This is a genomic window from Paenibacillus sp. 10L310 (assembly GCF_056395745.1).
The window spans coordinates 115,343-173,013 of sequence record NZ_JBFTKC010000008.1 but is presented as its reverse complement, the minus strand read 5'-3'; the positions used below and the strand labels follow the sequence as shown (position 1 = coordinate 173,013).

Annotated in this window: 57 protein-coding genes and 1 pseudogene (1 of these 58 cut by a window edge); 45 read left to right on the top strand and 13 right to left on the bottom strand. The window is 46.2% G+C overall.

The features are described from left to right. From AC1DE7_RS18700 to AC1DE7_RS18690, 3 genes are all read left to right on the top strand, one after another. A protein-coding gene (locus AC1DE7_RS18700; RefSeq protein ID WP_340984199.1) for a cysteine peptidase family C39 domain-containing protein crosses the window boundary here: on the top strand, positions 1-989 show its 3' portion. 10 nt of this gene lie to the left of the window's left edge; 989 of the gene's 999 nt are visible here — the last part of the coding sequence; the start codon falls outside the window, past its left edge; it ends in the stop codon at positions 987-989. Positions 990-1,016: 27 nt separating this feature from the next. Continuing rightward, positions 1,017-2,036: a hypothetical protein gene (locus AC1DE7_RS18695; protein WP_340984200.1), complete on the top strand. Its 1,020-nt coding sequence runs from the start codon at positions 1,017-1,019 to the stop codon at positions 2,034-2,036. A 247-nt stretch (positions 2,037-2,283) separates the two neighbouring features. Then, the gene (locus AC1DE7_RS18690) at positions 2,284-2,475 is read left to right on the top strand and encodes an aspartyl-phosphate phosphatase Spo0E family protein (RefSeq protein ID WP_036606805.1); all 192 of its coding nucleotides are present in this window, start codon (positions 2,284-2,286) and stop codon (positions 2,473-2,475) included. Between the two features lie 45 nt (positions 2,476-2,520). On the opposite strand, the gene AC1DE7_RS18685 is transcribed toward AC1DE7_RS18690, so the two are convergent. Together AC1DE7_RS18685 and AC1DE7_RS18680 are read right to left on the bottom strand one after the other, a co-directional pair. Further along, on the bottom strand, positions 2,521-3,399 hold the full coding sequence (locus AC1DE7_RS18685) for a carbohydrate ABC transporter permease (RefSeq protein WP_036606808.1): 879 nt from the start codon (positions 3,397-3,399) through the stop codon (positions 2,521-2,523). Between the two features lie 132 nt (positions 3,400-3,531). Next, on the bottom strand, positions 3,532-4,452 hold the full coding sequence (locus AC1DE7_RS18680) for an ABC transporter permease (RefSeq protein ID WP_340984894.1): 921 nt from the start codon (positions 4,450-4,452) through the stop codon (positions 3,532-3,534). Between the two features lie 315 nt (positions 4,453-4,767). On the opposite strand from AC1DE7_RS18680, the gene AC1DE7_RS18675 reads away from it, so the two are divergent. The 3 genes from AC1DE7_RS18675 (at position 4,768) to AC1DE7_RS18665 (ending at position 9,868) form a co-directional block, all read left to right on the top strand. Next, a complete protein-coding gene (locus AC1DE7_RS18675; RefSeq protein WP_340984201.1) occupies positions 4,768-6,528 on the top strand; it encodes a sensor histidine kinase in 1,761 nt (586 codons plus the stop codon). Next, positions 6,503-8,095 carry a response regulator transcription factor gene (locus AC1DE7_RS18670; protein WP_477534950.1) on the top strand — a complete coding sequence of 531 codons (1,593 nt, stop codon included), beginning with the start codon at positions 6,503-6,505 and terminating at the stop codon, positions 8,093-8,095. Before AC1DE7_RS18675 ends, AC1DE7_RS18670 begins: the two co-directional genes overlap by 26 nt. Before the next feature lie 120 nt (positions 8,096-8,215). After that, entirely contained in the window at positions 8,216-9,868 is a 1,653-nt protein-coding gene (locus AC1DE7_RS18665; RefSeq protein WP_477534949.1) for an extracellular solute-binding protein, read from the top strand. A gap of 123 nt (positions 9,869-9,991) precedes the next feature. Here the strand turns inward: AC1DE7_RS18665 and AC1DE7_RS18660 are convergent, their stop codons facing one another. Further along, the gene (locus AC1DE7_RS18660) at positions 9,992-10,234 is read right to left on the bottom strand and encodes a DUF7662 domain-containing protein (RefSeq protein WP_036606815.1); all 243 of its coding nucleotides are present in this window, start codon (positions 10,232-10,234) and stop codon (positions 9,992-9,994) included. Positions 10,235-10,531: 297 nt separating this feature from the next. Between AC1DE7_RS18660 and AC1DE7_RS18655 the strand changes: the two genes are divergently transcribed. The 7 genes from AC1DE7_RS18655 (at position 10,532) to AC1DE7_RS18625 (ending at position 18,629) form a co-directional block, all read left to right on the top strand. Then, the gene (locus tag AC1DE7_RS18655; protein WP_477534948.1) at positions 10,532-12,250 is read left to right on the top strand and encodes a DUF6138 family protein; all 1,719 of its coding nucleotides are present in this window, start codon (positions 10,532-10,534) and stop codon (positions 12,248-12,250) included. 89 nt (positions 12,251-12,339) lie between these two features. Further along, positions 12,340-13,392: a hypothetical protein gene (locus tag AC1DE7_RS18650; RefSeq protein ID WP_477534947.1), complete on the top strand. Its 1,053-nt coding sequence runs from the start codon at positions 12,340-12,342 to the stop codon at positions 13,390-13,392. A gap of 221 nt (positions 13,393-13,613) precedes the next feature. After that, complete coding sequence (locus tag AC1DE7_RS18645; RefSeq protein WP_477534946.1) at positions 13,614-15,572, top strand: hypothetical protein; 1,959 nt, start codon at positions 13,614-13,616, stop codon at positions 15,570-15,572. A gap of 254 nt (positions 15,573-15,826) precedes the next feature. Then, entirely contained in the window at positions 15,827-16,600 is a 774-nt protein-coding gene (locus AC1DE7_RS18640; RefSeq protein WP_477534945.1) for a hypothetical protein, read from the top strand. Positions 16,601-16,645: 45 nt separating this feature from the next. Next, positions 16,646-17,608: a hypothetical protein gene (locus AC1DE7_RS18635; RefSeq protein ID WP_340984212.1), complete on the top strand. Its 963-nt coding sequence runs from the start codon at positions 16,646-16,648 to the stop codon at positions 17,606-17,608. Positions 17,609-17,662: 54 nt separating this feature from the next. After that, positions 17,663-18,322 (top strand): hypothetical protein, encoded by a 660-nt coding sequence (locus AC1DE7_RS18630; RefSeq protein WP_282322270.1) that lies wholly within the window; start codon positions 17,663-17,665, stop codon positions 18,320-18,322. A gap of 37 nt (positions 18,323-18,359) precedes the next feature. Further along, positions 18,360-18,629, top strand: a complete 270-nt coding sequence (locus tag AC1DE7_RS18625; protein ID WP_340984213.1) for a DUF4176 domain-containing protein — start codon at positions 18,360-18,362, stop codon at positions 18,627-18,629. A 56-nt stretch (positions 18,630-18,685) separates the two neighbouring features. Here AC1DE7_RS18625 and AC1DE7_RS18620 read toward each other — a convergent pair whose 3' ends face one another. The 3 genes from AC1DE7_RS18620 to AC1DE7_RS18610 all read right to left on the bottom strand — a co-directional run bounded on the left by AC1DE7_RS18620 (position 18,686) and on the right by AC1DE7_RS18610 (position 20,669). Continuing rightward, entirely contained in the window at positions 18,686-18,961 is a 276-nt protein-coding gene (locus AC1DE7_RS18620) for a WXG100 family type VII secretion target (protein ID WP_076212874.1), read from the bottom strand. Between the two features lie 191 nt (positions 18,962-19,152). Beyond that, positions 19,153-20,259, bottom strand: coding sequence for a stalk domain-containing protein (locus AC1DE7_RS18615; protein ID WP_340984214.1), 1,107 nt, complete (start codon positions 20,257-20,259; stop codon positions 19,153-19,155). Positions 20,260-20,462: 203 nt separating this feature from the next. Further along, complete coding sequence (locus AC1DE7_RS18610) at positions 20,463-20,669, bottom strand: hypothetical protein (protein ID WP_017692174.1); 207 nt, start codon at positions 20,667-20,669, stop codon at positions 20,463-20,465. Positions 20,670-21,006: 337 nt separating this feature from the next. Here AC1DE7_RS18610 and AC1DE7_RS18605 point away from each other — a divergent pair, with 337 nt between their 5' ends. From AC1DE7_RS18605 to AC1DE7_RS18555, 11 genes are all read left to right on the top strand, one after another. Then, positions 21,007-22,629 (top strand): copper amine oxidase N-terminal domain-containing protein, encoded by a 1,623-nt coding sequence (locus tag AC1DE7_RS18605; RefSeq protein WP_047841683.1) that lies wholly within the window; start codon positions 21,007-21,009, stop codon positions 22,627-22,629. 188 nt (positions 22,630-22,817) lie between these two features. Next, the gene (locus tag AC1DE7_RS18600) at positions 22,818-23,267 is read left to right on the top strand and encodes a disulfide oxidoreductase (protein WP_047841622.1); all 450 of its coding nucleotides are present in this window, start codon (positions 22,818-22,820) and stop codon (positions 23,265-23,267) included. A gap of 19 nt (positions 23,268-23,286) precedes the next feature. Then, positions 23,287-23,730 (top strand): FixH family protein, encoded by a 444-nt coding sequence (locus AC1DE7_RS18595; protein ID WP_076253541.1) that lies wholly within the window; start codon positions 23,287-23,289, stop codon positions 23,728-23,730. A gap of 92 nt (positions 23,731-23,822) precedes the next feature. Then, on the top strand, positions 23,823-24,803 hold the full coding sequence (locus tag AC1DE7_RS18590; protein ID WP_076319690.1) for a LacI family DNA-binding transcriptional regulator: 981 nt from the start codon (positions 23,823-23,825) through the stop codon (positions 24,801-24,803). 161 nt (positions 24,804-24,964) lie between these two features. Beyond that, complete coding sequence (locus tag AC1DE7_RS18585; RefSeq protein ID WP_477534944.1) at positions 24,965-26,290, top strand: ABC transporter substrate-binding protein; 1,326 nt, start codon at positions 24,965-24,967, stop codon at positions 26,288-26,290. A gap of 147 nt (positions 26,291-26,437) precedes the next feature. After that, the gene (locus AC1DE7_RS18580) at positions 26,438-27,322 is read left to right on the top strand and encodes a carbohydrate ABC transporter permease (protein ID WP_036606829.1); all 885 of its coding nucleotides are present in this window, start codon (positions 26,438-26,440) and stop codon (positions 27,320-27,322) included. Further along, complete coding sequence (locus AC1DE7_RS18575) at positions 27,322-28,149, top strand: carbohydrate ABC transporter permease (RefSeq protein WP_036607075.1); 828 nt, start codon at positions 27,322-27,324, stop codon at positions 28,147-28,149. The genes AC1DE7_RS18580 and AC1DE7_RS18575 overlap by 1 nt, the downstream gene beginning before the upstream one ends. Before the next feature lie 42 nt (positions 28,150-28,191). Beyond that, positions 28,192-29,754: a glycoside hydrolase family 32 protein gene (locus AC1DE7_RS18570; protein WP_477534943.1), complete on the top strand. Its 1,563-nt coding sequence runs from the start codon at positions 28,192-28,194 to the stop codon at positions 29,752-29,754. 84 nt (positions 29,755-29,838) lie between these two features. Further along, positions 29,839-31,317, top strand: coding sequence for an alpha/beta hydrolase family protein (locus tag AC1DE7_RS18565; protein WP_477534942.1), 1,479 nt, complete (start codon positions 29,839-29,841; stop codon positions 31,315-31,317). A gap of 25 nt (positions 31,318-31,342) precedes the next feature. After that, on the top strand, positions 31,343-31,744 hold the full coding sequence (locus AC1DE7_RS18560; RefSeq protein ID WP_036606833.1) for a MerR family transcriptional regulator: 402 nt from the start codon (positions 31,343-31,345) through the stop codon (positions 31,742-31,744). Positions 31,745-31,910: 166 nt separating this feature from the next. Beyond that, entirely contained in the window at positions 31,911-32,966 is a 1,056-nt protein-coding gene (locus AC1DE7_RS18555; protein WP_477534941.1) for a serine hydrolase domain-containing protein, read from the top strand. An 86-nt stretch (positions 32,967-33,052) separates the two neighbouring features. Here the strand turns inward: AC1DE7_RS18555 and AC1DE7_RS18550 are convergent, their stop codons facing one another. From AC1DE7_RS18550 to AC1DE7_RS18535, 4 genes are all read right to left on the bottom strand, one after another. Beyond that, positions 33,053-33,730: a succinylglutamate desuccinylase/aspartoacylase family protein gene (locus AC1DE7_RS18550; RefSeq protein WP_339191334.1), complete on the bottom strand. Its 678-nt coding sequence runs from the start codon at positions 33,728-33,730 to the stop codon at positions 33,053-33,055. A gap of 96 nt (positions 33,731-33,826) precedes the next feature. Then, entirely contained in the window at positions 33,827-34,795 is a 969-nt protein-coding gene (locus AC1DE7_RS18545; RefSeq protein ID WP_339191465.1) for an ABC transporter ATP-binding protein, read from the bottom strand. 22 nt (positions 34,796-34,817) lie between these two features. Continuing rightward, positions 34,818-35,618: an ABC transporter permease gene (locus AC1DE7_RS18540; protein ID WP_477534940.1), complete on the bottom strand. Its 801-nt coding sequence runs from the start codon at positions 35,616-35,618 to the stop codon at positions 34,818-34,820. Beyond that, positions 35,615-36,391 (bottom strand): ABC transporter permease, encoded by a 777-nt coding sequence (locus AC1DE7_RS18535; RefSeq protein ID WP_036606839.1) that lies wholly within the window; start codon positions 36,389-36,391, stop codon positions 35,615-35,617. The genes AC1DE7_RS18540 and AC1DE7_RS18535 overlap by 4 nt, the downstream gene beginning before the upstream one ends. Positions 36,392-36,696: 305 nt before the next feature. Between AC1DE7_RS18535 and AC1DE7_RS18530 the strand changes: the two genes are divergently transcribed. From AC1DE7_RS18530 to AC1DE7_RS18485, 10 genes are all read left to right on the top strand, one after another. Then, positions 36,697-37,548 (top strand): DegV family protein, encoded by an 852-nt coding sequence (locus tag AC1DE7_RS18530; RefSeq protein WP_036606840.1) that lies wholly within the window; start codon positions 36,697-36,699, stop codon positions 37,546-37,548. Between the two features lie 152 nt (positions 37,549-37,700). After that, entirely contained in the window at positions 37,701-38,417 is a 717-nt protein-coding gene (locus AC1DE7_RS18525; protein WP_282320191.1) for a response regulator transcription factor, read from the top strand. Beyond that, positions 38,414-39,346, top strand: coding sequence for a sensor histidine kinase (locus AC1DE7_RS18520; protein WP_477534939.1), 933 nt, complete (start codon positions 38,414-38,416; stop codon positions 39,344-39,346). Before AC1DE7_RS18525 ends, AC1DE7_RS18520 begins: the two co-directional genes overlap by 4 nt. A gap of 127 nt (positions 39,347-39,473) precedes the next feature. After that, complete coding sequence (locus AC1DE7_RS18515) at positions 39,474-40,397, top strand: ABC transporter ATP-binding protein (protein WP_340018550.1); 924 nt, start codon at positions 39,474-39,476, stop codon at positions 40,395-40,397. Then, positions 40,390-41,088, top strand: a complete 699-nt coding sequence (locus AC1DE7_RS18510) for an ABC transporter permease (RefSeq protein WP_477534938.1) — start codon at positions 40,390-40,392, stop codon at positions 41,086-41,088. Before AC1DE7_RS18515 ends, AC1DE7_RS18510 begins: the two co-directional genes overlap by 8 nt. A 105-nt stretch (positions 41,089-41,193) precedes the next feature. After that, entirely contained in the window at positions 41,194-42,006 is an 813-nt protein-coding gene (gene thiD, locus AC1DE7_RS18505; RefSeq protein WP_017692191.1) for a bifunctional hydroxymethylpyrimidine kinase/phosphomethylpyrimidine kinase, read from the top strand. A gap of 249 nt (positions 42,007-42,255) precedes the next feature. Continuing rightward, positions 42,256-42,936 carry a response regulator transcription factor gene (locus AC1DE7_RS18500; protein ID WP_036606855.1) on the top strand — a complete coding sequence of 227 codons (681 nt, stop codon included), beginning with the start codon at positions 42,256-42,258 and terminating at the stop codon, positions 42,934-42,936. Beyond that, positions 42,933-44,681: a sensor histidine kinase gene (locus tag AC1DE7_RS18495; protein ID WP_339191341.1), complete on the top strand. Its 1,749-nt coding sequence runs from the start codon at positions 42,933-42,935 to the stop codon at positions 44,679-44,681. Before AC1DE7_RS18500 ends, AC1DE7_RS18495 begins: the two co-directional genes overlap by 4 nt. Before the next feature lie 21 nt (positions 44,682-44,702). After that, positions 44,703-45,248, top strand: a complete 546-nt coding sequence (gene pssA / locus AC1DE7_RS18490) for a CDP-diacylglycerol--serine O-phosphatidyltransferase (RefSeq protein WP_477534937.1) — start codon at positions 44,703-44,705, stop codon at positions 45,246-45,248. A 13-nt stretch (positions 45,249-45,261) separates the two neighbouring features. Beyond that, positions 45,262-45,747, top strand: coding sequence for a DedA family protein (locus AC1DE7_RS18485; RefSeq protein ID WP_036606861.1), 486 nt, complete (start codon positions 45,262-45,264; stop codon positions 45,745-45,747). Between the two features lie 516 nt (positions 45,748-46,263). On the opposite strand, the pseudogene AC1DE7_RS18480 reads toward AC1DE7_RS18485, so the two are convergent. Both AC1DE7_RS18480 and AC1DE7_RS18475 read right to left on the bottom strand, forming a co-directional pair. Continuing rightward, a pseudogene (locus AC1DE7_RS18480) lies at positions 46,264-46,916 on the bottom strand (transcriptional regulator). A gap of 198 nt (positions 46,917-47,114) precedes the next feature. Beyond that, entirely contained in the window at positions 47,115-48,305 is a 1,191-nt protein-coding gene (locus tag AC1DE7_RS18475; RefSeq protein WP_477534936.1) for a cation:proton antiporter, read from the bottom strand. Positions 48,306-48,680: 375 nt separating this feature from the next. Between AC1DE7_RS18475 and AC1DE7_RS18470 the strand changes: the two genes are divergently transcribed. The 6 genes from AC1DE7_RS18470 (at position 48,681) to AC1DE7_RS18445 (ending at position 52,362) form a co-directional block, all read left to right on the top strand. Next, positions 48,681-49,253, top strand: a complete 573-nt coding sequence (locus AC1DE7_RS18470) for a DUF420 domain-containing protein (protein ID WP_017692198.1) — start codon at positions 48,681-48,683, stop codon at positions 49,251-49,253. A 73-nt stretch (positions 49,254-49,326) separates the two neighbouring features. Beyond that, positions 49,327-50,070, top strand: a complete 744-nt coding sequence (gene gpmA / locus AC1DE7_RS18465; RefSeq protein WP_477534935.1) for a 2,3-diphosphoglycerate-dependent phosphoglycerate mutase — start codon at positions 49,327-49,329, stop codon at positions 50,068-50,070. A gap of 215 nt (positions 50,071-50,285) precedes the next feature. Then, entirely contained in the window at positions 50,286-50,456 is a 171-nt protein-coding gene (locus tag AC1DE7_RS18460; protein ID WP_167350917.1) for a hypothetical protein, read from the top strand. Between the two features lie 180 nt (positions 50,457-50,636). Then, positions 50,637-51,545, top strand: coding sequence for an aldo/keto reductase (locus tag AC1DE7_RS18455; protein WP_477534969.1), 909 nt, complete (start codon positions 50,637-50,639; stop codon positions 51,543-51,545). A gap of 85 nt (positions 51,546-51,630) precedes the next feature. Then, complete coding sequence (locus AC1DE7_RS18450) at positions 51,631-51,957, top strand: thioredoxin family protein (RefSeq protein ID WP_017692202.1); 327 nt, start codon at positions 51,631-51,633, stop codon at positions 51,955-51,957. 222 nt (positions 51,958-52,179) lie between these two features. Continuing rightward, entirely contained in the window at positions 52,180-52,362 is a 183-nt protein-coding gene (locus AC1DE7_RS18445) for a hypothetical protein (RefSeq protein WP_036606873.1), read from the top strand. 265 nt (positions 52,363-52,627) lie between these two features. Here AC1DE7_RS18445 and bacA read toward each other — a convergent pair whose 3' ends face one another. Further along, positions 52,628-53,437 carry an undecaprenyl-diphosphate phosphatase gene (bacA, locus tag AC1DE7_RS18440; RefSeq protein WP_477534934.1) on the bottom strand — a complete coding sequence of 270 codons (810 nt, stop codon included), beginning with the start codon at positions 53,435-53,437 and terminating at the stop codon, positions 52,628-52,630. Between the two features lie 214 nt (positions 53,438-53,651). Here bacA and AC1DE7_RS18435 point away from each other — a divergent pair, with 214 nt between their 5' ends. From AC1DE7_RS18435 to AC1DE7_RS18415, 5 genes are all read left to right on the top strand, one after another. Next, a complete protein-coding gene (locus AC1DE7_RS18435) occupies positions 53,652-54,284 on the top strand; it encodes a TetR/AcrR family transcriptional regulator (protein ID WP_282320200.1) in 633 nt (210 codons plus the stop codon). Positions 54,285-54,398: 114 nt separating this feature from the next. After that, positions 54,399-55,250: a substrate-binding periplasmic protein gene (locus tag AC1DE7_RS18430; RefSeq protein WP_017692206.1), complete on the top strand. Its 852-nt coding sequence runs from the start codon at positions 54,399-54,401 to the stop codon at positions 55,248-55,250. 32 nt (positions 55,251-55,282) lie between these two features. Beyond that, positions 55,283-55,927 (top strand): amino acid ABC transporter permease, encoded by a 645-nt coding sequence (locus AC1DE7_RS18425; protein WP_017692207.1) that lies wholly within the window; start codon positions 55,283-55,285, stop codon positions 55,925-55,927. Between the two features lie 16 nt (positions 55,928-55,943). Beyond that, positions 55,944-56,690, top strand: a complete 747-nt coding sequence (locus AC1DE7_RS18420) for an amino acid ABC transporter ATP-binding protein (protein WP_477534933.1) — start codon at positions 55,944-55,946, stop codon at positions 56,688-56,690. A 278-nt stretch (positions 56,691-56,968) separates the two neighbouring features. Further along, positions 56,969-57,391, top strand: coding sequence for an OsmC family protein (locus AC1DE7_RS18415; protein WP_017692209.1), 423 nt, complete (start codon positions 56,969-56,971; stop codon positions 57,389-57,391). The last annotated feature ends 280 nt before the right edge of the window (positions 57,392-57,671 follow it).

Genomic DNA, 57,671 nt, shown 5'->3' with positions numbered 1-57,671 from the left:
ATATTTTAGATAACCTCATCATGAAGCGGGAGTCCAAATCGTACGTGGATAGTCTGCATGCGATACTCACCCATACAGGCCAGTTTCAAGGTTCCAAGGTTGTACTTGCCGGATATACGGGCATGGCTTTCAAGCTATCGGTGCATCGCAGACTACTTCCCATGTCGGTTACAGCATATGGACAATGGGGGGAAGCACATCGTCCTGGAGTCGATAACCTGGGGATATTCACGATCTGGGATGGGGGACGTACACGTCATTCCACGTTCAGTTATTATCAGCAGGATGCAGTGAATTGGGTGAGACGGAGTATTGATGAAGGCACTGGTGTAGTTTACTGGATTCCTGAGTTTGGTGTTATTCATGGATATGATGACAGTGACCGCATCTTTTATGTGCAAGACGGATGGAGCAAGGACCCGCAGATTTTGTTGTATGACAATTTCGGCTTAAACTTTACCGGATTTTGGTATTGTCAGGTGTTTGGTGATCAGGTCCGCATCCCTGAACAGCAGATGCTGCTGGAATCCCTGCGACTGGCGATTGAGGATTGGGATATTCCCTATCGTCTGTTACCTGATCAGAATATTACTTCAGGTAGAAAGGCATATGATGTGTGGGTGGAGGCCCTGCGGAGTGGGGATTTCGATGAAACCGGTGCAGGTTATATTTTGGAATCCTTCTGCCATTCGCGAACCGAAATAAGGATGTATTTGCAGGGTGTTCGAGGGATATGGAACGAACTGGATCAGGCTTGTGCATGTTATGAACAGCTTGGGACGTTAATTGACCAAATGAAAGGATATATGGTTCAGCAGGAGAATAGACATGTCTTGCGACCAGACACCACAGAAGATTTAGCACAAGTACTCGTGAAGGCGAAAGCACTGGAGGAGCAGGCCATTGATTATTTTCGAGTGATATCCAGGAAGTATCCTGACCGTAAAAGGTCCACTATACCACGGTGGGGAGCACATTCCGCACGATAGGATGAGAGGGGAAGGGAGTGAAGGATGATGGCGACAAAAGTAGTATTGCAGGACTGGATTCAATCCCCGCAAGCTGCGAGTTTTGCTGATGAATATAGATCATGGAGCGGTGTGAGCGCATATACAGATGCGTTGTTTCGCATTTTATTACATAAACAGTGGACGGTTTTCCCACACCACATGATTGCAGGTATGACAGCAAGTGCATTCCGATTAGTGGTGGATCGGCGTCTGACGTCAGAGTCAATCTCCGCATACAATTGGATGGCAGAGAACTTTGTCGCAGCAGACTTCATTGGTGTGACAACGGGACAACATGGTGGATTTTCATTTGAACCGACTTTTCCGCTCTATCAGAAGCAGGCTCTGCTGGATATCAAAGCTTCCATTGACCGGGGCGTAGGTGCGATTCTCTGGCACGATCAATTTGTCATTGTTACTGGATATGATGATGTGGAACGGGTCTTATTCATCTGTGAAAGTCAAGGTGATGAAATCATTCGTCTGCCCTATGATTCGTTTGGTAGGAACAGTACACCCTACTGGTATTATCAGGTTCTGGAAGCCTGTGCACCTATCGATTTATGGGAAGTCTGCAAGGAATCGTTAATCCAGGCCGTGTACAAATGGGAAACCCATGACTATATGCTGCCGCCCCAAGATTACGCCTGTGGAGCGGCTGCGTATGCCGCTATTGCTGCTGCTTTGCAGTCAGGAACATATGACGCAGAACAAGCGGCAACTGTACTTCGCTATTATGCCAAATCAAGATTGGATATTGCCTCTTATGTTGCAGGACTTAAGCATCTGTCCATTCAAATGGACCAGGTCATAGACGAGTATGAGCTACTCGCAAACCTGTACACAATGATCATTGAGGAAATAGACAACTCCATCTCTTGGGATTCGAGAGAACCCGAATGTGTGCAAAGAGTAATTGAGCTTATCCGGAAGGCAGGGGCTACGGAACAACGTGCCATTGATGCCATTAAACATGTCTTTCCAGAGACGATAGGCAATCGTTTTAAGGATGTTGGATTAAGATGAATGGAGCATGATAGAGAAAATTGAAAAACTCAGCAGGAATAAAACCGGACAGGCGCAGCCGATCCGGTTTATTTGTATTGAACATATATGCACATCAACTCATGTGATCCACGCTAATCATAACTTTTACAAGAAAAAATAACCAAAATTTTAATTTTGGGGTAATCCAAATCCCCTCTTGTTCCGAATATTATATTAGATGGTCTTTTTTGGATGATGATATTCAAGGACAACAGGGGGCGGGAGTATGGTACATAATCCGGAAACCATTCAGGAATGTATCGAACATGCACGGCAAAGGCTCTACCAGATTGCAGCTCAATACCCGGAACTATGGCATCCGGAGGTTATTCGCCAATCCATGGTGCTGGATGAGTTAATTAATGAATATAACAATGCAACTCGCGGGAGAACGATCTCGAATCAACTGAAATCATGATCTTTCTGAACAAAGAATTCCAAGAGGGGATTCCGTGTGTTTGCCTTACTCTTTTACCGCCCCGAGCACAATTCCCTTTACGAAGAAACGCTGCAAGAACGGATATACGAGCAGAATCGGCAGAGCGCCAATAAAGATCTGAGCCGCGTTCACCGTACGTTGAGACATGTTCTGGAGCTGCGTTGCATCCACATTCATGTTGGAGAAATCCTGCTGTACAATTATGGTCTGCATTAACGTAGCGAGTGGATATTTGGAAGCATCATTCATATAGATCAGCCCGTCGAACCAGGAATTCCATTGACCTACCATCGTGAATAAAGAGATCGTCGCAATGGCGGGCATGGAAACAGGCAGATAGATTTTGAACAGGGTTGTGATATGGTTGGCTCCATCGATAAATGCGGCTTCTTCCAGCTCTTTTGGCACGTTGCGGAAAAAGTTCATCATGAGAATCAGGTTCCAGACAGCCACCGCTCCCGGCAAAATGAGAGCCCACATCGTATTCATCAATCCAAGCTTCTGGATCAAAATATAGGACGGAATCAATCCCCCGCTGAACAGCATCGTGAAGATGAAAAACCACGCATATAACGAACGTCCTTTAAAGTGCAGACTCTCCTTGGATAACGGATAAGCCGTCAGGAAAACAAGTGTCATACTGAGCAGTGTGCCAAGAACGGTACGTTGGACTGAAATCCAGAGTGCGCTGATAAAGTTACTGTTACCAAATGTTTTGGTATAGGCGTCCACCGTAAAATCAATCGGCCACAGTGTTACCAGATTGGCGGATGCTGCCGCTTTACCACTGAAGGAAACCGCCAGAATATGGACCAGCGGCAGGATGCACAGGATCGAGACGGCCGCGATGAATATCAGGTTGAAACCATTGAATATACGGTACCCGGTTGTTTTGTGATACACCTTGATTCCTCCTTTGCATTTTGCATAATTCGATTTGAATCGCTCGCGTGTATAAGATATAGACGAACTGAACCATTTCGATCTCTATCTTTTTTATTGAAACTCGCTGTCTGGATTTATGCAAAATGCCCCTCAAAAAATACGGTAATTAGCGATTTTGTACGCCATCCGGTACGCAGAGATGACCAGGAACATCGCGACAAATGATTTGAATAGTCCAACAGCGGTTGCAAAGCTCATTTTGCCATTCAGAATTCCCATCCGGTAGACAAAGGTATCGATAATATCGCCTTTCTCATATACCAGTGGATTGTACAGGTTAAAGATCTGGTCAAAACCTGCATTCAGGATGTTGCCCAGCGATAACGTACCTACCACGATAATCATCGGTACGAGTGCAGGCAGGGTAATATGTAATGTCTGTCTAAGCCGTGTTGCCCCATCCACCTCCGAAGCCTCATACAATGCCGGGTTAATACCCGCCAGTGCTGCCAGAAATACAATCGTTCCGAATCCAAACTCCTTCCACACATCACTGACAACCACCGTTACACGGAACCAGTCGCCATCTCCCAGAAAAAAGATCGGTTCAACACCAGCCGCCGCTAACACCTGGTTTACCAGCCCACCTTCCGGTGATAACATATCGAGCAGAATGCCGCCCAGGACAACCCAGGACAGGAAATGGGGCAGATACACCAAGGTCTGTGAGAAACGTTTGAACGTGGAGTTCCGAACCTCATTCAGCAAAATGGCGAACACCACGGGGGCGAGAAGTCCGGCCACGATTTTCATCGTAGCGATCAGCACCGTGTTCCAGATAACCTGAACACTGTCGGGATATTCGAACATGAACCGGAAGTTGTCCCAGCCCACCCATTTGGAGCCAGTGAATCCCAGCCACGGTTTGAAATCTTGAAAAGCAATAATAATGCCGCCCATGGGCACATAGGCGAACAGTAAAGTGAGCAGTACAGCAGGCAACAGCATTAGATGCAGCGGCCATGTGCGTTTGAAATTCCAGCGGGTACGTTTGCGTGGATGGGGTGTCATTTTTCGCACCGGCGTATTGGTTGTTAACGGTTGTTCTATAGCCATCAGGGTCCCTCCTTTATCTCGTCCAGCCCTGAAAGTGAGGCGAATAAGCCTCTGTACAGAGTGGAGCAACTGAATTATAGCAACGGAGAAAGGTCGACTATAGAACAACATTTCAATGCGGATGTTGAAATATTAACTTGTTGAGGAAACAGAGGTCTTCAAGTCACAGGAAAACGGGAGAACAAAAAATCATATAGAATTGTAAGGGCTTTCAATATAAAATAGGACTTCGGTGTAGAACGACTCCAAATTTAGGGACAGGGTGAAACGATGAAATTCACAGTATTTGCGAAGACGGTCATTCTCTTAATCTGCCTGCTCGTACCCATTCTGCTGCTGTATACATACGCGAACCAGGCAAATGTGGACATGGTCGTTGAAGAGAAACAACAGTCGAGTCTGAACCAGTTCAATTATTTCAGTTCGCAGGTGGATAAAAATATCGAGCAGCTCTCGCTGTATGGCCTGACATTGCTGCGAGATCCGAGTATCCTGCATTACCGTTACATGACGGACTCCACCAGCCAATATGAGAAGAACAGTATCTATCTGGATATTCTCGACAAATTATCGTTGTACCAGTCCACCAGCCGCTGGAAGAACGATATTACCATTGTCCTGCCACAAGCGGAACTTGTGTTATCCACCATGTCCAGCCGGACGGTCTACGATGAGAAGATGTTGACGTTCCCGCAACCTGGCCAATGGCAGCTGGAGAAGGGGAGTTTCACCTACTTTTTCACGGATAACTACGAGTGGAATGAAAAACCGATGAATACAGGCGTGCGAACGGTGATGGAGATTAATTTTGACCCGATGAACGTGGTTGCCATGTTGGATGATTTTAAAGAAACGCAGGGAGGAGATCCCTTCTTGCTGGTACCAGGTAACGATCCGTTGCTGAACCGTACGGCGGACCCCGAACTGGTCGAAGCGATCATGCGTGATATGCCTTTTAACGGGCCGGAGAGGGAAGGCAATCATCAATTGGAGGTGGGCGGTAAACAATATCTGGTCAGTTACGTGCACTCCAAACAACTGCAAGCGGTATACGTGAACCCTGTGGTATTAGATGATTTGCTGACCCCAATGGACAAGAGCCGAAATATGTTTATTACCTCCATTCTGTTACTGCTCGTGCTGAGTATCGGGGCCGCACTGCTTTTGTATCGAAAAGTTCAGGTGCCCATCCATCGTTTGATGAGAGGGCTGCAACAGATTCGCAAAGGCCAGTTGTCCACACGGATTCCGGTCGATCACTCTCGGGATGAATTCGCGTATCTCACCCAGAGCTTCAACCATATGGCAGAGCAGATTCAGGAACTGATCGAGAAGGTATACGAGGAACGTATCCGTTCAAGGGAAGCCACATTGAAACATCTACAGTCACAGATCAATCCGCATTTCCTTTACAACTGCCTGTTTTATATCAAAAATATGACCCAGCTTGGCAACCGGGAAGCGGTTATTGCCATGTCGCTAAGTCTGGGAGACTACTATCGCTACATTACGCGGGGCGAGAATGATATGACGACAGTAGAGGAAGAAATCCGGCTGCTGGACCATTATTTGTCCATTCAACAGATGCGGACCAACCGGCTGACCTACGAGATCGCCGTACCGCAGCAACTGATGTTTCTCCACATTCCGCGACTGCTCATTCAACCCATCGTAGAGAATGCGGTGATCCATGGCATTGAGCCGATGGAGGGCAGTGGGCATGTCGTTGTAACGGGGATGGCGGTACCCGAACATATTGAGGGTCGGACATATACAAGATATAGCCTGTTTGTTGACAATGACGGTGTCACGCTGACAGCGGAAGAGATTGCGGAATTGGAACGGGAGATCAATGAACCGATGGGTGAGGAGATTGGAACAGGCACATGGAATGTGCACCAGCGTCTCGTTACGCGATATGGGCTGTCGTCGGGGCTTCATTTTGGAGCGATTCCCTATGGTGGACTTAGTGTAGAAATTCGATGGTTTGAGGAGGAACAACCGCATGATGAATCTGATGGTCGTGGATGATGAACATTCCGCAGTAGAGTCGATCGCTGTCTCGATACCGTGGAGAGAACACGGGATTGGTCAGGTATTCAAAGCCTATTCAGTCAAAGAAGCCTTGGAACATATGGCATCACATCAGGTCCATATTATTATCACGGATATCCGTATGCCGGGTATGTCCGGTCTGGATCTGGTCAGTCACATCCGCCAAAAGTGGGAACAGACAAAATGTATTATTTTATCGGGGCATGCTTCCTTCGATTATGCGAAGCAGGCGCTCAAACATGGGACAGTCAGTTATCTGCTCAAGCCGGTCCGAGATGAGGAACTGATCGAATCCGTGCAGCAGGCCGCAGTGCAGATTCGCCTAGAGGGTGAGAAACAATTGCTGCATCAGCGGGCCATGTATTCGGTAAGGGAACATCTGCCTGAGAAGCGGGCGGAACTGATGAAGGATGTATTGTTAGGCCATAAATTTGCGGATGATGAACTCCAAGGCAAGCTGGAGCAACTGGAGATCGGGTTCCGTCCACAGGATAAAATGCAACTGCTGCTCATCCGGTATGATGACCATCAACCTACACATAAAGCGTTTCGATTGATGAAGTACGCCATCTCGAATGTAGTGGAAGAGATCTACGGCAGTACCTATCATCTCTGCCATACGGATGATGCCTATGATGATCTGGTCTTCATGGCCAGTCCCAAACAAACTCAGGCCGAACCAGAAATGTTAATGGGCCGACTTGGAGAGCGGTTGATCCACAGTGTGAGGCAGTATCTGAACGCGACCATTTCCTTGTCCGTTAGTCGTATGGGGCGTTTCCCGGATCAGGTGCCGCAGCTATATCATCAAGCCGTCAGTGCACTTCGCAAGCAGGCCGAGGCGGGCAAAGGATTACATCTGAATGCGGCGGCAGGAACCAATGGGGCCACGTTGAAGTCTCTTACAGCGCTGTATGAACCGCCGGGTCTAACGACGTTATTGGAAGCCGGGCGCATGGAAGATGCACACCGCAAGATTGATCAGATCTTTGCCGAACTGTCGAACAGTGTGTTCCCGGAACATGTGTATGTGGCTTTTCATTATCTGGCGGCAGCATTCTCCTATATGGCTCATCGGGAAGGAAGACAGTTAGCCGAAGTGCTTGGGGAGCAGTACCAGCAGTTGCTCAAGGATGGTTATGGTATCTCGCTGCGTAGTCTGGAAACGTGGACTCGGTCTGTGATGAAGCAGTGGGAAGAGAGCACCAGCGATGCGGGACAGGATGCGGGATCAACGCTGATTCGGCAGGTTCAGCAATGGATTGACCATCATCTAGGCGAGGATCTATCGTTGCAGGTCATTGCCGGAGAGGTGCATCTGCACCCGGTATATCTGTCGAAAATGTACAAACAATCCACAGGTGAAGGCATTAGTGATTATATTATCCGTTCCAGAATGGAACGTGCGGTTCATTTGCTGAAGCATACGGCGATGAAGATCTATGAAGTTGGTCAGGAAGTGGGGTACAACAACACGCCTTATTTCATTCAGGTGTTCCGCAAACATTACGGACTGACCCCGCAAGATTTTCGGAACGGTTAACAAATCGATATGAACATTGAAATTGTGATATATGTTTGCCTCCCCGGCTGCACTATCCTTTTCATGTAAGGTGCATTTGGCACATAAGGGTATCCAAGTTACCTGAGGAGGGGTTAGTTCATGTATAGAAAAATGATGACGGCATTGCTCGCAATCACGATGGTTGCCGTAACGGCATGTAGTTCGGGGGCTAAGGAAGAAACGGCGAAGGAAGCCGCTGCACCACTTGCTCTGCAAGATGGGAAGTATGAACCGGCGGTACAGATGAGTTATTTGCGGGCCTGGAATGATGATACGAAATTCAAGAACGGGGAAACAGCCCAGAACAATGTGCATACCAAATGGGCCAAGGAACGGCTTGGCATCGATCTGACCACACCGTGGGCTGTATCGGTGACCAATGATGCATTTTACACGAAATTACGCTTGTCTCTGTCCGCTAACGAAGAACTGCCGGATATCGTCTCCATTCGGGGAGACTACAATCTGGTCCGGGAATTAATTGAGTCCGGCAAATTTGCCAATGCAGGCGAGTTGTTTGACAAATACGCTTCGGACACATGGAAACAGGCATCCGAATCAGCATCCGAGGAATGGTATCCATACATGTATGAGGGCGAGCGTTATGGCATTCCAATCTTCGATTATGCCTACAACGGCGATTCGGTCATGTTTATCCGGGAAGACTGGCTGAAGAAGCTGGGACTGGAAGAACCAAAAACCATGGATGAGCTGGTTACGGTCATGGATGCTTTTACAAATCAAGACCCGGATGGGAACGGCAAGAAAGATACGTATGGTCTGACCGTGGGCATGAAAAATGCGCTCAATACCTGGATGACGGAATCCGGCTGGATCTTCGGCATGTACAACACCATGCCTGGACAGTGGAATGATGCCGGAGACGGAACACTGCAATATGGCTCCATTCAGCCAGGTGTGAAGGATGGGCTTGCAACGATGAAAGATTGGTTGTCCAAAGGTTACCTGCCCAAAGAAGCAGGCGTCTATGACGAGATCAAGGCAGCAGAATTGTTCACCGCAGGTAAAGCTGGCATTATCGTGGGACCACACTGGATGCCAAACTGGCCGATTGATGATGTGAAGAAAAATGTGGACGGTGCCACGTACAAGGCCATTGCTTTACCTACAGGACCAACAGGTGAGAGCCACCAGCATGGTTCTGGTGCAAGTAACGGCGTTGTACTGATTAACAAAGACATGGCGAACCCGGAGATTTTCTTCACGTACCAAAATTATCTGTTCGACAACTTTGCTAATCCGGAAGTGGGCAGCGAGTTCGAACATGGCTTCGCACAAGGATATGATTATGACATCGTGGATGGCAAAGTCGTTGGTGAAGCTGAAGTGAAGGACGGCGTATCACCACTCAAATATACGATTACGTATGATGGTGCACGGATTCCGAATCTCATGATGGATACACTGGCGGAACTTGCGAAGGGCAAGGAACCGGAGACTCCTTTTGAGAAAAATACGAAGATTGCCAACAAACCGGAAGTGTTTGTAGCCGCTGAGGTGGTCGTTGCGAATAAAGATAACGCCATTAAGAATAAGTTCACCGGGGCACCAACCGAGACGATGAAAATGAAGAAGGACGCAATCGACAAGTTGGAGAAAGATACGTTCAGCAAGATCATCTATGGTCAGGTAGGCATTGAGGAATTTGATGCGTTTGTGACGAAGTGGAAGTCCATGGGCGGGGATGATATTACCGCCGAAGTGAACGAGTGGTATAAGACAGTTAATTAATTTACAAAGCAGGGGAGAACTGATGAATTCATCAGTCTGCCCTGCTTTTTTTGTCTCTAATAACATTTATGGAAAAATAGAACCTTTGGAGTTATAACTATTAATCTATATCGTACAGATCGATTATGACTCGCAACGCACAAAAGTTACTTGTTTTCCTAAAATCACATTTTCCACCTTCCATCCGGCATTTAACCAGGATAGTGCTTGTGTATGATTATTGGAATTATTCACCCACCATTGTTCGCGATTATACGCTGTAGGGGGTAACGTAAATCCGAGAATCTCCTCAAGCTCTGCGTATGTAAGGGTGATTGAAACTTGATTCAAATAGTTTTCCAAGGGGAAGTATTTGCTGTAGCTCATTTAGTCAGACCTCCTGAAAAGGAATACAATGATTATACAACGTGGGGATGACGATAGCGAGGGCATGCCGAGAGCGTACATAGTTATGAAAAAAAGGAATCCGTAGATCTCTCTTACTAGCGAACAACCGTGCGTAAGCCTTATTGTTCCGATTGTACTTGAGAGAGTAAAATAATAGGTAATATACGAACATCAATACGTATTTATAACATAGATGCCCCGGATTAATCCGGGATTCATAGAGGTTCAAGTGTGGTTGATGAACATCATAAGATGCATGGGAAGGCAGGAGATCAGATGAGTACACTTTATGATCAGGCGATGGAAGAGATGATTACGACGATCCATGAATGGTTTGATGAACAGGAAAAGCGGGATGACTTGGAAAGTGTTGTGAAGCGAACCACGCTGCAAATGGGTATTTTTAATGATATTGTACTGGATTACAAACCTGGACGGACCACGGTAGACAGCCTGGATCTGGGTTTGGATGATGATGATGTGAAATCAAAGCAGGCAGGAGCCTTTACCGAGGAACAGGTACGGAACGAGATCGGGCCTAAGCTTGTAGAGGTTGTTCAGGGAAGATTGGACAAGCTGGCAGATACTCCGTTGATTGACTACCGCTTCACCTTGCGAGGGAAATTCCCAACAACCGAAGGCAAGCTGCAACTGACTTTATTGGAATGGATCAACGAAGAGAAAAGAAAGCTGCTCCTTGAGCGTATTCATACCTATGTAGACAAGAGGCTGGAGAACAGTACATATCCAACGAAGCCATTGGAATCCTTCTTTTTGACGAGTCATCTGCTCGATCCAAAGCTGTTCCCGGAGTTGGATGTAGCATGGACGATCGGGCAGTATGACCGGATTCAAGAGTTGAATCAGGGTCGTCCGGAGGCACTTGCGGAACATCGTGGTGAGATTACTCGTGCAGTGACGGCATGGGCGGAGAATCAGTTTTTGCCACAGTATTATGATGTTCAGTCTTCGCCTTATCGTACCAATGAATATTCACTAAAGCCCGGAGCAACACTGGAGTCGAACGTTGAGACACAGGAAGGCCAACATTTGGACGAGCCTGGGAAGGCGCAAACATCCGAAACTCAACCAATCGATCTGCTATTATATGCGGCGGTCATGATTCTACGTTTTGAGCCCAGTTATAGCAAACCCAGAGGTCTGACTTTCTTGGAACTCGCGAAGCAACTCGGTAGCAAACGTGCGGCACGTATGATGACAGAAGGTAGCGGAACGTATGCGAAGGACGACATTCATGTGAAAACGGAAGAAGTAGAATGCAAAGCAAATGATGTATTTGCTCTGATGACCATTCACATTCGTAAGGAAGGGGCTGGTGCCTATCAACAGGCACTTACCTTTATCACTCATTTATTGAAACAGGGCTTTCCGAAAAGTTATAAGATCAAGCTCAAGTCCAGCGTAAAGCAGTATTTGCCGATCAAAGGGCTCGCGAAGTCGGATACCCACCGATTCTTTGCCAATGCACTGGAGTACCCGGAATTGCATCCACTTCTGGAAGAGTATGCGCGTGAGGCTATCCAGGAGTTTGAGTTCTACGAGGATACCGAGGGAGAGAAAAGCTGTATGCCGGGCAGTTATGCAACCTTTGGACTGGGGCTTGTGGATGAGCAGTATTTCCCGTTGGTTGAATATTACATGGGTGAAGTGGATGATGAGCATCAGTTGATTCAGGATAAGTTCATTGCGGCATTTGTAGAACAACAGGGTGTCACGGCTCAAGCCATACCTGCGTTAGTCGCCAGCTTGCGTCGTTCGACCGATAGTCTGAAGCTGAAGATTCAGCCCGAACTGGAGAATGAGGAAATACTCGAACTGCTGGTTAGACAAATTCAAGAACTTGAGCATTATGAAGCGGAACGTGTACTCTATCCGATCTTTGGCAAAGTGGAGAAGCTCTCAACGCTTGCTCGCAAGGCCGAGGGAAGACGGAAGGAATTATTGATGGAACTTTTGCAGGCCGCAGAGAAATAAAAATGTAAACAACACAAGTAAGATTGTGCTGTGCCAGCCAGTAAAGCATTTTAGAAAAGTGAATGTGCATAAGGAGGGTGGAGAAAGTTATGGAAGCATTGAGACGAGACATCTGGCAGGGGTTGAATGCTCAGGACAAAGAGGCTTGGATGCGTAAGCTTGTTCGTCAGTTACCAGACGGTATGGTATATGAGGGTCTCGAGACATTTGAACGGTTTGGTCAGCGAATAGAGACAGGTGTATTTACGGAGGATGGGCTGAGATTTGTGTTTGTGCCTGGGGATCAAGTAACACTCGGCTGGGATCGTTGGCAGCATGGTATGAACGAAGAGACATCAGCCGACCTGCATGAAACGGTCAGTGAGTATGGTGTGGAGGACGTGGATTCGTTTCTGGCGAGTCAAATGTCGCCTGTAAGAACGGTCAACATTGCGCCGATGCTTGTTGAATGCGAACTGATCTCACTTGGCTGGATTGAAGTGTCCAAGGAGGAAGCATTTGCACAGGAAAATCCTGATTTCCCTTCAGCACTGGAGCAGTTTAAGCAGTCGGAGATCCGTGAATATGAACTGCATCAACAGTTTCGTCTGATTCGCCAAAGTGAGAATGAAGTCCGAATCCTGTGGTTCAACGAAGGAATAGAGTTGGAAGACGTTGTGAGGGAGGAAGCTGCGGCGGGTTTTGGTTTGCTGACTGAAGACGAATGGGAGTATATCTATGGCGGCGGTTGTCGCACGTTATTTTCCTGGGGTGACAGCTTCGACTATACGATGAGATTGAAGCACTTTGGAAGTCTGGAAGGCGTGGATGAAATTGTGGATGGATCGGTAGAGACGGCCTCTGTACGGGTTGAAGAAAAGGATGATCGTCCTTATGATCTGGAAATGCCAAATTTCTTCGGAGTGCAATTTGCCGGAGACCCCTACAAGTATGAGCTTACGCTCGATTCGACTGGAGATGTGATGCCCAAAGGCGGAGACGGTGGTAGCCTGATATGTGGTGGAACAGGGCCGCTGGTTGGTTTCTTGCCTGCTGCTGCGGTCTATTATCGAGACGTTAATGCCAGTGAACTCGACTGGGAGGATTTGATGGATGCGATGGTCTATCGCAGGGTTGTTCGTTTGGCTGAACTAAAGGTTTGATGGGTTAACCGAAACAGCTATTAAGCGGTAGCATCCATACGTAGAAAGAGATTTAGTGAATTCTAAAGGGCAGTTGACAGATAAATGAATAGATCTGTCGCTGTCCTTTGGAATGTTCCATTAGGGCCAGAAGATGGAAGAAAAAGTAATGAATATTTAGATCAAAAGTTCTATACTTAACGAGTCTCAACCAAATCCATTACACAGAGAAGGAGTTAAGTATGTCCAGAGTATCCAAATGGCTCATCGTCAGTTTAGTTTCAATTTTTATACTCAGCATGTCGCAATTCACAGTCTCAGCGTCCACTTCAATAACTCAAACGGCTCAGAACGCAGAGCGATCCATTTCATCCACAGATCGGGTGCAACATAACATTCGTTTTGCAATCAGAGGCACGGAGGTGACCGTGACTACGCTTCGAACGAGTTTTGATACTGGTGAACTCAAAGAAAATGAGTACCATTTTACCGATCCAGCTATTCTCCCTAGAATACATACCGGTCTGACGACAACTTCCCATCAGTATGATCCTATCGTTAGTGACACACCAGCAGGGTTAAAAGGATACATAACTTATTATGCCACGGATGATAAGCAGCATTATTACGTTTTGTACGAGTATGACTATAGCTCGAACACACTTCGCAAGGTCCATGAGGGTGAAAACCGTATCCACTTGGAACCTCAAATCGGAATATATTATACGATCTATGAGAAAAACGTACCTAAATCCAACTACTATTCCATGGTCACAGGAAAAAAAGTATACACTCGCGGAAAGCTTTTGCTGGAAAGGGATTTTACAGATACCAAATATGTGGTATCACCGATTCCACAAACCCGTAATTTTGGGGTTTATTGCACAGATACTTTAGATTGTCACTATCTTGAATATGGCGGTATAAAGGGGAAGAAGGCCAAAGTAAGCGACTTGTGGATGAAGCCCGACCAGAAGACGGGCTTGTCTACTAAAGCTTTTCAGGTAAGTGCAGATGTTCATCTAAATGTTTCTCAAGGCAACACGAGGGATCGGAAATCAGACTGGACTGTGGTTGTAACCAAAAATGGCAAAAAAACTACACTGATTAAAGAGCGAGTGGGCTATGTGCAATCATTTATCTCACCCGAAAGAAAAACATTGGTTCTGGTCACAGAGAACGGTCTGGATAGTAAAATGGAGTCGTCCAAGGTACAAGTCTATGATTTGAAGACCCTTAAGCGGATTCGTTCCTATGATTCTCCTTATCGCGCTCGTACCGAAAGTATCCAGTGGATTACTGAGGATGAGTATATTATTGAACAGTATTTTTCCAATCCAGGCTCTTACCCGCCATCCTTATATGTTATTTCAGAAAATAAACATCTTAAATTGAATTATGGTACGTACAGTGACTGGAAAAAATATTGGAATTCTTTTCAGTTCTCTAATGTGTTTTTCCCGATGGAACCTGTAGCTATTAAGTCTGATCAGGGTGTATTGGAGTATAAAGGGCAGCCCACCTTCTATATGGAAGGTCAGCATTATGTTCCTTTAGAAGAATTCACTAAAGCATTTCATATTCAATATAATCTCGGGAAGGATCGGCTCACCTTCACTCGTGGTCAGCGTTCTTCCAGTGTGAATCAACCTTCAAAACAATTGTTGATGCTATACAATCAGACTTTTATTCCTTTAGGTCAGTGGAGTAAGGACTTGGGGCTCAAAGTGTCGGAAACAAAAGCAACTGGTTACAACAAACAATTAAGCATGAGCGATGAAGAAAAGGGAACTGATCTAGCCATGGATTCCAAAATTCTTCCTTTTCATGCAAGAGCACGATGGATGGATCGGGTAGGGGAGAGTTACCAATTAGATCCGGTAAATACAAGGCCGATGGAATCAGCTGTGCCAGACCGAATTGATGGTGTGGTGCTTAATTTTGATCGAACATTGACCATTTCCTCCTCTAAAGATTCAATTACAGAGTTGCTGTTCATCAATCCAGACTACACTTCGGTGCTCGGGAAAGTATCTTTAACGGACATACCTGAGAGGAAGTGGGGATTTAGCACAGCCAAGATTCCAGAAAACATGTTACAAGATGGTGCGCTTAACGTGATTGTTCCCGTGAAAGAAGGAAAATCAACGATGGTGTACTCCTTAAAGCTTCCAGAACCATTTGATAAAAATAAATTCTAAAGAAAATAAGCAGTTCCGGTACAGCATCATTTTTGCTGTGCCTTTTTCATTTTTTTGGGTAAATATAATCAGGCCTAATGGCTTAAGATCAGGAGTGGGGGCGCATTGAGCCCAGCCAAGGTTCCTTTTACAATAAAAGAATAGAATCTTTCGCCGACCTCTTTAAATTGACAGCATGGAAAAGGGGAATGACTTTGCCTTCATATACATCGTTTCAGTGTTGCGGCCGGGAGGCCTTGTTGCTGTTCCAACTGATGAATATTCCGGAAGCGGATCAGCTTCTCATGGATCTGAAAGACCCTCCATTACAGGGTGAACAGGCCAAGCATAGCTATGAACAAATTCTCACAGGTCTTGTTGAAGAAGGTATTATTGAATTGGACAATCAACAGATCACCATAGACCCGCAAATATACAACCTGCTTACAGGCTGTAAGCTCAGTAGTGCAATAACCAGACTAGATTTGCGTGCAACAGATGGGAAATCATCGGTGACCTATGGATTTTTGTCAGGCATGCAGATGGTTGAGTGGGTCTGGGAACCTGCACAAGATCAGGCGCTACTCACTTCTTTTGACGAATTCGAAAAAATGTTTCAGGTCATTGGGAATCGGATTGAACTACCTGATCCATTAGCTTCCAATGTGAACCCTCAATCACAGGATACAATTCGTACACCCATGCAGGTAGAAACGTTGCAGCGTCTGTCTGCGTTGGCGGTCGATTCAGCGCTGGAGATGATCGAATCTATTTTGCAAGAGGACCGGCATCTGGATCAGACTTTGATGCAGACATTGGCTAAAGGCTTTGCCACGCTGGAGAAGTGGGGGCAGTATGAAGTGTACACCCGAGGACAGGAAGGACAGCCGCAAACCATTTATTTTATAGGTAGTATCCACGGTAATTGGTTGTTCCTTGAGGGGGAAGAGAATGGTCTATTTACAGCTTTCAAGATAACGGAAGAAGAACTGGTGCAAAGCCTGTTTCTGCTAACGACGCGTTCATTATCCGTACTGTCCGGAGTTTAAGTCCGATATGAGTCATACATATATGTAAACTAAGGGGGAATCCAGTTGACCAAAATTGTCATGAAGTCAGACTATCTGAATTCACTCGCACAGCAGATTGAACAGGTGACGGCACAACTGCAACAGGTGGACAGTGTTCTCCAACATGCCATTCAGGGAGCTGCCTGGCAGTCGGGGAATCGACAGACTATTATTGGTCTGTACCAGACACATCAGCATCGGTTTCAGACGGCTGGACAGAGCATGCAGCAGCTGGCTGCATATGTAAAGACAACCCGTGAGAAGATGGAACAGGAGGATCAGTCAGGGGGGACATTTGGGCTTACGGGTATTAATCCACTCGCTCCTTTTGATGGCCCTGGGAGCACGGTAGGAACATTGACAGGAGCAGCGGCAGTTGCCAGATTGGGTTATCGCGTGAAGAACGGTTATATGATCAAGGCTCAATTGGATCGGAATTCTCCTCGCGTTCTGGTCCGTGAGAGCTATGATTCAGTTAAAGACAATAAGGCTGCGAACGGCAGACCAAGGGATTACAAAATCCATTATGTGCGTGATATCGAAGCCAAAATTGCCAATGGAACGGCTACTCCTCAGATTAAAGAAGTAGCTTCTATGATCAAGCCTGGTTATGCCGTAAAATCGGCCTTGACAGACAAGCTTGGCTGGGCAAGTGTGGGAATAGACGTGTTTACAGATACCCAAGAGAACATCAATCAGAACGCGGGCAGTGACAAAATTGCTGGTGATATCATTGGGAATGTTGTCGTAGGCGGTGCAACAACGGTAGGTGCAACGCTGTTGACTGCGGCCATCTTGCCTGCGGCGGCACCTGTGCTTGCAGTAGGTGCAGTGGGGTTGGGCGTTTCCGTAGGTCTGACTTACCTAGCTGAAGGGGTTACGATGAATATGGATTTGGACGGTGACGGGAAGGATGATTCGGTGAAGGATGTTGTTAAGCATGGTGCGAAGAAAGCCTGGTCCACAGTGGCGGGGTGGTTTAAATAAATGGCGAACAAAAAACGTTCAAAACCCTCGGCCCGTGACGTCGTTGTTTCTACAATGTATGAAGGCACTCTTTACCCAAGGGAAACATTTGAGAACTATCTGGTCATCTATGCGGCAGATGGTATTCGACTGAGTGTAGGTACGCTGGTTCTGTTTTTTCTTAACGTATTTCTGCTCATTCCCGTGTTCAGTGTCCCGTTCCAATCTATGTATGCGTATATTCTCGTGCCACCGCTAGTCTTTATGAATATATGGGCGATTGCCCTTATTGCTGCCCCACGCAGACTCCAACTGAATTATGTATTGTTCCGAGGGGTATTTGGCATCGTTTGTTCTGTGGGATTTATGGTGATTATACAGAAATTTGCCTACGGGACACTTGCTCTGACGACACCTTGGTACGCCATTGGATCATTTGCAGTATATGGTTTTGCCTTGTTTCAATACGTGAAGTTTCGTTTGCGTAAGCTACGGCAGCCCCCTCAGCGGAAAAAAGGGGATAAAAGCCCGGGTATGCCTGTTGCCACATTAACGATGATTACGGGCGGAGCATATCTTCTGGCCAATATTTCACTGGCCTTTGTTACGCAGCAGACTGTGGCTGTTGTGCTGATGTGTGTATACATTATGCTGGCCTTTGTCGTGTTTCACTTCATTATGGACTTGCATCGGTATTACTGGCTTCGCCAGGTTATGAACAAATCAGAGGGGTAATTGCAGGATAGAGACATAATTAAGGAGGGCGATCATTTTGGAAAAAAATATAGCTTCGTTTCTGCCGAATGGGTCTGTTATTCGTTTAAAAGAAGGCACCAAGAAGCTTGTCATCTATGGACGCAAGCAGATGTTAATGACAGAACCACCCCGTCAATTTGATTATATTGGCTGTCTATACCCTGAGGGTTACATTAATCCGGATTATACGTATGTATTCAATCATGAAGATATCGAAGAGATCATTTTCAGAGGGTATGTGGATCAGGAGGAAGAGGCATTTGCGGCGGAACTGGAGCGTAAGTAGCCCGAGTTGTAAAGGTCGGTTCTACATATGAGGAAATGAAAAAAAACGGATCAGTCCTAACGTGACTGATCCGTTTCGCGGAAACGCGTCGCTGTCTGTTGAAGACTGGTGCTGGTTTCCTGTAAACCGCGCAAATAATGACCGATGTTTGTCATGCTGTCATTCATACGCCCGAGAAACTCTCGCTGGCGTTCCCCTTCCCACTGTCCCTCAGACTGATCAATCATCGTTTTGAGTTGGGTAAGAATATCATGTCCGTTCTGGGATGCCTTATTGAACTCACCCGCAAGTTGTTGCAGTTCTTCTGGGGACAGATCAATACGCTGGTTCATGAGGTCCACTCCGTTTCTCTTCTTGCATAAGATAATGTATATTCCATTATAACCCCATCTTTTTCAAAATGAAGCTGGACAAAAGCCTTGTTTTCAGATCAGTGTAGCGTGTCTTACATAGGACAAAACACACATCAAATCAGCCCCAGCTCATAGAGCGGGACCGAAATGATGTGTGTTTCTTTTTTTGTTTATTTCACTTTTTGTACAGATACCGCCATTTGCTCCAGTTGAGTGTGAGTCAATTGGTTATTCGGCGAGCTGATGGTTACATAACGATCATCCAGCTTGAATGTGAGCATATCCGTTTGGTCTGGTGTATACCATTTGGCTGATACGCCATTAGGCAGTTTTACCGTTTTACCATCATAGCTGAACGAGTAATCTTTAGGGGATACCGTTATATTCATACGATTAAAAACAAAGTTTACACCATCACCGCCCGCACCTACGCTTTTGAACGTATCTCCAGCAACCATATGTTGTGGGGCATAGGCTGTTGTGAACCCGTCAAACTTCGCAAATGCTTTGCGAATGTTATCCAATTGTTGTTTGCTATAGTTCACATCTGCAAATGCAGTGATCCCTTGATCATTGTTGCTGTTGGCTTTTTGAACAGAGACAGCGACTTGTTGCAACTGAGCTTGGCTCAGCTTATGATCCGGGGAGCTAAGGGTAACGTAGCGATCATCCAGTTGGAATGTGAGCATGCCCGTTTGATCTGGTGTGTACCATTTGGCAATAACACCATTGGACAGTTTCACGTCTTTGCTCGTATAACCGTCCGAATAATCTCTTGGAGACACATCCACTTTCATATGGTTGAAAACAAAACTGACGCCGTCGCCACCCGCACCTACACTTTTGAACGTGTCACCTGCAATCATCTGCTGAGGGGCATAAGCGGTCTCGAACCCATCGAATTGTGCAAAAGCTTTTTGAATCGCCTCTTTTTGTGCTGCGCTATACGTTACATTTGTCAAAGCTGATGGATTGCTTGTTGCTTGGCCGATAATGACCTGTCCTTTTTTGCCGTCATAGGATACAGGCACATGCAGTGCATCGGCAAGTGCTCGTACGGGCAGATAAGTAGAGTTGTTATAAGTAATTGGAGCAAGTTTGTTGCCATTGCCATCCGTTGGTGAGTAAGCCGCGCCATCGACATTAAAGCTGATTCCATGGTTAAGGTATGCAGAGATTTTCTCCAGTTGCGTTCCGGCAAATACACCCGTTGCTCCTGTTAATGTCATGCCCAGTACCATCATCGTTGCTACGGATTTCTTCATGTTTTTTTTCATCATATATCTCTCCTTCAAGTTGGGGGTTAGTTTTGTTTAATGGGCTCGCTGTCCCTTATGGCTTTATATTAAACCCCGAACATATCCAGAATAATTCTGAATTATCTCCAACTTGTAAACATGTGTATATATACGGAGAATGTAGAACAAAAACTGAAGCTGCTTGGCGTGTTTGAACGTATTCTTTGCCGAATCGAAACATTTTAGTTAAAAAGATAGAGGATTAGTCCGCCAAAACCAAGGACAATCGCACCAACGTATACATAGGAAAGTTTGCTTAGGTTTTGCTTTGTGCGGCGGTCATATTCGGGGTTGCTGGTCTGATTGGCTTTGGAATTTCCGATGATCATGGTAGCAATACCTCCAAACAAGGCGATACCCACAATTAAAACATAAGGCAACCAGGTCATGAAAGGACCTCCTTCGCGAATAATATGATATGTCCTTATTGTACTTCAGGATAACCCTTGATGTAAGCTTTAGTTGAGAAATAAAGGAAAATGAAGTATCTATATTACAGTATGTATGTGGTCTTGGATCGGAAAGATCACTACAATTTTATATTTTTTTAATTCAAAAAAACCTTGATATAACAGGCGTTCGCAGCTTTCTTCACTGAAGGCTGTGAATTTTTTTTTGTCCACAGAGTGATCCAGAATAGAGAACCCTGCGTTACACCCTATGAAGACGACGACGAGGAAAGAAATTATACACACAACATAATCGAGGAGTGAACACGTAATGAAAATGAAAATGAAGAAGTTTATCGCACCTGTACTTAGCTTGACACTGTTGATGCCGGGGATCGCTGGAGCAGCTGCCGCACCACAGACACCAATGACCATGATGAAAGCATCCGTGAACACACCTGCGGCTGACCTGAGAGCAAACCTGGACCACCTGTTGTCCGAGCACTTTGCACTCGCAGTAACGGCAATGGCCAAAGCATATGACGGAGCAAAAGATGCAGATGCAGCCTACAAAGCACTCGACCAGAATGCACTGGATATGCAACCGGCAATCGCTTCCCTATACGGTGACGCAGGTGCCAAAGAATTCGAACGCATCTTCCGCGCTCATAACAAATACACAGATGATCTGGTGAAAGCAACCAAAATGGGCAACCAGGCTGGAATCAAACAAGCACAAGCAAACATCAACGGTTTCGTGGATGAGTTCTCCACATTCCTGAGCACAGCTACCGAAGGCAAGTTGCCAAAAGCAGCAGCCAAACAGGCGCTGAAAGTACATGAAGATCTCGTGCAAAAAGTATTTGATGAGTATGTAGCTGGAGATTACGCTGATGCATACAAGGCTTACCGTGAAGGTTTCAAAGAAATGTTCGACGTAAGTAAAGCACTCTCCACAGCAATTACGACACAAATGCCTGAGAAATTCGAAAATACCAAAGCGGATACAAAAGCAGCTGATCTGAGATCTGCACTCAACCACTTGGCTTCCGAGCACTTTGCACTTTCGGCTCTGCAAATGCAAGAGGAATTTGATGGACGCACAGCAGCTTCCAACGCACTGGTTACAGCTGAAGCTGGAAACACAACTGACTTCAAAGCAGCGATTGCTTCCGTTTACGGTAACGATGGTGCCAATGCATTCGAGAAAATTTGGGTAACGAACCACGTTAACGCACAAAGCGACTATGTAAAAGCTGTTAAAAACAACGATGCTACCGCTCGTGTAGCAGTAGAGAAACGTATTGCTGGATTTACAACAGAGTTCGCTACATTCCTGGATTCGGCAACAGCTGGCAATCTGCCAAAAGCAGCAGGACAACAAGCGCTGACAACGCATGAAAATCAAGTACAAAACGTATTGAATCAATATGCAGCAGGTAACTATGATGCTTCGTACACAACGAATCGTGAAGGCTTCAAAGTGATGTTTGGTGTAGGTCAAGCCTTGGGTAACGCAATTGTGACTCAATTCAACGACAAATTCCAAGAGCCAGCAACACCTGCACCAGCGCCAGAAATGACAACGGTGTGGATGCAACTGAACAGCAAAATGCTGAAAATTAACGATAAAACAACCAACATGGATACCACACCAGTGCTTTGGAAAAACACAACATACATTCCATTGCGTTTCCTGAGTGAAGGTATCGGTGCAACGGTGAAATGGGACAAAAAAGCACAACAAGTAACGGTAATGGCTGGCGATGATACCCTTGAATTCTGGGTGAACAACAACGTTATGGAAGTGAACGGTGTGAAGAAAAACGTGGGTGCAACGGTATTTGTAAATAAAGATGGACGTACGCAAGTGCCTCTGCGCTTCATTGCTGAACTTCTGAACTGGGACGTGAAATGGGCACAAAAAGATGGCTCCATTACGCTGACGAAATCGATGTAATAGTAGAGTGAAACAAGATTAAAACAAAAAGAGCTGCCCCATACGGCAGCTTTTTTGTATTCACCCAAAAGTTCAAATATTTGGTATAATCATCGAGTAATGACCTACATAACAGCTTGAATAGCCGATGGAGTCTAGAATGATGTATGATAATTTGGTATAAGCAAAATGAAGAGGGGGACAGAGGAATGAGTACATCATCAAAATCGGAGCGTCCAGCGAGAAATGTGGATACCCGGTTATTTGTCGCTTGGGCCGTTTCCGTTATCGCAACAGGGGGGAGTCTCTATTTCAGTGAGATCAAGGGCTTTCTTCCATGTGATCTGTGCTGGTACCAGCGCATATTCATGTATCCACTAACGATTTTGCTGGGCATTGCCTACTTTAAGGATGACGTGGGCATCACCAAATACGTACTCCCACTGAGTTTCGTCGGTGGCGGCATTTCGTTATATCATGTAACGATTCAGCGTATTTTTTCGGCTACAGGTAATGCCGTCGCGTGCGGTAAGGTTCCATGTTATACCGACTATTTGAACTGGTTTGGTTTCATCACTATTCCATTACTGGCACTGATCGCCTTTATTATCATCATCGTGATGCTGTGGGGCATCGGCAAAACACCAAAATCTTCTTAATAAGAAAGGATAGATGGTGATGAGCGGACAAGCTCGTTGGTTCATGCCCTTCGTTATTCTGCTCCTCCTGACGGTGGGATGCTCTTATGAAGAACAGTCACAATCGGGCGAGATGCCGGAGATGATCAAAGTGAAACTTGACGTTCCAGAGAAAGCTTCTCTTCATGAACCAACACGGTTGCAGGTGAAGCTTACACAGGGAGATGCACCGTTAAGTCATGCTGACCATGTGCAATTTCAGATCTGGAATGAGCTTGATGATCCGCCTTCTGTATCTCCGGAACAAGGTATGATGACAGCGGACGAACTGGAGAATCAGGGGGCTATAACTGCCAAGGAGGCAGAGGAAGGGCAGTATGAAATCCAGCATACCTTTGAAGAACCAGGTACGTATGTGGTACAGGTCCATGTTACGCACGGAGCTATGCATAGCATGCCGAGAGCGAGAATTGTAGCGGAATGAAGCAGCAGGCGGGTACCAAGGCTTTGGTTCAGGTTTAGCAATAGGTTTATAATGTTAAAGGTATGAAGAATGTTGTAGGAAAAGAGGCTGTTATGGCAACTATTCATGATGTTGCACTCAGGGCAGGAGTTTCTGTAACTACCGTCTCGCGTGTATTAAACAACCGGGGATATATCAGTCAGAAGACTCGGGACAAAGTGTATCAAACCATGGACGAACTGAACTATCGACCCAACGAAATTGCCCGTTCTCTTCTGCGTAAGCAATCCAATGTGATAGGCTTGATTATTCCCGATGTATCCCATCCGTTTTTTGGAGAACTGGCTAGCTATGTTGAGTATCATGCTTACCAGAATGGATTTAAAATTATGTTATGCAATTCCCACATGGACCCTTCCAAAGAGCGTGAATATGTGGAAATGCTCAAGGGTAATCGCGTGGATGGCATTATTATGGGAAGTCATACACTGGAAGTTGATGAGTATATGAATCTGCATTCCCCAATCGTGACCTTTGATCGTAAGATCGGTGAAGACATCCCGTTTATCTCATCTGATAACTATCAGGGAGGGGTTATGGCTGCTGAATTGTTGCTCTCGAAGAACAGACGACATTTGGCACATATCTGCGGTAATTTGGAATTACAAATGCTGTCCAATCGCCGGACGACAGGTTTCGTTGATACCTTGCAGGCTCATGGAGTCAAACCGGTCATGATTCATGAAACCGACCTGAATGTGTTTGATCAGCATCAGTATACGGAATTGGTGGATAAGCTGCTTGCACAACACCCGGAGGTGGACGGGCTCTTTGTAACGAGTGATCTGATGGCGGTGCATGCGCTGAAGCAGATCGTGTTAGGTGGGCGCAAGGTACCCGACGATATTGCTATTATAGGTTATGATGACAGTCGTGCGGCAGCGTATACGGTGCCTGGCATTACAACGATCAGGCAACCGGTGGAGGCCATGGCTAAGCTGGCGATTGATCTGATTCGGCGCCAGCTCGCGGAAGAGAAGATCGGAATGGAGCATATTTTGCCAGTTAACATCGTGGAGAGAGAGACGACCTGATACAGGTCGTTTTTTCCTATTCCTCCTTTTACCACGAAGAAATGAAGTCGAAAAAATTTTTTTTGAATGGTATGTCAAACGATTGACATGTCAAACCTTTGACATTATAATTCGATTTGTAAGCGTTTCCTTTTAAACTATTGATCGGGGGCCATAACAAGATGAAAAGACAACAGAGATGGATGAAATTATCGGTATTGTCATTGATTATGATGCTTGTATTGTCGGCATGTGGAAGTAAAGCAGCAACGGAGTCCAACTCCTCTTCAGAGGGTAGCAACAGTGAGAGTGTCAAAATTACCATGCTCAATTCCAAATCGGAAATTAACAGTCAGTTGGAACAAGCAGCTAAAGACTTCCATGCCGAAAATCCAAATATCACACTCGAAATTGTACCCGTAGGCAGTGGACAGTCTCCGTTTGAAAAAGCGTCTGCCTTGTATGCCTCCGGCAGCCCTACAACGATGATGATGCTGGATACAGGAGATGTTGAGAAATTCAAGGATCGTGTTCTGGATCTCACATCCGAGTCTTGGATGAAGGATGCTGTGGAGAACAGTACAGCGGCTACAACGTTTGATGGCAAAAATTATGCCTTCCCGTTCTCTATTGAAGGATATGGATTCATCTATAACCAGAATGTCTTGGATCAGGCGGTAGGTGGGACATTCGATCCAAAGTCTGTACAGACCACTGCACAGCTTGATGAGTTGTTCCAAAAGATCGCTGCTACTGGAAAATCACCTTTGATTGTATCTCCGATGGATTGGTCGCTTGGTGCGCATTATCTGGGGCTTGCATATGGTGGGCAGTCTTCAGACCGTGCGAAGGTGGATCAATTCATTACTGATCTGAAGGCAGGTCAAGTGGACCTTGCTTCCAATGCCGTGTTTAATGGCTTGTTAGATACATTTGATCTGATGAAAACCTACAATATTGACAAGGCTTCTCCACTGTCCGGAACCTATGAGCGTGGACCTGAGGTGCTTGGCAAGGGTGAGGTAGGTATCTGGTTCCAGGGCAACTGGGCATGGCCACAAATTTCAAGCTTTGATACAGCAGATGGAAAATATGGCTTCCTCCCGGTACCTGTGAGCAATAATCCAGATGATTTCGGTAATACGCAAATCTCTGCTGCCGTATCCAAACGAATATTGCTGGATAAGGAAAAGAGCACACCAGCGCAGCAGGAAGCAGCGAAGAAATTTTTGGACTGGATCGTTTATAACGAAAAAGGTCAGGATTTCCTGGTGAATCAAGCCAGTATTATTCCGGCATTCAGCAACATTACATTGGAGCCAACCGATCCACTTGGCAAATCCATTAGTGAATACATCAAGGCAGGCAAAATCGAGGAATCAATGAGTACACTTCCTGCGGATCACTGGTCCAAACTGGGTGCATCCATGCAGAAATATTTGGCTGACGTCATTGACCGTGCCGGACTTGCCAGTGAAATTCAGGCATACTGGAGCAACGTGAAATAAAGGAATTAATCATAGCCCTGTGCAGCACATAGAGAGAGACTTGCGGTACGCCGGAGATGGTGAACATACAGCTTCCACACGAGGTCTGTTCGACTTGTTTCCGGTATAACCGCCAGGCTAATCATTTGGATAGAGTGGAGGTTGACAATGCTGACCGAAAAAGGATTATGGACACGTCTGCGCACCCGTCTGATCTTTACTGGCCCGACATTATTTGCGTTTGCTACGGTGATGATTATTCCATTTTTGTATGGTATTTATTTGACGTTTACGAACTGGGATGGCATTGCCATAGATCAAAACTTTGTTGGCTGGGATAATTACATCGGTGTGTTCAAGGACACCGTGTTCTGGAAATCATTTGGGATGACGCTGGAGTACGTATTTATTACCGTTGTGCTGACCAATGCGGTTGCCTTCCTGCTCGCTTACGTTGTAACTCGGGGAATGAAGGCACAGGGCTGGTTTCGGGCTGGATTTTTCCTGCCAAATCTGGTGGGCGGAATCGTGCTTGGTTTCATCTGGCAGTTTATTTTTAATCAGGTACTCGTCTTTGCAGGACAAAAAATGAATCTCACGCTGTTCTCCACCTCTTGGTTGGCTGATCCGGATAAAGCGTTCTGGGCTCTCGTTGTGGTGACCGTTTGGCAGTATGCCGGTTATATGATGGTTATCTACATTGCAGGACTGATGAATGTGCCGAAGGATGTTATGGAGGCAGCCAGCATTGATGGGGCAAGTAATCGCAAAATGCTGGCGCGCATTGTATTGCCATTGATGGTTCCTTCGTTTATTGTATGCATCTTTTTGTCACTGCAACGGGGATTCATGGTGTATGATCTGAACGTCTCTTTGACCAGTGGCGGGCCCTTCAAGAGCACAGAGATGGTATCCATGCATGTTTATGAGCAGGCCTTTCTTGCTCGTGACTACGGATTGGGTCAGGCAGAAGCCTTTGTTCTGTTTATCCTTGTAGCCGCCATTACATTGCTCCAGGTCTATTTCAGCAAAAAACTGGAGGTCGAGGCATGATGGCTGGACAATCGCGCATTCTCAACTGGATGAAGTTTATTGCATTAATCATTGTGATGATTTTGTTTGTATTTCCGTTTGTGCTTCTAATCGTCAATTCGTTCAAGGCTAACCAGGCAATTACCTCCGATCCGCTGGGCTTGCCAAGCTCCTTTCAATTCGATAATTACGTCAATGCGTTTGACAAAATGGGATATGTATCCGCATTCAGCAATTCGTTGCTCATTACCATTGCAGGTGTATTACTGATTGCTCTTTTTGCGGCGATGACAGCCCATTACTTTGTTCGTCACAAAAGCAAGGTGAATCAGTATCTCTTTTTCCTGATGGTAGCTGCGATGATTATTCCGTTTCAGGCCATTATGATTCCATTGGTTAAAATATACGGCTCGCTCAGCCTGCTGGATAACAAGTGGTCGCTGATCTACATGTATATTGGCTTTGGCAGTCCGCTCGCCGTATTTATCTACCATGGCTTTATCAAAAGTATTCCCCTGGAGCTTGAAGAAGCGGCTCTAATGGATGGCTGCGGCAGAGTGCAGACCTTTTTCCGTATCGTACTGCCAGTGTTACTGCCAACAACCGTAACGATTAGCGTACTGAATGTATTGTGGATATGGAATGATTTTTTGCTGCCATCCTTGGTGCTGACTTCATCCGAGCAGCGTACACTGCCGCTGTCCACGTTTTATTTTTATGGGACATACACCGTTGATTACGGTCCATTGATGGCTGGTCTGGTGTTGACCCTGTTGCCTGTCCTGATCGTTTATCTGTTTGCGCAGAAGTACATTATTCAGGGGGTCATGCAAGGGGCAATCAAATAAGTTCAGTCGGGTGATATAGAGAGAGACAGGAGTGAAGGACATATGAACCAGGAACGACACGAGAAGCAGGAAATAGACACAAGGCAAGAGACAGACCTTGGACTGACGAGTTCTTCGGCTCAAACAAAGGAGAGGTATACACTCGCCCGGGCCAACGCATATATCAAGGAGCATCGACATCAGGTTGATCCAACCTATCGAATGGCCTATCATTTGATGCCAGAGGTGGGCTGGATGAATGATCCCAACGGCTTCATATACTTCGGTGGGATGTATCATTTGTTCTATCAGCATTATCCCTATGAACCGGTATGGGGGCCGATGCACTGGGGCCATGCGGTGAGCCGTGATTTGGTTACGTGGTCTTACCTGCCTGTTGCACTGGCGCCCGATCAGAGCTACGACAGTGGAGGCTGTTTCTCCGGAAGTGCAATCGTGCAGGATGGCAAGTTGGTGCTGATGTACACGGGACATGTCGTGACTGGACCTGACAAGGATAACGATTACTTGCAGACACAGAATATCGCTGTCTCGGACAATGGGATTGATTTTGTCAAAAGCACGATCAATCCGGTCATTCGGCTGGATCAGATTCCGGAGCATACGAGTACGAAGGACTTCCGTGATCCGAAAGTGTTTGAACGAAACAGTGTGTACTATTGCGTCCTTGGATCGAATGATGCTGCGGGCAAAGGTGTCATTCTGTTATACCGCTCAACGGACTTGCTGGATTGGAGTTATGTCAACATTATGGCCCAGAGTGACGGGACGCTTGGCGACAATTGGGAATGTCCCGATCTGTTCACATTGGATGGCCGAGATATTCTGATCATGTCTCCGCAACGCATGCCTGCTCAGGGAAATAACTATCGCAACTTGCATTCGACCGTTTATATGATGGGAACGCTGGATGAAGACCAGGGTGTGTTGAAGTACGAGCAGTACGTTCCGTTGGACTGTGGCTTCGACTTTTACGCACCTCAGACGATGGAGGATGCACAGGGACGACGAATCATGGTGGCTTGGATGGATACGTGGGAAACGGAAATCCCGACACAACAGTCCCATGCCTGGGCTGGAGCGATGACGTTGCCAAGACAATTGATTCGTAGGGGAGAACGATTGATATTCCAGCCTCTTTCCGAACTTATACAGTACAGGTCGGAAGGCACCGAGCAGTATGGTATACATTTAAATGGTGATGAACATGATTTTGATCTTGGAATCAGTGGAGACCGTTACGAACTGTATGCTGTATTCGAAGCGGAACAGGCACAACACTTTGGGTTAAAGCTGCGCACGGGTGAGGATGAAGAAACCGTGATTTCCTATGATGTGGAGCAGCGTCGTTTATGCTTGAATCGCGAGCAGGCCGGACAAGGGCCGGGCGGAGAACGAGCTGCAACAGTGGAACTGCTTGACGGGAAACTGGAACTTCATATCTTTATGGATGTCAGCTCCATTGAGGTGTTCATTCAGCAGGGGGAGCAAGTGATGACAGGACGGATCTATCCTGGGCCGAACTCAACAGGTATTAAGGCTTTCTCGTCCGGAACGTGCACGTTGACCGAACTTCGGAAATGGGATTTACGAATTCCTCGATAAAATCTTTTCTAAAATACAGCCTTGACCTTGAAGTATGCTTCAAGGTTTATTCTTTTTTTATCAAGAAATATTGGAGGCTGAATAATGAGAATTTTAGAATGGATTTTGGTAATCGTGACAGTTATTAGCGCAGTGGTTATTTGGGTGGCTCCCAAACATCGGGTAGTGGGGGGCGGTACGTTGTCGGCACTGGCACTGGCTATCCTTTTGCATGGGGGAATGGATCATTTTCGTGTGCAGTTGATGCCTACCTATATCGTGGCCTTTGTTTTACTGATTGTATTGTCCGTTCAATTATGGAAGTCACGGCGCAATATTCAGAATACACAGAAACAGAAACGTCGATCGTGGTTCAAAACCATTTTGGCATCCATTCTGGTGCTGGCTCTTAGTGCAGGTACAATGGTGTTGACGTCGTTATTCCCTGCATTCACGATGCCCGAGTCGACGGGTTCATTTGCCATAGGAACCTTTTCGCAGCAGTTAACGGATGATTCCCGGGAAGAAACGAAATCGGTTGAACCGGGTGACAAGCGGGAACTCATGATCAATGTCTGGTATCCTGTAGATCAGGAAACAGCCAAAGGATTGCCGCTAGAGCATTATCCTGCCGAATTGGGAGAGGCGATCAGCCTGGTATTTGGTATTCCACCAGTGGTATTCAGTTACCTTGACACGATTCCGACGCATGTTGTTAAAGGTGCCGAGGTATCTGCCGCACAGAGCAAGTATCCTGTTTTACTGTTTTCACCAGGGATACGTTCTACTCGCTTTCAAAGTATGACCGCGATTGAGGAACTTGTGAGCAACGGCTACATTGTGGTTGGTATCGACCATCCGTATACATCTGCACAAGTTACATTCTCGGATGGCGATGTCGCTTCTTATCAGCCGGACCCTGACTTCCCAACCTCCAAAGAACTATATCAATATAATATAAAAGGTATAGGTATTCGTGCAGAGGATGCAAGCTTTGTACTGGACACTCTCACACAGTGGAATTCATATGATCCGAATCAATTGCTCGAAGGCAAGCTTGATCTGGATTCTGTCGGTATCTTTGGTCACTCCTACGGCGGTGCAACCACGGCGGAAGCGCTGGCTCAGGATGACCGTTTCAAAGCAGGACTTAGTTTGGAAGGCGGTTTCTGGGGTAGAGTATCCACAACAGCCTTGAAACAGCCGTTTATGTATATCATGTCGGGTGGGACAGCCAAAAGTCTGGACCCGGACGCCACTGCCAAGGATAAAGTATTTTATCCCGAGTTTGAGCCTGATTTGGATCGGGTGATGTCAAACAGTCTTAATGATACCTATTATCTGACAGTGGAGAATTTATTTCATCAAAGCTTTACGGATATTTCGTTAATTTCACCAAAAATGTTTGCCAGAGGTATGACGCCAGAACATAATGTGGATATTACCAGATCCTATACGCTGGCCTTCTTTGATCATTATTTGAAGGGGGAGGAGCAGCCGTTGTTGCAAGGCCCTTCATCTAAATTCCCTGAGGCCACTTATGATACCAAGTATACCAAGCTACGTCACCAAAAAGCGGAATAACCCAGCAGAAGGATGGAGGGTATCTATGGAAACCATGACAAGAGGAGAGCTGGCTAAGCGTACCGGTGTAAGTATGGCAACCCTCCGTTATTATGAGGACAGCGGGATTCTGCCCGCTCCCGGTCGTTCCTCCAACGGATACCGGGTGTATACTGAGGATTATTTGGTGAAGATTAAATTTATTAAGGATGCCCAGTCGCTGGGTTACTCTCTAAAGGAAATACAGGATACGTTACAGTTACTCAGTCAGGAAGACATGGAAAAGGAAACGTTAAAAACCCTTGTACGCGAACGCATCACTGACATTCAGAAGCATATTGACCATCTGGAACAGCTGCAGATTAATCTGGCACGACTGTTGCATACACCGGAGGACGATATCGACAATTATATTCAATCGTTCAGGGTGCAAAAGAAAGAGCCGTAATCGCGGCTCTTTTCCTGTTTAGCAGAAAACAGGAGTTAACTAACGAGCAGGGAATCGGAGATTTAGAAAGAATACATAGTGTAGTTTGCCAATACATAATGGTGTTTAACGTGATTTCAATAATTTCAATAATGAAACTCACACCACAAAAGGAGTAACATTTTCTATGAGGGATTTGCAAGGTTTTGTATCCGATTACATCAAAGGAAAGAAACATCTGCATCTTGAGATTGGCGTTATTACAAAGGGAGATATCGAATATCATTCATTGGGCAATCCCAAAAAGAAGAGCGTGGCTTCTCCTGAACACAGGTTGTTCGAAATCGGCTCTGTAACCAAAGTTTTTACATCGATCCTTCTGTTAGAATTGGAACGTGAACAGCAGCTTTCTACGGATGACACGGTTGGCAAGTACATATACAACGCTAAAAACGATTATTTGAATAAGGTTACCTTAAAAAGTCTTGCTACGCATACCTCTGGATTGCCTAGACTTGCCACAAATCTGAACCCCACGAAAAACCGATTGAATCCGTATTCAGATTATACCGAGGATGATTTACTTGCTTTTTTATCGGATGCTGACTTTGCGGATCAGATGGGTTCATTTGAGTATTCCAATACCGGGGTGGGCTTACTGGGCTATATCCTATGTAAAGTATCAGGCAGTACATATGACGATCTGCTGAAAAAATATATCACAGGTCCATTAAACATGACGGAGACAGCAGCTATGCTGAATGCAGAACAGAATGGCAGATTTTTAGATGGACATACGTCAACGGGGAAAAAGATGCCTCACTGGGATCTTAGTGTACATGCAGGGGCTGGGGCGATCAAGTCATCTGTTCACGATATGAGTTTATTTGTTCAGGCCAACCTTAATGATGATCATCCGGTAGCCTCTGCAATACAAAAAAGTCATGTTCCTATAATGATTGGAGATTCGGACTTATATTTAGGATGGCATAAGGATAAGCTCTTAGATCAGAATATTCTCTGGCATAACGGGGGGACATTTGGTTTTAGCAGTTATTTAGCCTTAAACAAGGAACAGGGTATAGGCATCGTATTATTGTCCAATTATTGTTTTGGATCAGCCTCAATTGTGGATGAGTATCTGGATGCGATATTCAAGTTTATAACTAAAAAAGACCTTTATCCACTCATGCCGCTGGATCCTGTGGGTAATAAAATACTGGAAGCCATGATGCAGAGATAAAAAAACACCTCCAATAGAGATCGCCTGAGGATGTACTTCGGCTCTCTCTGTTGGAGGTTTTTTTCGTTCTATCTTAATAGTCTTGATCATGACATACCTGCTTCACGCAGAAAATGGTGCACAATCTTCGTCTGATACTTGATACGGGTCGAGCGTTTCAGACTCCAACAGGTCTCCACTGTGACGGAACGGGCTTGTAATAGTCTTGAAGCCGCTGTACGGGCAGATCCCGGCAATTCATGTTGCTTGAGGTTAAAATGACGATCATGAATGGCAATCGACCGATTCATCCGTTCGATAACTCTTCTGCAAGCTGGAATCGTCCCACTGCCGGGATTAGTGATCAACGTCTGTCCAAGCACCCGTGAACTAAGCTGTGACAGGCCGTTAGCTTCATGCAGATCAAGCCACCAGTCGGCCCGATGTTCACGCGCCAGCTGAAAAACTGCCGCAGCGAGCGGATGCTTGGCCTTGCCTGACATACGACGTGGAAACGTACGATTCAGATCTGGCTTGCCTCTGATTTTCTTAGCGTAGGCTTGCTGGTTCACGCGTGGCACGATAATTAACAGCCCTCGCTGAATGGCGTGACGACCTGTCGCAATATCATCTGCGAGTTTTTGCGCAGCGGCCATACTCGCCGTTTCATTCCCGTGAACCCCGGATGTAATGAACATCACGGGTCCCGGCATCATGCCACGTACAATGAAGTAGGGAGTAGCGTGTACGGTGGATGCTAGAAGGACATGTTTGGTCACAAGCATGACGCTTCACCTCCGTTATTACAGTACGCCATGTCCCTCTTTCATGTAACGGCGTAAGAACAGGTCTTCATCCTATTTCCTCACAAAATGGGCCGACTAATATACCCGATGAATGATATCTTCAAAATCGGGTTCTTTCATCTCTACATCTTCAATCTCACCCCAGTGCTCCAACTGTTTCAGAATGTCCATTGTGCTCCATTCCTTCCGGTTCACTTCGACGGTGACAATCTGTCCTTCCATTCCAGTAATATGTATCGCGGACGACACAACATCCGGGATATAAAACGCTCCTCGGAACGTTACCCGAATCAGCGTAGGTAGTCCGATGGTTTCGCGAAGTGACGAGATCGTGCCGTCATATGTCAGTTGACCATGGTTAATCACCATGACCCGGCTGCATAACTGCTCAATGTCGTCCATGTCATGTGTGGTCAGCAAAATCGTTTTGCCAAACGTTTCATTTAATGTACGTAGAAATTGACGAATGTTCCGCTTTGCGTTCACATCCAGTCCAATCGTTGGTTCATCGAGAAAAAGCAGTTCCGGATCATGCAGCATGGAAGCTGCGAGATCGGCACGCATGCGTTGCCCAAGCGAGAGCTTGCGGACAGGCGTGGCCCAGAACGATTCAAGGTCCAGCAGCTCGGCGAACTGGGACAGCCGTCTCTTTTTGTCCTCGGCACTGACACCGTACATCTCGGCTAGAATATCATATGAATCTTTCACGGGCAGATCCCACCAGAGCTGACTGCGCTGTCCAAACACAACGCCCAGTCGACCAACGGTCCTGCGCCTGTCCTGATGTGGGTTCATACCGTCAAGCCTTACCTCACCCGAGGTTGGGTGCAGAATACCTGTCAGCATTTTGATCGTGGTAGACTTGCCAGCCCCGTTCGGACCGATGTAACCCACAAACTCCCCTGGGCCGATATCAAAACTGATATCGCGTACCGCTTCCTTGGACACATACTCACGTGAAAATAACGTACGTAGACCGGAGAAACGTCCTTCGCGAATAACAGGAGTTTTGAATTCCTTTTGCAGATGCCGTGCTGTGATCATGTTCATGATTCGTTACGCCTCCTTAGCTACCTGTACTTTGATATTTGGTCATGCCGAATTGCCAGAAACGCAGACTTGCAGCCAAACTCAGTACGGCAACCGCCGCAACAGCAACAAGAATCCACGCTCCTCCTTCACCCCGTAACAGGTAAAGTGACGGAATGTAGTTGACGAATCCTACCGGAATCACCGTAAACAGAATGCCAGACATCCATTTGGGATATAACGTTAGCGGATATTGGGCAGCCGTTCGAGCGGCATCTTCAGTGATCGTCTGTAATTCCTCGATACGTGTGGTCCAGAATCCCAGTGTGGCGGTAGCAAGTCCGATGGAAAAGAGAATGACTGCACCGGTCAGGATAATGAACAGGGAGAAGGGAATGGCTATCCAGCCAATCTGTCCGCTATGCATCATGCCTGCCAATGACCAGCAGAGAATGAACCCGCCTTGCAGGACTTCCCCAGCCATGATGCGGAAGTTTTGCGGCAACAGTGCCAGCAATACGGGCATGGGACGAGTTAACAGTTGATCAAGCTCACCATTAACCAGATATTTTTCCAGATGGTGAACCTCATTACCGAATGTCCGATACAGTGTTTTGGATAACGTCATGATGGCAAAGAGATAACCGATCTCATGGAGGGACCAGCCTTTAATGGCTCCGAATTTGTGCAGCACCAGAGCAACCATCAGAAACTCGGAGATCTGAATTAAAGCGGCCAGTACGGACGCCATGATGAAATTGAACTTGTATTGCATCCGGCTGCGGATGCTTGTTCGTATGAGCATTTTATATAAATTGAACCAGGAAGTTCGCTTCATCCGCCTTGTACCTCCACTTTACGACGTAACACTTGGGTAATCGCAAGACAGATCAACGTCATGAAGACACACCAAAGCAAGGTTCCCCATAACAAGGAGCCATCTTCGAAACCAAGATAGATTCGAGTAGGTACATAGAGCAGGAAAGGGTAGGGAGATATCCAGGCAAGTTGTTCAAGCCAGTTCGGTAGCCATTCCAGCGGAATGAAAAAACCAGCCAGCAGATTCATCATCGCGTGATTGCCCCAGTGAAGCCAAGAGGACTCCGTGGTCCACATCGACGTGGCACCAATGATGTAGTTCATACAGATGGATAAGTATGCGGCGCCGGCAAGACCAAGTGCGGCATAGAATAGTGTTGAAACGTCTGAGGGCCAATGCAGGGAAAAGACAATGGAGAAGAGCAGGTAGATCGGGATGCTTTTGTACACAAACTGGTAGGCAATCTGCCCCCATTCGCGTGCCATCAGGTGGGTGAACAGATGAACAGGCCTCATCAGATCCAGTGCGATCTGCCCTGTCCTGACGGATAAGGGAATACCCAATCCGTTCGTGAGAAAACCCGAGATCCAGAGAGAGGATTGCGTGAACGCAATGTAACTGATCATTCCCTGTGTCCCATATTCTCCGAGAGTATGGTCGGCCCCGATGCCGATCCAGAGGCAGGCATACATGTAACCAAACATGGCGCTTGCCAAGTTATGTACCATGTGTGCCCCGCGGTATTGCAGATTCCGGGAGTAGGCTTTGGAAGCCAGAGTGAAATAAAGCATGTGACACCTCCGATAAGTGGATTGAACGGCGTTTCCGTTCACTTCAGTCAAGGCGAAAAAGAGAGAAGGACAACAGCATACCAATTTATTCCTTCACAGGCAAGACATTTTTTTAGCTAATAATGGTATTAACAGGGGTGTTCATGATTGCGCCACAAGACAACGGTCTGTCCGTTCATTTATAATTGAGAGGTAGTATCGCAAACGTTTACAATGTGAAATATTCAAATTTTAAATAAACCGCCGGGCTTGTGCTTGACGATTGAAGATACAGAACGAACAATCCGGCAAGAGAGAAGGATGTCATGAAGAAAATTGCATGGGTCACCGATAGTACCAGTACACTGGATCCCGTTTTTGCGGAGCAAAATCATATCTACATCGTACCGCTGCGCATCGTATTTGGAGAGGAATGTTACCGGGAAACCGATGACATTACATCTGAAATGTTCTATGAGAAACTTGCGGAGGCTTCACGTGCGAGCAGTTCGCAGCCACCCATTGGCGAATTCATTGAACTGTATGAGTCGCTCAAAGACAAGTACGATGAGATTATTACGATTCATTGCTCTACAGAGCTTAGCGGAACGCTGCATACGTCCATGCAGGCTGCAGAGATTGCAGGAGTGACGGTGACCGCAATTGATTCGAAGGCAGGTGCCTATCCTCACCGTGAGATGATTATGCAAGGACTGGAATGGCAGAAGCAGGGATGTTCAGCTGCCGAGATCAAAGTAAACATTGAACAGATGATTGATAACATGTCTTTTTACCTCATACCGGCCAGTCTTCAACATCTTCACCGCAGTGGACGAGTGTCGGGCACACAGCTGATCATCAGTCAACTGCTCAAGATCCATCTGTTGCTTCGATTTGAAGAGGGCAAAGTGGTTGTGAATGAGAAGATTCGCACGTTCAAGCGGACAAAAGAGCGCATGCTGGATATGCTCAAGCTGGATGTGGAGAAAGTAAAGCATGTGTGCATTATGCATGCGAACAATCAGGAAGAAGCCGTCACGATCAAGAAGCAGATTGCCAATCTGCTCCCTAAATTAAAGACCGAAATCATGCCGTTTATCCCTGTGGTGAGTATTCATGCAGGTGCAGGAACCATTGGACTGTGCTGGATACACAGCGAGAACGGATATAGAGACTAGAAGCACCAGCATTGATCTACAGACACTCATAGACCTGGCAGGAAACACACTTATACCAAAGTGGTGCTCCTGTCAGGTTTTTTCGTATGTCATTGCCAATTCAAACAAACTGTGAGGTAATAAAGAAAACTGTTCATGTTGGAGGGAAACATGTGTTAAGTCACCGCTTGTTGCTTGTTGAAGATGATCGTTCAATTAGTGAGATGGTCGGGCCGTACTTGGAAAAAGAGGGCTACGACGTCACTTATGCATATGACGGCTTAGAGGCAGAACGTCAGTTCAGCCAGTCACAACCCGGGTATGATCTGGTTATTCTGGATCTGATGCTGCCCCGCAAAAGTGGGATGGATGTGCTGCAAACCATTCGGGCAGTCAGTCTGGTACCTGTGCTCATTCTGTCTGCGAAGGATGGGGAGGTGGACAAAGCATTAGGTCTGGGGTTCGGTGCAGATGATTACTTGAGCAAACCTTTCTCGTTAATAGAACTGACTGCCCGCATCAAAGCTGCGATTCGCCGCGCCAATTATACCACTCCGCCTGTGGCTGAAGTGGCTAAGGATCAGCGTATTCACATTGGAGGACTTGTAGTTGACATGGAGACGTACGAGGTGGAGCGTGAAGGGACACCCGTCAAACTGACATCCAAGGAATTTGGAATTCTGAAGCTGTTGGTTACCCATCCTGGCAAAGTGTTCACCAAGGCCCAGATCTACGCTTCCGTCTGGAACGATCATTATTATGGAGACGAAAATATCATTAACGTACATATGCGTCGTCTGCGTGAGAAACTGGAGGCAGACCCTTCGGCTCCCCAGTATATCAAGACACTCTGGGGCATCGGATATAAGCTGGAGGCGGAGCAGGGATGACACTGATTTTTGCCATCACGACGGGTATTCTGGCCATTGCCTTCATTGTATTGTGGTTGAAATTCCGGAAAAGAAACCAACACCTGACCTATATTCATCAGAAAATATCCGATATTTTGGATCAAGGCACCTTTGAGCGCTTGCTTGTATTCAATAGTGATGACCAAGTCAGTCAGCTTTTGAAAGACATGAACCAGCTGCTGGATCATGCGCACCGTGCAAAGGCCGGTTATGCAAACCAGGAGAAGGAGATGCGTAATATGCTCTCCAACATTTCACATGATCTGAAAACGCCACTCACCGTTGTGCTGGGTTATAGTGAGACCTTACTGCACAGCCCATCATTGACCGATCAGGAACGGAAGATTATGACGGAGAAAATACAAGATAAGGCGCAGGAAGTGCTGCGTTTGATCCATTCCTTTTTTGATCTAGCGAAGCTGGAATCTGGAGATACGGAGCTAGTGCTTAGTCGGGTGAATATAAGCGAATTATGCCGGTTGAAGATGCTTTCCTTTTATGAAATGTTGACGAATCTGGGGTTGCACGTGGAGCTGGAGATACCTGATGGTGATATCTTCGTGCAAGCGAATGAAGAAGCCTTGGACCGTGTGCTGGATAATCTCATTACCAATGGAATGAAATATGGAGCAGAGGGTAAGGTACTGGGACTTTCACTTGATCATTCAATAGGTGCACCTGTGACGTTACAGATCTGGGATCAGGGAAAAGGGATTCCTGAGAGCGAGCATAGCCGTGTGTTTGAACGCATGTATACACTGGAGGATTCCCGCAATCGACTCTATCAAGGCAGTGGCCTGGGTCTGACCATTACGAAACGGCTAGTTGAGCGGATGGGTGGAAGTATTCACTTGCATAGTGTGCCACATCAACGGACTGTATTCTCGGTTACCCTCAAGGCTTGGTAGACCCTGCGTTGGCGTGTCCGGTCAGACTTAAGGTTTTTGTAAGATTTGATTAATAAAAAAGAAGACTTTTCTCTTTACAATATAGATATAGGAACCCGGACAGGGGACGTAAAGGAGAACAAGGACGATGAATTATATCGCACGAACAATAGATGTGACTAAAGTATATGAAGGGGTGGAGGTTGTATCCAACGTCAATATGAATATTAAGCAAGGTGAGATCTATGGATTCCTCGGTCCAAATGGTGCTGGTAAAACAACCATCATGAAGATGCTCACCAATCTCGTCAAACCAACCACAGGGGAGATTGAACTGTTTGGGGAGAAGCTTACGCCGACCTCTTATGAAGTGCTGAAGCGAATGGGCAGTATTATTGAATATCCTTTTTTTTACGATAGACTGTCTGCTGGCGAAAATCTGGAACTTCACTGTGAATACATGGGGTTTCATAACAAAAAAATCATCAACAATACGATGGAAATGGTAGGGCTGAAGGATACGGGCAAGAAACCGGTCAAGGACTTCTCCTTGGGCATGAAGCAAAGGCTGGGACTGGCTCGTGCACTTATAACCACACCAGAACTGCTCATTCTGGATGAACCGATCAACGGATTGGATCCTGTAGGGATCCGGGAAATGCGAGATTTGTTCAAGCGCCTTAGCAATGAGTATCGCATTACCCTGCTAGTCTCCAGTCACATTCTTGGCGAGATAGAGCAGATTGCGGACACAGTTGGTGTCATTCGCGGCGGTCGCTTGGTGGAGGAAGTATCGATGGAGAGCATTCGTGGAAGTCAAAATGAGTACATCGAGTTACAGGCGGTGGATATCCGCAAAGCGACCTATGTCATTGAACACCAGCTTGGTTTGAGTAATTATAAACTGGTTGATGACCAAACGTTACGCATCTATGATCCGGGAATCATTCCATCGGAACTGAACACCAAGCTGATTCAGCATGGCATTGAGATCGAATCGATATCCAAACGGGCTCATTCCCTGGAAGAACACTTCATGAAGCTTGTGAAAGGGGATGAAGACGTTGCTTAAACTGATCAGACTTGAGATGCGGAAGCACCGTTTTGCACGTAATTTTGCAGGAGCAGGTATTGCCAGTATAGCCGTTCTTCTTTTCCTGATCATGATTGGATTCGTGGATGTGGGAGCAGAAGATTATGCCTATGCCGATTACCAGACCGCCTTTATGATTATTGATACGTTTGTGAGAGCGACCTTTATCATATTTGCAGGAGCTTTATTATCCAAGCTGGTGATCAGTGAGTATAGAAATAAAACGATGAACGTCATGTTCACCTATCCCATCCAGCGTCATAAAATCATTGCTGCCAAATTGATTATCGTGTTTGGTTTTACATTTGTGATGATTATGGTTACCGATCTGTTGATGGGTTCACTGCTGTTGATTGTTAATCATTTCTACTCCTTCATTCCTGGATCATTGACAAATCAGGATATATTGGGACTTCTGGCGAAGTACAGTATGAGTTCTTTATCGGCTGCGTGTATGGCACTCATTCCCCTATTCTTCGGTATGCGTAAGCATTCTGTTACAACTACAATGGTCTCGTCCATTTTGTTGGTTTTGATTGTTTGCTCCGGATTCAACGGGTCGGAAGTGTCCATTCATTCGCTTATTATTATCCCTCTGACCCTTGGAGCAATAGGGATATGGATTGCTTCGATGTCCATGGTTCGTCTGGAGACAAAAGATGTGAACTGAATCATTCGGAAAACCATGCTCTGTATGGCTTCAGATGCCATTGACATCCGCTCGTACAAGGGATAGGATAATGTCAACTGAGACACGAAGGAGAATGCAACTACCATGACGATTCCAAAAACACTAACAATAGCTGGTTCGGACACGAGCGGCGGTGCAGGTATTCAAGCTGATTTGAAAACTTTTCAGGAGCTGGGTGTGTATGGCATGACCGTACTGACTACGGTTGTTGCAATGGAGCCCGAAACATGGGATCACCAGGTCTTTCCTGTTGAATTAAATGTAGTTGAAGCGCAGCTTCGCACTGTTCTGGACGGCATCGGTTTTGATGCAATGAAGACAGGTATGCTCGGTTCTGTAGATATTATTGAATTGGTAGCAAAACATATTCGCCGCAGCGGTCTGCCACAGATCGTTATCGATCCGGTAATGGTATGCAAAGGTACAGACGAAGTACTGCAACCGGAAAATACGGAAGCGATGATCGAATTCCTGTTGCCAGGTGCCGATCTGGTTACACCTAATCTGTTCGAAGCATCCCAACTGGCGAAGAGTGGACCGATTCGCTCCAAGGAACAGATGGAAGCAGCGGCAGCAGCAATTCATGCCCATGGCTCGAAACATGTTCTGATCAAGGACAGAGGTGTCATTAGCCCGGGTAAAGCAATGGATCTACTCTATGATGGAACCAACTACGAATGGTTTGAAGCCGATGTTGTCGGCTCCGGATATACGCATGGTGCAGGCTGCACGACGTCTGCGGCGATTACCGCAGGATTGGCTCGTGGTCTTTCAGTGAAAGAGGCTGTTCGTGAAGGTAAAGCCTTCGTGACCAAAGCGATTGCCGGCGGATTCCCGCTAAACCGTTTTGTTGGCCCGACACTGCATGTGGCACACCGTCTGGAGCAACAACGTTAAGTGTTGCCAGCGAGCGCGCAGTAGCGCATCAATTCTGGATAACACACTTCGATTTCATTCAAGTAGCTGTCAATGAGCTGGAGCTTGCTCGTTGATGGCTACTTTTTTATGCGAATTTTTATAAAAAATAGTAACTTTTGGCTTATATTAATCGTATATATCATGGGAGCATTCCAAAACATGTGTGGACACATGAACGACACATGGAATAGGTATGTTATCATCAGAAATCTAAAAGGAGAGTCGGCCATGATCAGAACAGTGCTTCTGGTGGAAGATGAAAGCCGCATTCGTGAGATTGTGGCCGATTATTTCATAAAAGAACAATGGAACGTCATAGAAGCAGAACATGGAGTACAGGCACTGGAACTGTTGGCTCTGCATGAGGTGGATTTAGTTATTCTGGATGTTTTGATGCCTGAAATGGATGGATGGACGTTATGTGGGCATATTCGATCCCAATCCACCGTACCTATTATCATGCTGACTGCACGGTCCGAGGATGACGATAAAATTCATGGATTTCAGCTGGGCGTAGACGATTACGTTACCAAGCCGTTTAGTCCACGTGTGCTGGTTGCACGTGCAGAGACATTAATGAAGCGTGTTGAAGGTGCATTTGGACGAGAGCAGGGTGTGATTCGTTTCGGACAGGTAACCCTTGATCCATGGGCCAGACGTCTGGAGAAGGACGGAATTGAAGTGGAACTTGCACCAAAGGAATATGATCTGTTGCTTTATTTGGTACGTAATGCAGGCATTGTGTTGTCCCGGGATGCCATTTTGAATCGGATCTGGGGATTTGATTTTGAAGGGGACTCACGTGTTGTAGATACCCACATCAAGAAGTTGCGCAGCAAACTGGGTGATGAAGCCAAGTGTATCCGGACGGTGATTGGCACTGGATATCGTTTCGAGGCAGAAGCATGAGAAGAAATGGCGTAACGATGAAGCTTTTCCTGGTCATGGCAGGATGTCTGGTTCTTCTATATGGGACGACGGTTTTTGCCCAGTTGTTCTGGTTCCCCGACTTCTATCAGCATCAAAAGGTCAGCAGTATGAAGAAAAAACTGTCCAAGTTCGAACAGCAATACTCCAATGGGCATTGGAGTGATTTACAGCTAGCCAAGGAGACCGGGAAGTTCATGCGTCAGAATCAATCACATCTGGTCATTTTGACGAATACCGGAAGATTGGTTAATGACCCGTTCCACATTACGTTGCTTCAAGAGGATGGAAGTCACGTGAAAGTGTCCTTGTCCTTGTTTATCAATAGTGAGAATGCTGGCTGGATTACATCCCATCTAAAATATGGGCAAGAACTGACGGTGAAAGGTCCGGCCAGCGAATCCATGGTCTATCCTTTCAAAATCCAGGATGCCACTTCCGCCGCATGGGGAACAGAAAGCTTTCAGGAATCAATTGAACCGGTAAAGGAATGGTCAGGCGTATTAACCGAGGTAGTTCTTCCCAATCTGGCAACGTGGAGTCAAAGGCAGGGACTGCTGGTGCAAGCACTGGATAGCCGGTTCCCGTTGTCCACCGAAGACCAACTGGCGTTGGCGAATGGCAAAATGCTCAATGAAGAATGGATGGATAGCTGGAGCGGTGTTCGCAATGTCATCACCATTGCTCCAGTGCATCGTTCCGGACCCGAGCAACAACTGATCTTTTCGCTCACCTCTCTACAGGAGATGAGGGAAGCGAATGAGGCAACACGTTTGTTCTATGCGTATTTTGGCATAGGGGCATTTATATTGATTCTGTTGCTGGCGTTGCTCCTGTCCCGAATTATAACGAAGCCGCTTTTGGCCTTGAACCATGTCGCCAAGAAAATGTCTACGCTGGATTTCACGGTGAAATCACCCATCCGGCGTAATGATGAGATCGGGAGTCTGTCTAACAGCCTCAATGCCTTATCGGGAACCTTGGGTCAGACACTGGAAGAGCTGAGGCAGGCCAACACGCAGATGCGTACAGATATGGAAATGAAGCAGGAGATTGAACAGCGTCAGCGCAAGTTTTTTGCCGATGCATCACATGAACTTAAGACTCCAATCAGCATTATTAAGGGATATTCTGAAGGGCTGAAGGATGGCGTGAGTGAGAGCAAACGGGAGCGTTACATTGAGATCATTGCCGATGAGGCGATCAAAATGGAAACGATGGTTGAAGAGATGCTGGATCTGGTGCGACTGGAATCCTCAGCGGTTCAATTGAATACGGATGCTGTTGCACTGGCTGACATGATTGAAGATATCGCCGGCCGTCTGGGTCCGCAACTGAAGGACAAAGGATTGGATGTGGTGCTTGTATCCACAACAGAACAGACGGTTGAGGGTGACCGAAGCAAGCTGGAGCAAGTTATTTTCAATATCATGATGAATGCTATACGTCATGCGATACCACATACCGATATAACTATTGAGATTAGCAGGCGTGAAGGTTTTGTCCATATTTCCATTGAGAACAAGGGCGAGAAGATAGCTGAAGCTGAGCGGCAGTATATATGGGAGAGGTTCTATCGGGTAGAGCGCTCACGTAATCGTAAAATGGGGGGGACCGGGCTTGGTCTGGCCATTGCGAAGCAGATTCTTGATCTGCATGGGTGCAGTTATGGAGTGGAGAATACACCGGATGGAGTCCGTTTTTATATTATTTTTCCTAAAGCCTAGTACGAAAGGGAGTCAAATATTATGAAGTCTTTACCATCGATTTTAACCTTGGGGAATCTGAGTTCAGGCATACTGGCAATCATTATGGCTATTCATGGTGAATTTGCCCTGGCTGTGATGATGATATGGGTAGCGATGTTCTTTGATCTGTTTGACGGGTATGCGGCTCGTAAATTGCATTGTGAGGGTGAGTTCGGCAAGTCCTTGGACTCGCTTGCGGATGTAGTTTCATTCGGAACAGCACCCGTACTGATTCTGTACCTGAATTCCATGATTGAAGTGAGTGTGATGGGGATGGCACTGACTGCATTGTTTCCGATTTGCGGGGCTTTGCGTCTGGCCCGTTATAACTGTCAGAAGACAGCAAGCAGTGGTTTTGTCGGAATGCCGATTACATTTGCGGGAGGTCTGATGTCCTTTTTCGCACTCTGGAGTCCTTATTTCACACATGGTGTAGCCTATCTTGTCATTATTGTATTATCCGGTCTCATGGTGAGCCAAATCCGATTCCCGTCTCTAAAACAAGTGTTAGCCTCACATGAGAAGGATATTGTGGAACCGAAATAAGGAGCGAGTCAGTATGGAATTTGCAAAAGAATTTATTGGTCAATATGGTTATTTCGCAATATACGGACTACTGGCTCTCGGCGTTATTGGCATGCCGATTCCGGATGAGGTGATGATGACTTTTGTCGGTTATCTCGCCTCCATCTCGGTATTGAATTACTCCGTATCCATCGCCGTCAGTTTTGGTGGCGCATTTACCGGAGGGCTGCTTAGCTACATGATTGGCAAGAAAGCGGGCAGGCCGCTGGTTGAAAAATACGGCAAGTGGGTCGGCGTTAATGCCAAACGATTCAGCAGGGTGGAGTCGTGGTTCCTCAAATATGGGTATTGGTCCATCATCCTGGGTTACTTCATTCCAGGCATTCGTCATCTGATGTGTTGTTTCTCCGGGATTAGCAAGATGGCAATTGGCAGGTACGTAGTTGTATCGGGCATTGGTGCATTCGTCTGGTGTGTTGTCTTTATCTCCATTGGTTTTTATGTCGGTGTGCTAACTTAAAATGGGACAGCCTGTTGTAACAACAGGCAAAGATCGAAGACCTCTTGAGTGTAAGGTGGTCTTTTTTTGTTTTTCTATATATGGTCGGAGACCTCATTCTAAGTAATTTAATCGACTACAAGTAACTTACCCTTGGAGCTGTAGGCTAGCCCGCAAGCTATTTCAAGTAAATTCAAGCTCAGAGCTATTCCTCCGTTTAAATCTCCATGTAACTCGTTAGTGACGCAAGTATCTGACACTTCAGTAGCTAAAGTGGTTCGCAATTAGGTTTAATAGTAGTAACTCCAAAAGTTATAATAGTAACTCCAAAAGTTTCGGAGTCATTTCTAAAATTCTAACGAACTCAGGTGAGCTTATTATCGAGATAAGAGGCATGTTGGAATTCTAACGAATCCCAGCAAACTTATTTCACGAAAAGGCCCGAAAAAGTGCCCTGATCTACTTCATATCATCACAATAAGATGTCCTGAGTTCGTTAAAAAATGGATATGTACGATATCGGCGAAATAGAGTGTCTCATGTTCGTAAGATATACGTTCGATATCGTTGAGCGCCACTAGCGACATGTAATACTTGTTGATCAATCAGGCTGTGAAGAACTCTTCGAGCATGTTGATCCGTGATTCGCAGGTGTGTTGCTAGTTCCGAGGGGGAAATGGACGGATGATGCGTCTGGCATAATGAACAGTCTCGGCTTCTAGCCAATTTAAGGATGTCGGAACGTCCGTAGCAATGAATTTTCCCATAAAAGAGAGCACAAGCTGTTGGCACTGTGTCGGTTCGTCTTTAATGGAGAGATACGCGATCGGCAGAATAATCCAATCATCAAGCGTTAGCAGACAATGCCGCCAGCATAAATCTTTAAAACGCCGTACATCCAGATCACGGGCATGTGGCCCGTATCCCTGAATCTCAATACCTCCCTTAACGCCGTTACCTGGCATGTATGCAAGATCCAAATACCGATAGCCGTTATGAAAGTCTCGAACTTCCCATTCGGGTTGCAAATGGTTAAAGTTTTTCATCACCGGAAACCAGACTGAACGCAAAAATTCCAACGTGCCATGTTCAAGTCCATTTTCTAGTCTGGACAGCACTCTGGGGTTCGTTTCCTTCTCCAGAAGGGAGTGCATCCAAACTTCGTAAGCCTCCTCAAAATCAATGCTCATCGTCTTCATCTCCTCTAAAAATAAATAAACGAACGTGAACAGGCTTCAGGTCGTCATGTCAAAATACAAAAAGCCGCTCTGACCATTTCCAACCTTCGCGTTGAAGGGGAGAATGGATCAAAGCGGCGTGTGCTTCACGACCGATATGTTGCATTTATAAATCAAGTATAGCTTTAAATATGGAATGATTTCAATACCTCACCCGTTCAAATGAGAATCTTCAATTCCTTTTTCAACCCGCTGCTCCCCTTTTTTACGTGCAAAGGTGATTTTGAGGAGTGGCGGAGTAACCAGTGTAGTCACAATAACCATGATCACAACGCTGGTAAAGTATTCCGAATCAAGCAAGCCCGAAGCAAGTCCGGTCGAAGCAATAATTAGAGCAACTTCCCCTCTGGAGATCATGCCTGCACCAATAGCAATAGAAGAGGAACGGTCGAACCCGGTCAGCCGGGCACCAGCTCCACCACCGATAAGTTTGGTAACAATAGCGATGAGGCTTATAACAACAATAAACCAAATCTGTGAACCCACACCATCAAAAGTGACATTTAAGCCGATACTGACAAAGAAAACTGGGACAAATATTCCGTAAGCAATCGGCTCGATTTTAGTTTCAACCTCATGTTTGAATTTGGTTTGGGAGATGGCGATACCAGCGGCAAATGCACCTATGATTCCAGCAACACCCATCCACTCTGCAAAGTATGAGAAGAGGAAACAGATAATGAGTCCTGTCGTAATCACGGTTTCCGTGACCCGCAGTGGGGCCATCCATTTCATGACCCGTGGCACAAGCCACCAGCCTGCTGCAAAGATGATGACAAAGAACAAAAGTTTCTTACCAATCAACAATCCAATAGAGACATCCCCTGCACCTGTGCCGAGCAAGCTCATCATCACGGCGAGCAGAACCACAACGAGCACATCATCCACAACGGCTGCACCCAGAATGGTGGTACCCTCCCGTGAACTCAGCTGATTCATATCCTTCAACGTCTGAACTGAGATACTGACGGAAGTAGCACAGAATAAAAGTCCAAAGAACAGCGCGTGTGTCTGCGACATACCAAATGCTATGGCCGAACCGTATCCTCCGATAAAAGGTAAAATAACACCGCCGACCGCTACGGCAAAGGCCGCCTTCCAGTTTTTCTTCAACTGCTCCAGATCCGTTTCCAATCCGGCGATGAACATCAACAACAGTACCCCGATCTCAGCCATATAATGTACGAAATCACTTTGCTGAACCCAACCGAGCAGCGCAGGTCCGAGGATGACACCGACAATCAATTTCCCCAAAACGGATGGCTGACCCAATCTTACGGATAGATCACCAGCGAGTTTGGTAAAGATTAAAATAAGTGCAAGAACCAAAATAAATTCCATAGGTGTACTCCCCTCCAGTAGTAGCGTCTATAGGTTAACCAACCCAAGGGCGATCCATCCTCCGCTTCAAACAGACAAAAAGGCACAGAACGGCATTAGCAGAGTGCTGTTCTGTGCCTGAAAAAGACAAAGAGGGGCCCTTGGTGACAGGCTCCTCCAGTTTCAACGCGTATGTGATTAATTGCGTTAATTATACCACAAATGAAGGATTCGGTAAATGGGAGGCGGATTGGATTTGAGTGAAAATGGCCGCAAAGGGGCATTTTATAGGGAAGTGCAGCGGCTTTTGTTCAGAGTGTTGTCACTTAACAGCCCGGAATTGGCGAGATATAATGATATAGAACATAGAAGTTAGGATATGAGGAGGATTTTGCATTGGGCAAAAATAACAAAGGGGAGCCGAACATTCCATCCCCGACGAGTAATAAAAATTTCGCAGGTATCATTATCACGATTTCCATTCTCGCTAATGTCATTATTTTATTATTGTTCTTCGCACCGTCGATTGGTTACAAAGGTGATGTAACCTTTGATATTACGGTGTTGCCGCGGTTTAATGCCGTGTTTAACAGCTTTACCTTCATATTCCTGCTCGCAGCGCTTATTGCTATTATTAAGCGGAATGTGAAGCTGCACAAACGATTTATTCTTGCTGCATTCTCAACAACACTGTTATTCCTCGTGACCTATCTGACGTTTCATTACCTCTCACCAGAGACGTCCAAATACGGCGGCGAGGGCATCATTCGTTCGATCTATTTCTTCATTCTGATTACCCATAGTATACTGGCAGCCCTGATTGTTCCATTGGCGTTGTTCACACTTGTGTGGGGTTGGACGAATCAATTGAAGAAACACCGCAAAATTGCACGTTGGACGATGCCAATCTGGCTGTACGTCAGTTCTACAGGTGTCGTAGTATACCTGATGATGGCACCATATTATTAATGTGATGAACGTTTCACTGTGCTAATTAGTTTGACTTGTGGGTAATGTTTCCATGGAAGGAGGGTTCACGTTTATGTACAGAGTTGTTTTGATTCGCCATGGACAGAGCATGTGGAATGTAGAGAATCGCTTTACCGGATGGACTGATGTGGATCTGACGACGGATGGTTACGCAGAAGCACGTAAAGCAGGGAAGATCATGAAGGAACAGGGATTTGATTTTGATTACGCCTATGCATCCGTGTTGAAACGTTCTATCCGAACACTCGATATTGCGCTGGATGAAATGGACCTCATGTGGATTCCCATTACGAAGACTTGGAAGCTGAATGAACGCCATTATGGTGCGTTGCAAGGACTAAATAAACAGCAGACTGCTCTGAAGTATGGGGAAGACCAAGTAAAGGAATGGAGACGATCCGTGAACGTATCTCCCCCGGCACTGGACGAAACCGATGACCGATATGTGCAGGATCTGGACAAGTACAAGCGACTCGGATGCACCATCCCGTTTACGGAGAACCTGATGGATACCTCGAAGCGTGTACTGGAGTATTGGAATGCGGAGATTAAACCGATGGTGTCTGCTGGCAAAAGAGTGCTGATCTCTGCGCATGGGAACACGCTCCGTTCACTCGTCATGCATCTGGAACAATTGTCCGAAGCAGACGTGATGGCGCTCAATATCCCGACAGGCATTCCGCTTGTCTACGAATTGGATGAAGATCTGCATCCCATCGGACACTTTTATCTGACCGCCGATGGTTCGACCTACAAACATGAAGAAATGACCCATGTGGCAACGCCATCTGATTAATTGGACATGGACGTTTGTCTTGATTGTACGAAAGCTTGTATGATTTATCTCGTTCGGTTGATGTTTCAACAGGACGATTGGAAGATGACCGCTGAATTGAATTCGGAGGTCATCTTTTTTTCTGCGATCAAGCCTGTACTTCGTTTCGTTTTGCTCCCACAGGGTAATTGTCAAACAAGACACGATGTACATTTATCCTGAAGGAGGAGAAGCACATGTCTAAAAGAAGAGGAATACTCATGACGGCTATCGGCGCAGGTGTGACTTATCTGATGAGGAACAAACAAGCAAGAGATAAGCTGTTTAGCACTGTCTCGGGTATGATGAAAAACTCCAATTCGTCCAATGGAACAAGTAAAACCAGACCACGTGTGGAAGTGAAATAGATTGCGATAGTTCGTTTATCGATTGAATTTAAATGATGATCACGAGAAACCTGGAGATGAAGTCGTTCCAGGTTTTTTTGTGCAGTTGAAAACTACCTTTTGTTTCGGTGAGGCATGCGATTTTTGCCAGCAAGAATGATACAATGGATACTTGCAGAACGTATGGAGGGAGATGCACATATGAAGAAAAATCGTCTGGGTACATCCGAACTGATGGTGTCTGAGATTGGGCTGGGATGTATGTCACTTGGAACTGAAATGGAGCCAGCTATAGGCCTGATTCATGAGGCTCTGGAACATGGCGTCAATCTGCTGGATACAGCCGATCTGTATGACGAAGGGCGTAATGAAGAGATTGTAGGACAAGCTATTAAGGGACGTCGTGACCAAGTCGTTGTGGCGACCAAAGTAGGTAATCGTCGTCTGCCTGGCAAAGAGGGCTGGTCATGGGACCCGTCCAAAGCCTACATTAAGCAGGCTGTACATGAAAGTCTGAAGCGTCTGCAGACCGATTACATCGATCTGTATCAGCTGCATGGCGGGACCTTGGACGACCCCATTGAAGAGACGATCGAAGCGTTTGAGGAACTGAAGAAGGAAGGACTTATCCGATATTACGGAATTTCCTCCATTCGTCCCAATGTGATTCGGGAGTATGTAAAGAGGGCATCCATCGTCAGTGTGATGAATCAGTACAGCATTGCTGACCGCAGAGCGGAAGAAGAAGTGCTGCCTTTATTGGAACAAAAGGGGATCAGCGTAATTGCCCGTGGGCCCGTAGCTAGCGGTGTGCTTGCCGATTCCGGATCTGCCAAGGCAGACAAAGGTTATCTGGACTACACGCCAGAGCAACTATATACCATTCGGCAAGGGCTAAGTCGTCTTGTTACGGACCAACGCAGTATGGCTCAGACAGCTATTCGCTACTCGTTATCCCATCCTGCCGTAGCAGCTGTTGTTCCTGGTGCCAGTTCAAGAGAACAGTTGTTGCATAATATTGCTGCTTCGAATTCGCCTGAACTCACCCCTGCGGAAATTCAGGAAATACGAGAGCTCAGTCCCGCTAATCTGTACAAGCAGCATCGTTAACTCGATCCAGCCTATTTTCAATTGTAACTATACGAGGTACAATGAAGATCAGCCAAAAAAGGAACATATAAGGGAGAGAAGACATATGGAAAGAATTCAAAGTGAACAACAGTATTTGGATACAATTAATTCTGATGGTTTTACCGTCATTAAATTTGATACAACCTGGTGTCCGGATTGCAAAAACCTGGATCGTTTTATCGGGGATGTTATCGACCAACATACGGACAAAACCTTCTATGCCCTGGATGCAGAAAAGTTCCAGCCGTTTGCCGAAGAGAATGGTGTACGCGGCATTCCAAGCCTGCTCGTCTTCCAGAACGGCAAGAAAATCGCACATCTGCATAGCAAATGGGCGAAAACACCTGCTCAAATCTCCGAGTATCTGGAGACGCTTGAATCCAAAGTTTAAGCGTACGAGACTCAGCAGTTTGTCTAATTAATTTAACTAAGGAGACCTCTTCTTGTCTTGCGACAGGAAGGGGTTTTTCTGTTTCATTCCAGCACGCATGATGTGCATTCAAATGTGCATTCGAATAACTGAAGTTGAGAAACAACGCTTGTTTAGAATTTGTTCAGTGCTCCCATGTATACTGTGAGAACAAACTGAATATTTGGAGTGAACAAGATCCGTATGAAGAATGAAATTTTTGAAGAAATGCACCAATTAAGTCACAATGATGACCGAAGATACCGATTGTTGATGATTGGAGTGAAACAACTGCTGCAGGAACAAAAGGAGAATAGATATAATCTGCGTGAGAGATTGAAGAGTCGAAAGAAACACCGGAACTTTCAAGTAAAAGAGTGGTATTAGACAGACTGCTTTTCAGAAGTGAACAGAAATATGGTTGTCCATGATACATATTAAACCTAGTCGGCATCACCAACGATCCAACCCACTAAAGAAGGAAGTAATGAAGAATCAGACTTCTTCTAATTACGGATGTTCCTGTCTCTGGAGCAGTAACAGAAACATGAAGTAACGGAAGTATAGCAATATAAAATATGGCGGCCTCGCTTCCCAAGGGAACGTGAGGCCGCCATTGATTTTGCCTGTCTAATTACTTGAATTGTAATGATTACATCAAAATAATAAAGAACACGGCTGCCAAGACAAAGCGATATACAGCAAAGACGGTCAGGCTCAATTTTTTCAAAATGGACAGGAACGTCTTGATCGCAAGCATGGCGACGATGAAAGCAGCGATGAATCCAATCGCAAAGATTGGGAAATCACTGCCGTTCAGGTGATCGATACTTTTGTACAGGTCATATCCCGTAGCACCAATCATAATTGGCACAGACACGAGGAATGTGAACTCCGCAGCGGCTACACGGCTTACCCCTGCAAAGAGACCACCTGAGATCGTTGACCCGGAACGGGAGAAACCTGGCCACAACGCCAAGATCTGAAATAGTCCCACCGCGAATGCCTGTTTGTAGGAAATATCATCGACATCATGGGTAGTAATCCGCCCACTCTTCCGGCTCCAACGTTCGGCTACGATCATCAATATACCACCTATAACGAGGCTGTACAGCACTGTTTCCGGACCAAACAAATGTGCTTTGATCCAGTCGCGGAATACAAGTCCGATGACTACGGCAGGAACCATCGCCAGGAAGATATGTCCCAGATTGAGGCGGCGGGAGTAAGGTCTGCTCCCTCCGGTGAAGCGGAACATATCAATGAATTTGTTCCAGTACAGTACAACAACAGCAAGTACAGCTCCGAGTTGAACAACCACCTCAAACGTTTTGACTGACTCGTTGTCCTCCGATAAACCCAGCAAGTGGGCAGTCAGAATCATGTGTCCAGTAGAGGACACGGGCAAAAACTCAGTCAAACCTTCGATGATGCCCATAATAATGGATGATATAATGTCCAATTCTCTTCCTCCTTGAAATGCAGGTGACAGCACAGGCTGTCCTGCTTGACCATGCCTGTTCATTTGAACAAGGCTATCACCTATTATGATCACAAATGCACTCAACTTCAACTTATGCTTGTAACCATTTGTTTAAAACTATATTGACAAAAACCTAGTTATCCCATAGGATATAACTTAACTGACTGACTGATCAATCGGGAGGGTTACATGAATGACCAAAATTAACGGTTTGGAACCCGGTGAAGAACGCCGGGACCAAATAATACGCATAGCGATGGAGCGTTTTGCAACCCAAGGTTACCATCAGACGAAAATTTCCGATATCGTCCGCGAGGCTGGTGTGGCGCAAGGGACATTCTACTGGCACTTCAAGAGTAAAGAAGCCATTGCTTCGGAGATTGTCTTAACAGGCAAGGAGGAGTTACTTGAGTCGATTGGACAAGGGTACCGCAAGGATGCCGGATCAGTAGAGGATATGGTGAAAGCATCGGAAAGGCTGTTCACTGACTTGTTTATGTTTGCCGCGCAGAATCGTTATTTTATGGAACTGTTACTCAAAGGCATCGTGACGGAAGAGTCCGTACAACGCCTGGTCGAAGAGACACGTAATGCCGTGGAAACTGCTTTTCGTCACAATATGGAACGTGCCATCGAACTCGGCATGTTGCCTAAGGGCATGGATGTACCGCTTCGAGCAGCGTTATTGGTAAGCATGATAGAAGGCATGATATCTCGCTGGTTGTTCGGTTCCGATGAGTTGCACAGCAAATTCTCAGCCATGACAGCTTCATCGCTGGCAGCTGAAGCAGCAAGCTTTGAGTTTTACGGACTATTGGGCACATAAGATTCACATGATTAAACAAATAGCAGGGAATAATGGGTACAACTGCGGTTTAGTCACAATAAAGTAACCAAATGTACATCCAGATCAATACACGACTGAGAGGAAGTTAACGTAATGAACAACACATATGGATCGAAAACTCGTAAAGGCTGGTCTTTGACAGCTATTCTGCTGATGACCGTGCTGGTACTTAGTGCTTGTGGAAGTAAAGCAACAGACAATGGAAGCACAAATGGTGCACAGGCAAGCAATGAACTGGAACAAATTAAGTCGGCTGGCGTTATCAAAGTGGGCATGATGGGCACATACGCACCGTACAACTTCCTGAACGATAAGAAAGAAATGGACGGCTACGATGCCGATATCGCACGTGAAGTTGCGAAACGTCTTGGGGTTGAGGTTGAATTTGTATCCCAAGAGTTCTCCGGTTTGACACCAAGTCTGCAAGCGAAGAAGCTTGATGCCATTATCAGCCAAATGACGATTACCGATGATCGTAAGAAAGTACTGGATTTCAGTGATCCGTATATTACGAACCAAGTTAAAATTATTGTAAAAGAAGACAATAACGATATTACCAAGCTGGAAGATTTCAAAGGGAAAACGATTGGCGTAGGTCTGGGTACAAATGATGAATCATATCTGCGTAATGAAGTGTTGCCAAAAGTGGGAGACTTCACGATCAAAACCTATGACGATGTCATCTCTTCACTCAAAGATCTGAATGCTGGGCGGATTGATGCAACAATCAACAATATGTACGCTCTGAAACCGATTGTGGATGCCAACGGATTGAATATCAAAGCTGTAGGTGAAGCTATTAAGAGTGACCAGGCAGGTATTGCTGTTCGTAAAGACAATCCGGAACTCGTAGCAGCACTGAATGATGCTCTCAAAGGCATGAAAGATGATGGCACGTACAATACCATTTTCAAAAAATGGTTTGGTGAAGAGCCTGCGCAATAATGAACCTGCAAGGCGAAGGGAAGATTTGACCCATGGAACTGGTATTTGAGAATATCCCCTTCTTTCTGAAGGGGGCTTATTATACGCTGTATGTAACTGTGATCTCCATGTTTTTTGCGTTCATCATCGGGGTGCTTGTTGCGATTGCTCGTCTGAAGGGACCGATGTGGCTTAGGTTGATCGCAAGGTTTTATGTATCCATCATGCGGGGAACCCCGCTGCTGGTGCAATTATTCGTTATTTATTACGGATTGGTCGATTATGGAGTGACCTTGGGATCACTCACGGCTGCCTGTTTGGGACTCAGTCTGAATGCAGGTGCGTTTCTATCGGAGACGTTCCGTGGAGCCATTCAGGCTGTGCCTAAAGGACAGACTGAAGCTGCATATGCAACGGGAATGACCCCGGCTCAAGCGATGAGACGGATTATCTTCCCGCAGGCTGTGCGCATTGCGATTCCGCCGATGGGGAACACGTTTATTGGCATGTTGAAGGAAACATCACTTGTGGCGGCGATTGGTGTTACCGAGTTGTTGCGTTCAGCACAACTGCTGGTATCGCAATATGCATTGAATATGCCTTTTTATCTGGCGATTGGTGTGATCTACTGGATTATGAGTATCGGCTTCTCGGCCATTCTGGAACAAGTGGAGCGCCGGTTGGCCCGGGCTTACTGATGGGAGGAGAGAACCGATGATTACAACAACTGGACTTACCAAACGTTTTCAGCAAAATGAAGTACTTACGAACATCGATCTTCATGTCGATGCCAAAGATATTGTTGTATTGCTCGGCCCAAGTGGTTCAGGCAAGAGTACCTTGCTGCGCTGTCTGAATGGACTCGAAGAGTTGTCCGGAGGACAGATCGAAGTGAACGGCATTGTGGTTAACAGCGCAGATCCGCTGCGAGTCCAACGTGCCCGGGTACTGGAGATTCGTCGCCAGACCGGCATGGTATTCCAGCAATTTAATCTGTATCCGCACAAGACAGTGCTGGGTAATGTGATAGAAGGTCTTGTTACGGTGAAAAAAATCAAGCGTGACGAAGCAGCTGAACGCGGCCGGATTCTTCTGGATCGGGTGGGCCTGTCGGACAAGCAAGATCAGTATCCGTCCCGATTGTCTGGTGGGCAACAACAGCGGGTAGCCATTGCACGTGCACTTGCGATGGAGCCGGAAGTGATGCTGTTTGATGAGCCAACTTCAGCTCTTGATCCTGAATTGGTCGGAGAAGTGCTTTCCGTCATGAAGGAGCTTGCAGAGGAAGGTATGACGATGCTGGTCGTGACGCATGAATTGAAGTTTGCCCGTAATGTGGCGAACAAAATCGTCTTTATGGCGGACGGGTCAATTGTGGAAGAAGCAAGTCCACAAGCCTTTTTTGAACATCCAACGCAAGAACGCACCCGCCGTTTCTTGCAACAAATTACTGAATTTTGATTAAGATAACAGCGATCGGAAGAACGAACGTACTCCGAGCGGGTATTTAAGGTCATGAACGATATCAGTTCAACTAAACTTTTTGCACAAGAACGGAGAGGACGGAAGAAACCTGAAGAAGCGGAGCGTGCGCCTTTATCCCCTGATTTTCCCCTTGAAGAAGGGAATCAAAAAAATCTGGGGATAACAGCGATCGGAAGGTTATTCTGTCATCGGAGTGGCAAGTGCAAACCTTTTTCGCTTGAACTTAAACTATTGTGAGAAAGAAGGATAACATCATGAATGTAACAACCGTATGGAAAGGCAAACGTGCGTTTACTTCCGAAGGACCCTCTGGCTACGCGGTTGGCATGGATGCCACTGCTGCTTATGGTGGTGACAGCAAGGGTGCAACCCCGATGGAATTGTTACTGGCGGGTCTCGGGGGCTGTATGGGAATCGATATTACGATGATTCTGGACGCTTTCCTGGACAAAATTGAGTCGATTGAGATTGAAGCGCAAGGCACACGCAGTGAAGAGATGCCCAAAGGCTTCACATCCATTGATCTGATCTTCAAAGTCGATGGGGATATCCCGGATTATCGCATCTGGAAAGCCATCCAGATGGCTGAGGAAAAATATTGTGCAGTTTCCGCTTCGCTGAACGCCGATATTCATCCTAAACTGATCCTCAATGGGGTAAGTACACCTCGTCCTTAACAGCATATGAGTAAATCTCTGATACTGAGAAGGCACTTCCAATCGTGGGAGTGCCTTTTTTGGCTTTTCCAACACTTCAACAGGGATTCCGCCCATTTAGGAGTCACTAAACTTCTGTCAGTAGAAAATAATTCGGTAAGCCCGGCCGCCATGTTAATGGCGGCCTCTTTTGTTAGAGGTTAGGCTGGCTTGTTGCCTGGCAATATATTACCTACTGCAATGACAATCCGAATTCTGGCGGTTCTGTGGTATGATTAATTCTGAGGACAGTACATCCTGA

Coding starts and splice junctions, on each gene's coding strand:
- AC1DE7_RS18695 (WP_340984200.1), top strand. CDS start 1,017: ATGGCGACAAAAGTAGTATTGCAGGACTGGATTCAATCCCCGCAAGCT.
- AC1DE7_RS18690 (WP_036606805.1), top strand. CDS start 2,284: ATGGTACATAATCCGGAAACCATTCAGGAATGTATCGAACATGCACGG.
- AC1DE7_RS18680 (WP_340984894.1), bottom strand. CDS start 4,452: ATGACACCCCATCCACGCAAACGTACCCGCTGGAATTTCAAACGCACA.
- AC1DE7_RS18675 (WP_340984201.1), top strand. CDS start 4,768: ATGAAATTCACAGTATTTGCGAAGACGGTCATTCTCTTAATCTGCCTG.
- AC1DE7_RS18670 (WP_477534950.1), top strand. CDS start 6,503: ATGATGAATCTGATGGTCGTGGATGATGAACATTCCGCAGTAGAGTCG.
- AC1DE7_RS18665 (WP_477534949.1), top strand. CDS start 8,216: ATGTATAGAAAAATGATGACGGCATTGCTCGCAATCACGATGGTTGCC.
- AC1DE7_RS18660 (WP_036606815.1), bottom strand. CDS start 10,234: ATGAGCTACAGCAAATACTTCCCCTTGGAAAACTATTTGAATCAAGTT.
- AC1DE7_RS18655 (WP_477534948.1), top strand. CDS start 10,532: ATGAGTACACTTTATGATCAGGCGATGGAAGAGATGATTACGACGATC.
- AC1DE7_RS18650 (WP_477534947.1), top strand. CDS start 12,340: ATGGAAGCATTGAGACGAGACATCTGGCAGGGGTTGAATGCTCAGGAC.
- AC1DE7_RS18645 (WP_477534946.1), top strand. CDS start 13,614: ATGTCCAGAGTATCCAAATGGCTCATCGTCAGTTTAGTTTCAATTTTT.
- AC1DE7_RS18640 (WP_477534945.1), top strand. CDS start 15,827: ATGAATATTCCGGAAGCGGATCAGCTTCTCATGGATCTGAAAGACCCT.
- AC1DE7_RS18630 (WP_282322270.1), top strand. CDS start 17,663: ATGTATGAAGGCACTCTTTACCCAAGGGAAACATTTGAGAACTATCTG.
- AC1DE7_RS18620 (WP_076212874.1), bottom strand. CDS start 18,961: ATGAACCAGCGTATTGATCTGTCCCCAGAAGAACTGCAACAACTTGCG.
- AC1DE7_RS18615 (WP_340984214.1), bottom strand. CDS start 20,259: ATGAAAAAAAACATGAAGAAATCCGTAGCAACGATGATGGTACTGGGC.
- AC1DE7_RS18610 (WP_017692174.1), bottom strand. CDS start 20,669: ATGACCTGGTTGCCTTATGTTTTAATTGTGGGTATCGCCTTGTTTGGA.
- AC1DE7_RS18605 (WP_047841683.1), top strand. CDS start 21,007: ATGAAAATGAAGAAGTTTATCGCACCTGTACTTAGCTTGACACTGTTG.
- AC1DE7_RS18600 (WP_047841622.1), top strand. CDS start 22,818: ATGAGTACATCATCAAAATCGGAGCGTCCAGCGAGAAATGTGGATACC.
- AC1DE7_RS18595 (WP_076253541.1), top strand. CDS start 23,287: ATGAGCGGACAAGCTCGTTGGTTCATGCCCTTCGTTATTCTGCTCCTC.
- AC1DE7_RS18590 (WP_076319690.1), top strand. CDS start 23,823: ATGGCAACTATTCATGATGTTGCACTCAGGGCAGGAGTTTCTGTAACT.
- AC1DE7_RS18585 (WP_477534944.1), top strand. CDS start 24,965: ATGAAAAGACAACAGAGATGGATGAAATTATCGGTATTGTCATTGATT.
- AC1DE7_RS18580 (WP_036606829.1), top strand. CDS start 26,438: ATGCTGACCGAAAAAGGATTATGGACACGTCTGCGCACCCGTCTGATC.
- AC1DE7_RS18575 (WP_036607075.1), top strand. CDS start 27,322: ATGGCTGGACAATCGCGCATTCTCAACTGGATGAAGTTTATTGCATTA.
- AC1DE7_RS18570 (WP_477534943.1), top strand. CDS start 28,192: ATGAACCAGGAACGACACGAGAAGCAGGAAATAGACACAAGGCAAGAG.
- AC1DE7_RS18565 (WP_477534942.1), top strand. CDS start 29,839: ATGAGAATTTTAGAATGGATTTTGGTAATCGTGACAGTTATTAGCGCA.
- AC1DE7_RS18560 (WP_036606833.1), top strand. CDS start 31,343: ATGGAAACCATGACAAGAGGAGAGCTGGCTAAGCGTACCGGTGTAAGT.
- AC1DE7_RS18555 (WP_477534941.1), top strand. CDS start 31,911: ATGAGGGATTTGCAAGGTTTTGTATCCGATTACATCAAAGGAAAGAAA.
- AC1DE7_RS18550 (WP_339191334.1), bottom strand. CDS start 33,730: ATGCTTGTGACCAAACATGTCCTTCTAGCATCCACCGTACACGCTACT.
- AC1DE7_RS18545 (WP_339191465.1), bottom strand. CDS start 34,795: ATGATCACAGCACGGCATCTGCAAAAGGAATTCAAAACTCCTGTTATT.
- AC1DE7_RS18540 (WP_477534940.1), bottom strand. CDS start 35,618: ATGAAGCGAACTTCCTGGTTCAATTTATATAAAATGCTCATACGAACA.
- AC1DE7_RS18535 (WP_036606839.1), bottom strand. CDS start 36,391: ATGCTTTATTTCACTCTGGCTTCCAAAGCCTACTCCCGGAATCTGCAA.
- AC1DE7_RS18530 (WP_036606840.1), top strand. CDS start 36,697: ATGAAGAAAATTGCATGGGTCACCGATAGTACCAGTACACTGGATCCC.
- AC1DE7_RS18520 (WP_477534939.1), top strand. CDS start 38,414: ATGACACTGATTTTTGCCATCACGACGGGTATTCTGGCCATTGCCTTC.
- AC1DE7_RS18515 (WP_340018550.1), top strand. CDS start 39,474: ATGAATTATATCGCACGAACAATAGATGTGACTAAAGTATATGAAGGG.
- thiD (WP_017692191.1), top strand. CDS start 41,194: ATGACGATTCCAAAAACACTAACAATAGCTGGTTCGGACACGAGCGGC.
- AC1DE7_RS18500 (WP_036606855.1), top strand. CDS start 42,256: ATGATCAGAACAGTGCTTCTGGTGGAAGATGAAAGCCGCATTCGTGAG.
- AC1DE7_RS18495 (WP_339191341.1), top strand. CDS start 42,933: ATGAGAAGAAATGGCGTAACGATGAAGCTTTTCCTGGTCATGGCAGGA.
- pssA (WP_477534937.1), top strand. CDS start 44,703: ATGAAGTCTTTACCATCGATTTTAACCTTGGGGAATCTGAGTTCAGGC.
- AC1DE7_RS18485 (WP_036606861.1), top strand. CDS start 45,262: ATGGAATTTGCAAAAGAATTTATTGGTCAATATGGTTATTTCGCAATA.
- AC1DE7_RS18475 (WP_477534936.1), bottom strand. CDS start 48,305: ATGGAATTTATTTTGGTTCTTGCACTTATTTTAATCTTTACCAAACTC.
- gpmA (WP_477534935.1), top strand. CDS start 49,327: ATGTACAGAGTTGTTTTGATTCGCCATGGACAGAGCATGTGGAATGTA.
- AC1DE7_RS18460 (WP_167350917.1), top strand. CDS start 50,286: ATGTCTAAAAGAAGAGGAATACTCATGACGGCTATCGGCGCAGGTGTG.
- AC1DE7_RS18455 (WP_477534969.1), top strand. CDS start 50,637: ATGAAGAAAAATCGTCTGGGTACATCCGAACTGATGGTGTCTGAGATT.
- AC1DE7_RS18450 (WP_017692202.1), top strand. CDS start 51,631: ATGGAAAGAATTCAAAGTGAACAACAGTATTTGGATACAATTAATTCT.
- AC1DE7_RS18445 (WP_036606873.1), top strand. CDS start 52,180: ATGAAGAATGAAATTTTTGAAGAAATGCACCAATTAAGTCACAATGAT.
- AC1DE7_RS18435 (WP_282320200.1), top strand. CDS start 53,652: ATGACCAAAATTAACGGTTTGGAACCCGGTGAAGAACGCCGGGACCAA.
- AC1DE7_RS18430 (WP_017692206.1), top strand. CDS start 54,399: ATGAACAACACATATGGATCGAAAACTCGTAAAGGCTGGTCTTTGACA.
- AC1DE7_RS18425 (WP_017692207.1), top strand. CDS start 55,283: ATGGAACTGGTATTTGAGAATATCCCCTTCTTTCTGAAGGGGGCTTAT.
- AC1DE7_RS18420 (WP_477534933.1), top strand. CDS start 55,944: ATGATTACAACAACTGGACTTACCAAACGTTTTCAGCAAAATGAAGTA.
- AC1DE7_RS18415 (WP_017692209.1), top strand. CDS start 56,969: ATGAATGTAACAACCGTATGGAAAGGCAAACGTGCGTTTACTTCCGAA.